We start from the raw sequence: 57,671 nt of genomic DNA, 5'->3' as shown, positions 1-57,671 counted from the left end.
CCAAAAGTAGATATTATCGAGCTTGATAGCAAAACAGGTCAAGGCGTTGATAAATGGATAAACTATTTGCAGTTTAAAAAGGAGTTTAGATAATGTGCCTTTCTATTCCATCAAAAGTCCTTGAGATAGATGAGAATAACGTCGCATTGGTAGAGACTTTGGGCGTAACTAGACGTGTGAGCTTAGATCTCATATCCGATCCTGTTAAAGTAGGCGAATATGTGTTAATTCATGTTGGATATGCAATGGAAAAAATTGATACTAAGTTCGCACTTGAAAGCTTAGAAATTTATAAAAAAATTGCCGACGATATGGCTAGCGGTGAGATAGATGAGGATGAGGGCGATATGGGTTTAAGCGCTATGAGTGAGAAAAGATGACTCTAATTAATGAATTTAGAGATAAAGATCTGATTTTAGCTCTTAGCGAACTTATTAAAAAAGAGAGTATAAAGCCTCTAAATATCATGGAAATTTGCGGAGGACACACTCATAGTATTATGAAATTTGGCCTTACCGGGCTTGTAGGGGAGAAGATAAACTTCATACATGGTCCAGGCTGTCCTGTGTGCATAATGCCTAAGAGCAGGATAGATGAAGCTATTAAGCTCGCTTCTAGAGATGATGTGATACTATGCACACTAGCAGATATGCTTAGGGTTCCTGGCTCAAATACAAGCCTTCAAAAGCTTAGAGCTGAGGGCGCTGATATTAGAGCGCTATATAGCCCGCTTGATTGTATAAAGATAGCTCAGGAAAATTTGAGCAAAAATATTATATTTTTTGCAATCGGTTTTGAGACCACCACTCCAATGACTGCTAGTATAATGCAAAAAACAGTAGAGATGGGCATAAAAAATTTATTTTTTCATATAAATCATGTAACAGTTCCTGCTCCAGTAAGAGCGATAATGGACGATGAGAGCGTAAAGATAGATGCCTTTTTGGGTCCAAGCCACGTAAGCGTGATAACTGGATATGAAATTTATGAAGATATCGCAAAGGACTATAAAAGACCTATAGCCGTAAGCGGATTTGAGCCGCTTGATATTATGGATTCGGTTTTAAATTTAGTTCGTCAGCAAAATGCCGGCACTCATGATGTATATAACGAATACGCAAGAGTTGTGAGTAGAAGCGGAAATTTAAAGGCCAAAGAGCTGATAAATAGATATTTTGAGCCATGTGATTTTAATTGGCGTGGACTTGGGGTTATAAAAGATAGCGGAATGAAAATACGTCAAGAGTTTAGCTATCTTGACGCTAGAATGAAATTTGATTGCGAAGTTAATAGTAAAGCCGAGAGTAAAGCTTGTATATGTGGAGAAATTTTACGAGGACGAGCAAAACCGTATGATTGTAAAATTTTTGGCAAAGCCTGCACTCCAAAAAATCCGATAGGCTCATGCATGGTATCTAGCGAGGGAGCCTGTGCGGCATATTTTAAATACGCAAAGGAATCGATTTGAGTAAAGACAGCAAGATAATGCTCAGTCACGGCGGTGGCGGAGAGGAGATGAATTCTCTTATAAATGATCTGATTTTTAAGATTTTTGATAACGAAATTTTAAGCCAATCAAATGACTCTGCGCTATTAAATTTAAGCGGAAAATTAGCATTTAGCACAGATAGTTTTGTGGTAACTCCAATATTTTTTAATGGCGGAGATATAGGCAAGATAGCAGCTTGCGGTACTATAAACGATCTTGCGATGGTGGGAGCTATAGCCAAATATTTAAGCTGTGCGCTTATCATTGAAGAAGGTTTTGAGATAGATAAGCTTGAACGAGTTCTGACATCTCTTGCTAATATTTGCAAAAGCTGTGGCGTTAAAGTAATTTGTGGTGATACCAAAGTAGTTCCTAAAGGAAAATGCGATGGAATTTTTATAAATACTTCCGGCATTGGAGAGCTTATAGATGAGCCTGTAGGGTTAGATGGATTAAAACATGGAGCCAAAATACTTCTTTCAGGCGACATCGGAAGGCATGGAGCGGTTGTTCTTGCCAATAGGGAGGAATTAAGCCTAGGAGGAGATCTTAAAAGCGATTGCAAGAGCTTAAAAGAGATAGTTAAAGAGCTATTTAATGCTGGTATAAAGCCATTTTCTATGCGAGATGCCACCAGAGGCGGACTAAGTGCGGTTTTAAACGAGTGGGCTAAATTTTCTAAATTTGACATATTGATAAAAGATGAATTTGTAAAAGTTAGCGACGAAGTGGCTGGAGTTTGCGAGCTATTTGGATTTGAACCTTATGAGCTTGCTAATGAGGGTACGTTTGTAATGGCTGTAGATGCTAAAGACGAAGAGAAAGCGCTAGAAGTTTTAAGAAAATTTGATGCAAATGCAAGCTTGATAGGCGAAATTTTAAAAGATCAAAACTCAAGAGTAATACTTCAAAACATATACGGCTCAAAAAGACTACTAGAGGCTCCAAAAGGCGAGCTTTTACCTAGAATTTGCTAGGAAAATGCGATGCACGAATTAAGTATAGTTCAAGATCTAGTAAAACTCTGCGAACAAAATGCAGCAAAACAAAATGCAAAAGAGATTATAAAAATAGAGATAAAAGTAGGGCGTCTAAGCGGAGTTGAACCACACTATTTGCAAAGCGCCTTTGATGTATATAAAAACGAGACCATCTGCTCAAACGCCAAACTTGTAATAAATGTACAAAATATAGTCATAGAGTGCAATCAGTGCGGACTAAATACGCAATTAGGAGAAAATGACTTCACATGCCCAAAATGTGGCAGTCAGGATTTAAGGGTGATAGACGGAGAGGATATGTATCTGATGCGTCTTGAGATGAGATAGGTTTTTAAGGCGAGATGATTGAAAAACACCAAAGATATAAATGTAGAATTTGAAAAATTATTAAAAGATATAGAGATTGAAGAGACTGATGTAGTAGCTAAGCTAAAAAATTTAGTAGATTTTATTAGACCTGGAAATTTAGAAAATATTGATTTAACAGAATCAAAAATAAATGTGCTTATAGAGTTTTTTAATCAAAAAAGCGAAATTTCAAATAAAATTTCTGATGAAGTAAATCTATTTTTCATAAAATTAAAGTTATCAAACAATATCAGTAAATTTGGCATCCTGTCAAAAAACGGCTTTGGATATGAGATAAAAGAGAGGTTTTATAATAAATTTCTTCCAAATCCTCCAAATAAAGGCGAATTAAGATATCTTTTTGCTACTCTTTTTAAAAATAGTGATGATCACAAATGGATTTGCAATATAGATGATGAAAAATGGATAGAGCTATTTTCGTCTATTTTTTCAAATTCAACTCATATACACTCCACCAAGAAACATCTTTTTCATGAGCTATTATACGCTATGGAGATACTATCCATAAGGATAGCTTCTGAAGAATTTGATCATAACTTCATCAGGCTTGATAATACAATATTAAACAGAGACTCCGCATTTATAGCACTTCAAAGAGATGTGGCAAAATTTGTTAGCAAGATGCAAGATGATCATATAGAGATAAGCTCTACAAAGCTTGATTTAAAGCATTTGGAAGTTCTTATAGAGCAGTGTAAAAATCAGATTGATAAATTTAAGAAAAAATCTGTAAATTTAGGAATTTCTATCGCAGTTACATATGAGCTTGAGCGTCTAATTCAGATTATAAAAAGAGTAGAAGATATTTTAGAACTTATTAAAAAATTTGATACAAAAGAGTCTAGTATAGCCTTTATTAAGTTTTTTAAAGAGTCTGCAAAAAGAAACTCCACTAGAAATTCTCTAAGCGAGGTATATAGGCAAAGCAGTCGCATAGTAGCCAAAAGTATTACAAACAATATTAGCGAGCATGGCGAACACTATACGGTTGATAATAAAAAAGAGTATTTTAAAATGTTTTTAAAATCAGCCGGAGCTGGAGTAATAATAGCATTTATGGCTCTACTAAAAATCAATATAGTTCAGTCTGACTTTTCATTTGTAACGCAAACTATCCTAATAGGATTAAATTATGGCCTTGGCTTTGTGATAATTAGCCTGATAGGCTTTACTGTAGCTACCAAGCAGCCTGCGATGACGGCTTCTACATTTGCTAAAGAGGTTGAAAAAGAAGAAGATAATATGGCAAATCAAGATAAGCTTATAGGGCTTATATTTAAGGTTAGCAGATCTCAATTTGCCTCTGTTGTAGGCAATGTAAGTTTGGCTCTACTGACATCGTTTTTGGTTGCACATTTTATTATAAATGGCAGTGGGGCTATTTTAAATCCTAGTGAGGCTTCTTATTATCTAAAAAATTTAGAGCCTTTTGTTCCTCTTTTCTTTGCGGCAATAGCCGGAGTTTGGCTATTTTGTTCAGGGCTAATATCTGGATATTTTGATAATAGAGCAGATTGCCTGGAGCTTAAAGAGAGATTTTATCACCATCCTTGGTTGAAAAAGGTTCTTGGTGATGATAAAAGGCTTAAACTAGCTGAATATATACATGATCATCTCGGAACTGTGGCTGGAAATTTTTTCTTTGGTATTCTTTTGGGAATTACGCCTTTTATAGGCCATATCTTAAATTTGCCTCTAGATATAGCTCACGTAGCTTTTTCTAGTGCAAATTTAGGCTATGCATCAACTCATTTGCAAATATCTTATTATGACTTTTTGTATTACTTAGCTTGTGTGTTTTTAATAGGTTCAATCAATCTTATAGTAAGCTTTGCTTTGGCTCTTAAGGTCTCTTTAATATCAAGAGATACAAGCATAGGAAATCTCTTTTCTTTCTTAAAAAAGCTTGTTAAACAGATGCTAAAGCGTCCTCATGAGCTGATTTTCCCTTTTAAAAATAGATTAGATGAATAACCTATAAAATACCGGTCATCATAGATAGCGCTATAAAAATCAAAAGAATAAATATTATTATCTTGATAAAGTCTATGGTGACCTTTTTAATGAGTTTTGCACCAAAAAACGAACCTATAAATGCAAAAACAGTTGCTATAAGAGCTAAATATAAATTTTCATCTATATTAGAAAAATTTGCACCATATACTATAAGCCTTGAAATATCAACCATAATGGCAATAAATATGCCTGTAGCTACAAATTGTTCCTTTGGCATGTTGCATTTTATTAAAAACATACTTCTAAAAGCACCTTGATGCCCTGATAATCCTCCGAAAAATTCGCTTAGAATTCCTCCCGACGGTAAAAATTTAGGCTCAAATTTAATATTTTTAAACTGAGGCATAATATCTATAAATACAAAAATTAATATCAAAAATCCTATGATAAATTTTATAGTATCAACTTGAAAATTCATATCAAGAATTTTGTAATTAAAAAGAATTTTTGCACTACCTAGAGCGTTTAGCGTTAAAGCTCCAATAAACGAGAATATCATGGCTAAAACCCCAAATCTTAGCAATATATCTTTGTTTATAGAGCGAGCAAACAAAGCTCCTTTGAATATATTATTACTAAAATGCACTATAGCTGTGATCGCAACTGCTATATCAACAGGAAAAAAGATTGCCATAACAGGCATTAGTAGTGTGCCAAGTCCAAAACCTGAAAACAGAGTAAGCAAAGACGCTGTAAATGCGGCTAAGCTAATTATTATAATTTCCACGAAATCCTTATTAATACATAAAATTATATGTAAAATTTTACTCAAATATTAAAAATGGTGCTTCCAGAACGTTTCTTATTATCTTAAGTGGGGACGTTAAGGCATCGGCTAAAACCTGAGTTGAGTATTTAGGCTTATCAAGCGTTCCGCGCACTTTTATTACTGTTGAAAGCTTGCGATCTTTGCCAAGAATTATTTGATTTACTATCGGAATCGAGCCTATTATCGAGCTTGCATCCTTTAAAAGCTTTAGCTCTAGATCCACATCTATCTCTTTGGTTGCTAAATTTATAGTCCCGCGACCTCCTATATCGGCACTTGAGCCCTCTAATTCTATGGCCATAATATTTAGCAAGTCTCCTTTTTTTTCAAATAAAATTTTGCCAAATTTAACAGGAAAGCCTTTTTCGGTAAAGTCTGGAGTCTTAAAAATTATTAGAGATGGAACTGAGTTTAGAAATGTTAGCAATTGGTTGTAAAATGTATAACTCTTTAAATTTGCGCCGTGTAGCCTTATCTCACCCTTTAAATCATCAGTGTTATTTCCGACTATCTTTAACTTAAAAAATCCGCCATCAAAGCCATCCATCCCAAAAAGACTATTTACAAACTCTCCTGTTATGTCGTTTGCAAACATATTAAATTTCTTGTCGCTTTGAACTATGCTTACATTTCCGCTTTTAGGTTTTGCATTAAATTGAGTTTTGTCTTTTACGATACTTCCGCTGTAGCTTAAAAATTTCAACGTACGATTTAAGTCAGCTACAAACAGGTCAGAATTTAAGCCAAAAAACTCTAAATTTTTATTTTTACTTCGGTTATTATCGTTTAAAATTATCCCATTGTCTATAATCAAGTCCATATTTTTTATATGAACTTCGGTTTTTTTATCTTTGATGTTAATATTTAGATTATTGCTGAGGCTATTTGCAGTTATTAAATTCTCGCCTATCTTTATGTCAAAGCCGTCACTATCGTATTTTGAGCCGTCTTTATTTAAAAATGGCATATTGAATTTCGCATTTCTTAGGCTAATTTCAAAATCATCGAAATTTTTTGTTTTTAGTGTGAAGTTTCCACTATTTAATCCAATCTGCTTAATTAAAGGCGAATAATCATAAATTTTTGAAATATCATCTATTCTTATTGTGCTTTCATCTCCGAAACTTAACTGTATTCTTGGATCAAGGATATCAAAAAGCACATCTTTCTTTCTAAAGTCAAGAGAGGCGTTTAGTGGCAAATTTTTTAATTTTACTATCTCCTCGCCATCAAAACTTAAATCAAATTTATTGATAGTGCCGTTAACATCGCCTTTTTCTTTGGTTGCATCTATGGCTACTTTAATATCCCCCTTAAAAAAATCCATTCCGCTATCTTTGGCATCTACGATTATTTTATCATCTCTTATCTCTACTATCGCCTCTTTTACATTAAACATCGCGCCAGCTATATCAATCTTGCTATCTTTTGCTTTAAATTTGCCATTTGGCGTTAATTTAAGCGGATCAAATTTAATATCAATGCTTATTTTTCCTACATTTCTACCGCTTTTTTGTTCTATCGGCACATTTATATCATAAGCTTTTAGTATAGAATTAACCGCTTTATCGTAGATTGAGTTTGTTTGTAAATTTAAAATTAGTCCGGCATTTTTCTCATCAAAAATTTTATAAATTTCTAAATTTGATCCGTTTAGATTCTTTCCATTCCATCTTGGTTTTTTAAGCTTAAAATAAAGCGTCCCGTTTTTTAGCTCTATATCGGCTTCTTCAACAATTGCAGCAGGCAAGCTATCTTCGAATTTGACCTTTAGATTTTTAGAAACTCCTTTGGCACTAAGTTCATTTAAGAAGAAATTTTGATTTTTTAGATCAACTTTTCCGCTTAGATTATGCACAAAATAGTTATCCGCTACAATGTAGCCGTATATCCAATTTTTAACATCTTCGTTTAGATTTAGCTTGACATCAAGCTCGTGCATAAAGCTTTTTAGACTGCTTGCGTTTATGTCGCTTACATCGTAGTTTATAATCTCATTTTCAAGATGAAATTTCATCTTTCCGTCAAGTTCGTGGCTCACGAAAGTGCCGTTAAAATCATATATATTATGTCTTATGTCGGCATTTGATGTTCCGCTTAGATTAATGTCAAAATCCTTAAAGGCAAGATTGTAAACATCTATAAACAGACCGTTTTCTTGGCTTGTAAATGTGGTATCCAAAGTAAGATAAGCGGTGTCGACATGAAAGGCGTTCTCGTAAAAAAGCACAGTTAGCTCATTGTCTTCAAACTCGATCTTTTCTAAAATAATCTCCTTAAATAGTCTATCAACCCATATTATATTGTTCGTAAGACTTAAAAAGTCTTCGTTTGAGCTGTCTTTGTGGCTTGTTTTTGGAATTTTTAATTTTTGAGCCCTTAAAATAAGTTTTTTATCAAGTTTTATATATAATTTCTCTATCTTAAAATCGTTAAAACTTATATTTTCGATGCTGATACCATGCTTTAACGTAACTATAAGGATTGCAAAAAATATGATAAAAAATAGCAGAATATGCCAAATTTTTTTAATTGCCTGTGAGATAATAATCATTTTTTTCCTAAGCTTTTTGGTCTATCTTAGTAGGCCTATAGCTACCGATAGCGTAATTTACCTGCCAAAAGGGGCAGTCGGAGAAATTATAACATATCTAAAACAAAGAAATTCTAACATAATCAACATAGATAAATACATTTTGGCCACACTTGGGCATCCGCAATCTGGCTGGGTGGATATCAAAAAACAGAGCTTAAGCAAATTTGATTTTTTATACGCTCTTACTACAGCCAAGGCTGCAATGAGTGAGATAACCTTAATACCTGGAGAAACCACGGCTATATTTTTACAAGATATGGCTAAAAGCTTAAATTTAAATGAGCAAATTTTAAATGAAATTTATGATAAAGTCGCACCTTTTGGTGATGGATTTTTTATTCCGGAAACTTACAAGATACCGATTGGAATAAGAGAGAAGCAGCTTATATATCATTTAGCAAATTTATCAAAAAAACGTCATCAAGAGCTTTCTATTAAGCTACTTGGAAAATTTGATCAAAAAGAGTGGCAAAAATATCTAATAATAGCATCCATCATACAAAAAGAGGCTGCAGATGAGAGTGAGATGCCAATAGTAAGCTCTGTAATATACAACCGCCTTAAAAAAGGAATAAAGCTACAGATGGATGGAACTTTAAACTACGGACTTTACTCTCACGATACAATTACAGCCAAAAGAATAAGAGAGGATATGAGTAAATTTAATACATATTTACATGACGGACTGCCGCCAAGTCCTATATGTAGCGTATCTTTGGCTGCGATAAAGGCAGCCGTAAATCCGCAAGAAAGCGAGTTTTTATACTTTGTTAGAGATAAAAAAACAATGAAGCATAAATTTAGCAAAACATACCAAGAACACAGCAGAATAATCGATATGCAAAGATAAAAAATCAAAAGAATTTAACCTAAATTTTGATAACATAACACATTTTAATAAAGGGTCTATTATGAGTGATATTATCTGGACAAAAACCGATGAGGCTCCACTTCTTGCAAGCTACTCGCTTTTTCCTATTCTAAAAAGCTTTTTAAACAGAGCAGATATCAGTATAGATGTAGCCGATATCTCGCTTGCGGGTCGTATAATAGCAGCTTTTAGTGATGTTTTAAAAGATGATCAAAAAGAAAAAGATTGGCTGGAAATTTTAGGAAATATGACAGAGGATAAATTTGCCAATATTATAAAACTACCAAATATTTCAGCTTCTATCCCTCAGCTAAACAATGCTATAAACGAACTAAGAGCCAAAGGATATGATCTGCCTTTGTATCCAAATGAGCCAAAAAATGATAACGAGAGAGAAATTTACAAAAGATATCAAAAAGTGCTTGGAAGTGCCGTAAATCCTGTACTTCGTCAAGGAAATTCGGATCGCAGATGCGTAAGTGCAGTAAAAGAGTATGCAAGAAATAATCCTCATAAGATGGGAGAATTCAAATCAGATAGCAAGGCGGAAGTAGCCTATATGAAGAGCGGAGACTTTTATTTTAATGAAATATCTATGACTGCAAAGAGTGATGATACTTTAAGAGTTGAATTTACTAACAAAAATGGTGAAAAAACGATATTAAAAGAGATAAAAGTTTTAAAAGGCGAGGTAATAGACGCTACATTTATGAGCGCAAAGGCTTTAAAGCAGTTTATAAGAGATCAGATAAAGGATACTAAAGCCAAAGATCTGCTATTTTCCGTTCACCTTAAGGCTACTATGATGAAGGTTAGTGATCCTGTGATATTTGGACATTTTGTTAAAGAGTATTTTATAGAGGCATTTGATGAATTTAAGGATGAGTTTAAGAGTGTTGGAATCAATGAAAATAACGGCTTAAAAGATCTTTTTGAGAGAATTTTAAAACTAGATAAAAACACACAAGATAAAATTAGAGCCAAATTTGATGAAATTTATGCCATTCGTCCGGGTTTGGCTATGGTAAATTCTGATGCAGGAATTACAAATTTACATGTCCCAAGTGATGTCATCATAGACGCTTCAATGCCTGTGATGATAAGAAATTCTGGTAAAATGTGGGATAAAAACGGAGCCCTTAAAGAGGCTAAAGCCGTAATCCCTGATAGCACATACGCTAAAATTTATGAGGCCGTGATTGAAGATTTTAAGCAAAATGGCACACTTGACCCAAGCAAAATAGGAAGCGTATCAAACGTAGGTCTTATGGCTAAAAAGGCGGAAGAATACGGAAGTCACGACAAAACTTTTATAATGTCTAATGACGGGATTTTAAGAGTAATTAATTTAAATGATGAGGAAATTTTTAAATTTGAGATTTGTAAAGACGACATTTTTAGAATGACTCAGGCGAAGGATGATGCGATAACCGACTGGGTAAATTTGGGGATAAAACGTGCAAAACTTACTAACACTAAAGCGATATTTTGGCTGGATGAAAATAGGGCGCACGATAAAGAGATTATCAAAAAGGTTAAAGAGATACTCTCAAAAAGCGATTTAAGCGGAGTGGATATAGAAATTTTAAGACCTGAACTAGCTTGCAAAAAATCTCTTGACATCATAAGATCTGGCAAAGATTGCATAAGTGTTACCGGAAATGTGCTAAGAGATTATCTAACCGATCTATTTCCTATACTTGAGCTTGGCACAAGCGCGAAGATGCTATCGGTTGTTCCTCTTTTAAAAGGTGGAGGAGTGTTTGAAACGGGAGCCGGCGGGTCCGCTCCGAAGATAGCCGAGCAGTTTTTTAATGAAAATCATCTTAGGTGGGATAGTTTAGGAGAATTTTTAGCTTTAATTGCGTCTTTAGAGCATTTGGCCAATTTAAAATCAAATCAAAAGGCTAAAATTTTATCATCTACTCTAAATTCCGCGGTTTCAAGATGGCTTAAAGAAAACAGATCTCCGCAAAAAGAGGTAAAAACTCCTGATAATCGCGGCAGCCATTTTTATTTGGCGCTTTACTGGGCCGATGAGTTGGCTATAAACGGCGAAATTTTAGCTGATAAATTTAAGGATGTCGCTAAAGAATTAAAAGATAATGAGAAAAAGATAGTCCAGGAGCTTTTGGAAGTTCAAGGTCAAAAGATGGATATAAAAGGGTATTATAAATTTGATGAAAATTTAGCCTCTAAGGCGATGAGACCGAGTGAGACTTTTAATAAAATCATAAACTAAGGAAGAGATATGAAGATTTCAGTAATTGGAGCGGGTAACGTAGGTGCTAGCGCTGCAAGCGCGATAATGCTAAGAAAGATAGCCGATGAGATAGCTTTGGTCGATATATTTGGTAATGTTGCGCTTGCAAAAGCTATGGATTTGGCTCAAAGCGCTGCTGTTTTTGACATTGATGTTAAAATTTCTGGCGGAGATGATTTTTCACTTATAAAAGATAGCGATATAGTCGTAGTAACTGCAGGAAGCCCTAGAAAAGAGGGGCAAAGCAGAGAAGATTTGCTTCTTAAAAACGCTCAAATAGTAAAGAGTACGGTAGAAAAGATCGCCGAATTTGCACCAAATTGCATAATTATAAACGTAACAAACCCTCTTGATATACTAACATTTGTCACATATAAGGTTAGTGGATTTGATAAAAGTAGAATTTTAGGTATGGCTGGAGAGCTTGATTCAGCAAGGCTAAAATTTGAAATTTCAAAAAGGCTAAATTTACAAAATTCTCAGATAAAAGCTCATGTGATGGGTGCTCATAATGACGATATGCTTGTGCTAAAAGATAATATAAACGTAACTTTAAGCGATGATGAATTTGAAGAGATATCAAATGATACAAAGACTGGTGGAGCTAAATTTGTAAAGCTTCTAGGAACTTCAGCCTATTATGCGCCAGGAGCTGCTGCAGCTAAGATGTGTGAAGCTATAAAAAATGAGAGCGATGAGTGGCTAAGCTGCTGCGTAGTATTGGATGATAGCTTAACTTGTGGTCGCAGAGTAAAGCTTAATAAAAATGGAATTGCGAAGATAAAAGATCCAAGTCAAGAGGAAAAAGAGGCGCTTGTAAAGAGTGAAAACGATATAAGAAAAAATATAAATTTCTTGATAGAAAGTAGTGTATTGAGCTAATTTAATGGATATTCACGAGTATCAAGCAAAAGAGATCTTAAAAGAATTCGGTATCAAAATCTCAAACGGCAAACTTGCATATACGAGTCAAGAAGCTTTGGATGCGGCTAAAAATTTAGGCGGAAATATCTTTGCGATTAAAGCTCAAGTTCATGCCGGAGGAAGAGGTCTTGGCGGAGGCGTAAAGATAGCTAAAAGTCTAAGTGAAGTAGAAAATATCGCAAAGAACATGCTTGGTATGTATCTAATTACACCTCAAACCACAAAAAACGGAAAGCTTGTTCGTAAAATTTATATTGAGCAAGGGCTTAATATAAAAAGGGAATTTTATCTAAGTTTAGCCTTTGATAGAAAGCAAGAAAATATTGCGATTATCGCCTCAAAAGATGGAGGGGTTGGCATAGAGGAGGTTGCTCATAGATCTCCTGAACTAATAAAAAAGATAAATATAGATCCTCAGATCGGACTTTGCAATTTTCACATCTTAAATTTGATCGGATTTTTTAATTTTGACAAAGATTTAAGTAGGAAATTCATTGAAATTTTAAAGAAACTTTATCAAATTTATATACAAAAAGACGCTACCTTAATCGAGATAAATCCTCTTATCTTAAATGATAATGATGAATTTTACGCACTTGATGCAAAGATGAGTTTTGACGACAATGCTTTATTTCGTCATCCTGAAATTTTAGCCCTTAAAGATGAGAGTGAAGAGGAGCCAAGCGAAATCGAAGCCAAGAAAAATCGCTTAAACTATATAAAGCTAAATGGCGATATAGGCTGCATAGTAAATGGTGCAGGGCTTGCTATGGCTACAATGGATGTGATAGAAAACGTCGGCGGAAAGAGTGCAAATTTTTTAGACGTAGGCGGTTCTGCGAGTCCTGAAAGTGTGGCTAAGGCCTTTGAGCTTATACTAAAAGATCCAAACGTAAAAGTGGTTTTTGTAAATATCTTTGGTGGAATCGTTAGATGCGATAGAATTGCAAGCGGAATTTTAGAAGCCGCGAAAAGTATAAATTTAAATACCTCTATAGTCATAAGACTTGATGGGACGAATGCAAAAGAGGCCATGGGCATGCTAAAAGATGCGAATCTTAAAAATTTGCATATAGCTTTCAATCTGCTTGATGGCGCTAAATTGGCTGTAAGCTTAGCGAGAAGTTAGATGAGTATTTTAATAGATAAACAAACAAGAGCCATAGTTCAGGGCTTTACCGGTAAAGAGGGAAGCTTCCATGCTCAAAGCTGTCTAGAATATGGCACCAAAATAGTCGGCGGAGTTACACCGTTTAAGGGCGGAAGCACACATCTTGGACTACCTGTTTTTGATACTGTAGCGGAGGCTGTCGAAAAAACTGGCGCTAATACATCTTTAATATTTGTTCCGAGCGCATTTGCCAAAGACGCTATTATAGAGGCTGCATACAGCGGAATAAAGCTTGCTGTTGTCATTACAGAGCATATAGCCGTGCTTGATATTCTTGCGGCAAAGGCTTATGCTATCAAAAAAGGAATGAAGATTATCGGTCCAAACTGTCCTGGCATCATAAGTTCTGATCTTTGCAAGCTCGGCATTATGCCAAGTTCTGTTTTTAAAAGATCAGATATTAATATTGGCATAATCTCAAAGTCTGGTACTCTTACATACGAAGGCGCAAACGAGATTGTAAGAGCTGGATACGGAATATCTACAGCTATAGGAATAGGTGGAGATGCCGTTATAGGAATGGATTATGAGGAGCTTTTGCCTCTTTTTGAAAAAGACGATGATACTAAAGCTATACTTTTGATAGGAGAGATAGGCGGGGATTTAGAGATAAGAGCCTGTAAGATGATAGAGGAGAAAATTTCAAAGCCTATAGTAGCCTTTATTGCTGGAAATTCAGCCCCGAAAGGGCGCAAGATGGGTCATGCCGGAGCCATTATAAACGGCATAGAAGGAAGTGCTGAATATAAGATGAAAGCGCTTAGTAGAGCCGGGGTTCATGTAGTAGATTCCCCAAGCAAGATAGGTGAAAAATTTAAAGAGGTAATGAAATTTTAGTAGCAATGATTGATAGGAGCTCTCTTAAATAAAACTAAAATAATTTTTATCTATTTTTTACAATCTTAAATTTAAGCAAGATTATATAAAAATGCTGGATTTGGAAATTTGAGTCAAGGAAAATATATGCTAATAAAAGATGATGCCCCAGTATGGGTAGACACTACCCGCTGTAAGGCGTGTGATATATGTGTGAGTTACTGCCCAGCAGGAGTTTTGGGTATGCGTATAGAGCTTGGTGCAGTACTTGGAAAAATGATAGAAGTGGTTCATCCTGAGGCCTGTATAGGATGTAGAGATTGCGAGCTTCACTGTCCTGATTTTGCCATTTATGTAGCAGATAAGGGCTTTAAATTTGCCAAACTTACTGCAGAAAGTAAAGAAAGAGCCGCAGCAGTCAAAGCAAACCATTACGAAAAGCTAGGAGCCTAAAATGAGAGAGGTAATAGCTAGCGGTAATGAGCTTGTTGCGATGGCGGCTGTGGATTGCGGTTGTAATTTTTTTGGTGGATATCCTATAACCCCTTCAAGCGAGATAGCTCACGAATTGAGTGTTCTTTTGCCAAAAAAGGGTGGTAAATTTATACAGATGGAAGATGAGATAGCGGGAATCTCTGTAGCTCTTGGTGCAGCTATGAGTGGAGCTAAGGCAATGACTGCAAGCTCAGGGCCTGGAATTTCATTAAAAAGTGAGCAAATAGGGCTTGGATTTATTGCGGAAATTCCAATTGTGATAGTAAATGTAATGCGCGGAGGCCCGAGCACAGGACTTCCTACAAGAGTGGCGCAAGGAGATCTACTTCAGGCTAAAAACCCAAGTCATGGCGATATCAATAGTATTGTTTTAGCTCCTGCCAGCTTAGAGGAGTGCTATACTGAGACTATTAGAGCCTTTAATTTAGCTCAACGATTTATGAATCCGGTATTTTTACTGCTTGATGAGACTATAGGGCATATGCACGCTAAGGCAATTTTACCTGATATCAGTGATATAAAAGTAGTAAATAGAGAGCAATTTACTGGGGATCCAAAGGATTATAAACCTTATGAAGCTAAAGCTGACAGGCCTGCTGTTCTTAATAAATTTTTTCAAGGCTATAAATATCATATTACTGGACTTCATCATGGAGTTACCGGCTTTCCGACAGAGGATGGAGAGATAGTTTCATATAACATAAATAGGCTTTTTAATAAGATTAACATGCATCTTGAAGAGGTAGAAAACAGCGAGGAATTTGAGCTTGAAGATGCAGAAATTTGTATTATAGCATTTGGAAGCGTTGCCAGGGCGGCGAAAGAGGCGATTTTAAATTTAAGAAAAAATGGAGTTAGGGTAGGAATGTTTAAGCCTATAACTTTATTTCCAACTCCTGAAGCGAAATTAAAAGAGATAGGTAAGAGATTTAAAAAAATACTAATCTGCGAACTAAATTTAGGGCAATATACAGGAGAGATTAAAAAAGCTATGTTAAGAGATGACTTTAAGACTCTGCTTAAGGCAAATGGACGCCCGATAAGCCCTCAAGAGATAGTTCAGAAAATAGAGGAGTTTTAAAATGGCATTTAATTACGACAAATATTTAAGAATAGATAAGATGCCGACTCTTTGGTGCTGGGGATGCGGAGATGGAGTGATACTTAAAGCTGTTATTAGAGCGATAGATAGCCTAGGCTGGGATATGAACGATGTATGCGTAGTGTCTGGTATCGGTTGCTCCGGACGATTTAGCTCTTATGTAAATTGCAATACAGTTCATACAACTCATGGACGCGCCATAGCCTATGCAACTGGTATCAAGCTTGCAAATCCTGATAAAAAAGTTATCGTGATAACAGGTGACGGAGACGGGCTTGCGATAGGTGGAAATCATACTATACATGGATGTAGAAGAAATATCGATATAAATCATATTTTGATAAATAACTTTATTTACGGACTTACAAATTCTCAAACCAGTCCTACTACTCCTCGTGGCATGTGGACTGTAACGGCTCAATACGGAAACATAGATCCGACTTTTGACGCATGTAAGCTAGCTACAGTTGCGGGAGCAACTTTTGTAGCCAGAGGAAGCGTGATAGAGCCTGTCAAGATGGAAAAGATGCTAGTAGAAGGTTTTAGTCATGATGGATACTCTTTCTTTGATATTTTTTCAAATTGCCATATAAATTTAGGTAGAAAAAACAAGATGGCAGAGGCAACCAAGACACTTGAGTGGATAGACAGTATAACTTTGAGCAAGACAAAATTTGATCTGATGAGTGAAGATGAGAGGATCGGCAAATTTCCTCTTGGAGTTTTACACAAAGATAATAGCAAAACCGAATATACAAAGGCTTACGATCAAGTCATAAAAGCAGCCCAAAGTGGTGAGAAAATCGACTTTAAGGATATAAATTGAAAAGAGAGCTTAGATTTGTCGGAGTTGGCGGACAGGGTGTAATTTTAGCCGGAGAAATTTTAGCCGCCGCCAAGATAGAGGATGGAGGATATGGGGTCAAAGCATCTACTTATACTTCACAGGTTAGAGGCGGTCCTACTAAAGTTGATATAGTATTAGACGAAAGCGAGATATTATACCCATATGCAAATGAGGGCGAGATAGAATTTATGCTTGCGACAGCACAAGTGAGCTACAATCTTTTTAAAAGCGGAGTCAAAGAGGGTGGCATAATAGTCATAGAGCCAAATTTGGTAAAAGCTAGCAATGAGGATAGAAAAAAGTGGAAAATTTATGAAATTCCTATCATATCTATAGCTAAAGACGAAGTCGGAAATGTCATCACCCAAAGCGTTGTAGCCTTGGGAGTAGCTGTGGAGATGAGTGGTTGCTTGGATGCCAATTTAGTAAGAGAAGTTATGCTATCAAAGGTGCCAAAGAAAGTCTATGAGGCTAATGCTATGGCTTACGAGCTAGGATTAAAATACGCTAAAGCAGCAAAAGATAGTTAATTGATACAAATTTATAAAGGAAAAATATGAAAATAGGAATTTTTTACGCTACAGGAAAGGGTGATACCGCAAAGGTTTGTGAGTATCTAGCTTCAAAATTGGGTGCTAAAGTAAAGGCTGTTAAGGGAGTAGAGCAATCAAGCGAGTTTGAAGACTTTGATCTTTTGATTTTGGCAAGCTCAAGTTATGGATTTGGTGAGCTTCATGATGATTGGAAGGCAAAATTAGGTCTGTTAAAAGAGGCTAAGTTAAAAGGCAAAAAAGTAGCTATTGTAGGGGTTGGTAACCAAGAGCGCCACGGTGATAACTTCTGCGGTGGCGTAGTTGAGTTTTTGTCTTGCATAAAAGGAGCATTATTGCTTGGTGCTAGCGAAAAAGACGGTTATAAATTTGACTACTCTTCATCGTTTATAAATGATAAATTCATAGGTCTTGCGCTCGATACAAAAGGCGATAAAGAGTATGAAAAACGCATTGATAAATGGGCTAGTGATATAAAAACTAAGATTTAGACTTTATTCTGCTTGGTTTGCTTAATACCAAATCAAGCAGAATTTAATACAAGATAGAACCCAATCTGACCATATTTGAGCCGCATTTTATAGCAAGCTCAAAGTCACTACTCATCCCCATAGAGCAAATTTTAGCTCCATGCGCTTTTAAATTTTCATAAATTTTATGTGTTATCTCAAAGCTTCGCTCAATAGTTTTCATATCATCTACATGCGCTCCTATACTCATAACTCCTATAGGACGTAAAAATTTGCAATTTTCTTTTATGGATAAAAACTCATCTATGGCGCTATCGGCACTAATTCCTGATTTTGTATCTTCATTGGCAGAGTTTATTTGAAGTAAACAATCAAGATTATAATCAAGCCTTTTATCCACTTCAAGCGCGGACTTAAGACTATCGCAACTTTGCCAAAGAGTAGGGCGAAGCGAAATTAACTGATTTATCTTATTGCTTTGAAGTCGGCCTAAGAAGTGCCAATCTATAGGCAAATTTGATAAAATTTCTTTTTTGTTTTTAAGCTCTTGAACTCTATTTTCACCAAAGCTCATCTGTCCTTGATTAAATAGTTCCAAAACTTCTTTTGTAGTTACATTTTTACTGACAGCTATAAGTTTTACTTCCTCGCCGATTCTAGCCTTATTGATGCGTTCTAAAATTTCAGCTAAATTTTTCAATTACCAACTCCGCCAAGTCTTAATATGTCATTAAACGTCGCAACCAGCATAAGCGTAAGAAGTAAGGCCCATCCGCAATATGTTAAACCGACATAGACTTTTTCATTCATCTCTCGTCTGAAAATCAACTCGTATATATTAAAAAGAATATGTCCGCCATCAAGCGCAGGGATAGGAAGTAAATTTAATACTCCTAAATTGACGGATATCAAAGCAGTGATAACAAGAAGTGTTGAAACGCTTATTTGAGCTGCTTTAGAAGTGATATCTGCTATCTGAATTATACCTCCCATATCTTTGATAGGTACCACGCCCTCTATCAGCTTGCCAATACCTACAAATATTAGCTTAGAGGCGTTTATCGTCTCATTAAATGCAAATTTTAAAGAGTTAAGACCTGTATTTTTAAGAGTTATAAACTCACCCAAAGGAGAGATTCCTATAAGAGGTTTTTCTATCTTTTCTCTAAAAAGATTAACGCTTTCACCTATTTTTGGAGTTAAATTTACAGTTTGAATTTTACCGTCTCTCTCTATTTCGATCAAAGTTTTAGTTAATTTGACATTTTTGCTTATATCATCCCATTCACGAATTTCTACTCCGTTTATGTTTAAAATTTTGTCGTTTTTTAGCAGTCCAGCTTTTTGTGCGGCTGAATTTGGCATTACGTTTCCAACTGTAGGAGCCAGCCTATCCACACCAATATATCCAAGCGCAATAAATATTAAAAACGCTAAAGCAAAGTTAAAAAATGGTCCTGCAAAAAGTATAAAAATACGTCCAAGAGGGCTAAGTTTAGTGTAGCTATCATCATCCATATTTTTTAGATTTGGCTTGGTATCCTCTTGTCCTTTTAGGCTCACATACCCACCAAGAGGAATAGCTGAAATAGCATATTCGGTTTGTCCTATTTGTTTTGAGTATAGACTATCTCCAAAGCCTACGCTAAATTTTAAAACTCCTACATTTAAAATTCTAGCTGCCATAAAGTGACCAAGCTCGTGAAAAAAAACCAAAAAAGATATAGCAAAAACTGTTATAAAAAAATACCATGAATAAGCGTAAACGCCCAAAATAAGCAATAAAACCACAAAAATTATACTTTTCAATATTTACCTTTTTTATAAAAAACTGATTAAATTTAGCATTTTATTCTAAATTTTACGCTTAGGGTTAGGATTAATCTATTTTATCACTCAGCAAAACTGCTATAAATTTAGTATTTGGGTTAGCGTCAAGTGCTATTTTAAGGCTCATTGTAAGAGGAACAGCTAAAAACATTCCGCCAATTCCAAATAAAAATCCCCAGAAAAGCAGACTCATTAGTACAGCCAAAGTACTTATACCAAGCTCTTTGCCTAAAAATCTTGGCTCTATAAAATTTCCTATGGCAATATTTATCACAAGATACAAAGTTACAGTCCAAATGGCCGAGCTAATATCACTCATTAAAAGTGCGACCAAAATAGCAGGAATTGCGGCTATAACCGAGCCTATAGTAGGGATGAAATTTAAGACAAATGCTACTATTCCCCAAAGTGGTGCATAAGGCACGCCGATGATCTGAAGTCCGACAAAGATCAAGATGCCAGTCGCTAAAGATGTCAGTGACTTAATCTCTAGATATCTTTTTAAATTGGATATAAAAGTATCTACTATCTGATTTGCTTGTGGATTTTTACTGGCAAAATACTCAATTTTTTGATGAAAGACGTTAGTTTCAAAAAGCATAAATGTAACAAGTAAAAATATAAAAAAGCTCTTTGATACAAGCTCAGTACTCTCTTTTAACAAAGTACCAAAGGCTGCAAAAATTTTATTAGGGTCAAATTCGCTCGGCACTACTATATCTTGTGTGTTTATAATATCGTATCTTTCGATAATCTGAATGGTCTGATCACTAAAAATTTTAAATTTTTCCTGAAGCTCCGGAAGATAGCCAAGAAGTCCATTTATAGTGGTTATAACTGTGTTTGCAATAAATCCAAGTGTAACAAATACAACTCCAACAACAACCATAAAGGCTAATATTCTAGGAAATTTAAGCTTTTGAAGGTAGTTTATCGCAGGAGACATTACTATGGCTATAAAAACAGCTATAAGAAACGGAAAAACAACCATGCTTGCAGCCTTTAAACCAGCAGCCACGACAACAAAGCTCGCTAGATACACTATCACTAGGTTGCTTCTCAAACAAATATCCTTATATTTTAACTTATCTAGCATATCTTACGTATGCAAATATATATTCAAATCCAGAATACAATGTTAATGCTACGGCAAGCCACAATAGCGCATCGGCAAACGGCCACTGCATTATCAAAAATCCAATGGCTATCATTTGAAATACTGTTTTTACCTTACCTGCCATAGAGGCGGCTAAATTTAATCCTTCTGAAGCTATAACTACTCTAAAGCCGGTTATAAAAAATTCTCTAATAAGTATTAGATATATAGCCCAAGGATTAGCTCTATCCATCATCATAAGTCCTAAAAATGCCGCTAAAGTAAGCATTTTGTCAGCCAAAGGATCAATTATCGCACCAAGTTTTGTTTTTTGATCCCATTTTCTTGCGATATAGCCGTCAAAAAAATCAGTAACACTGGCTATAACAAATATTAGTCCCGCAAAATAGTTTATCCAGCTTATATGCACGCTTTCAAAATGAGTATTTGCGTTTACTAATATGTAAAACATAGCAGGAGCTAGTAAAATACGACAAAATGCCAACAAATTAGGTAAATTTAAACTCATTTGAATGTAGTTCCACCATCTATTATAAATGTATGTCCTGTTATCCAGCTAGCCTTGCTCGAGCAAAGAAATAAGCATGCTCCTGCAAGATCGGTTGGCTGTCCCATACGATTTAACGGGCTAAGTTTAGCCGTCATGTCGCGCACCTCTTCGTAGTTAGTAAATGCTCTTAAAGCGTCAGTTTCGATAGGTCCGCCGCTTACTATGTTTACTCTAATGTTTTTTTCTCCAAGCTCGGTTGCAGCGTATCTTGCCATCGCTTCAACAGCAGCTTTTGACGCTCCGTGCCCAGCATAATTTTCGATATAGACTAAATTTCCTGTTGAGCTAAGAGAGATTATGCTTCCACCACCTGTCTTTTCCATCCTTTTAGCAGCCTCTTGCGCGCCAACTACAAATGCATTTACAGTTGCTGTAAAAATATTATTTATACCTCTTGGACGAAGTTTCATAAATTTCGTATATCCGCCGGCAACTGCACGTCCTGAAATTATCGCATTCGAGATAAAAAAATCAACTCGGTCAAAGTCTTTATCAATCTCTAAAAACAGATCCTTATATGTCTCAGGCTCAAGTATATTTAGCGCGTAAGCTCTTGCTTTTATGCCGAAATTTTCCTCAAGCTCTTTAGCTTGTGTGTTTGCAAGCTCTTCATTTGAGTTATAAGTAAAAGCGATATTTGCTCCAACCTCTGCAAACTGCTCAACTATAGCTCTTCCAATACCTCTTGTGCCGCCACTTATTACTAAAGTTTTGCCTCTAAATTCATTTTGTAAATCCATTAAAATCCTTTTATCTCATACTGTTTCATAGTTTCTTCTATCTTTTTAAAATTCTCTTTGCTAGGTTCGCAAAGTGGCAATCTGTATTCAAGGCTTGGAAGTAGCCCGGCAATATACATTGCTGCCTTTATAGGTATAGGATTGCTTTCACAAAATAGCATTTTATTGATATTGTAAAGCTTATCATTGATGGCTTTTGCCTTGATATACTCCTCATCAAGCGCTAAGTGAGTAAGCTCTGAAATTTTATCAGGTAGCAGATTTGAGGTTACTGATATCACACCTTTTCCGCCATTTGAAAGAATAGGGTAGTTTATCGCATCTTCCCCACTTATTACAACTAAATTTGGCTCATGTGCAAGCAAGTCTACGCATCTATCTATACTTCCGCTTGCCTCTTTTACGCCAAATATATTTTCGCAGTCATTAAAAAGCCTAAAAATCGTGCAAGGCAGGATATCTACTCCAACGCGACCTGGAACATTATATAAAAGTACCGGTATATCAACACTTGAAGCTATTGTTTTATAGTGTTGATAAAGCCCTTCTTGAGTAGGTTTATTGTAATATGGAGCAACGGAAAGGATGCCGTCCGCTCCGTGATTTTGAGCGAATTGTGCAAGTCCAACAGCTTCGTGAGTCGCATTACTACCGGCTCCTGCCAATACTTTTACATTTGTATTTTTGCATGTTTTTACGGCTATTTCTATACAAATTCTATGCTCATCATGGGTTAGAGTAGCGCTCTCTCCGGTAGTTCCTACAGGCACTACAGCATCTATTCCGTTTTTAATTTGTCTTATAATGAGTTTTTCGTAGCTTTCTTCGTCTAATTTACCATTTTTAAAAGGTGTTATAAGAGCGGTCATTGCACCTTTTAGAATTTTTTTCATTTTCTATCCTTTCTTAAAATAACCGTAGTAGAGGTTTTGTCTGTAAAGTATTTTTTAGAAATATCATTAATATCTTTACCTTTTAAATTTTCTATCTTTTCTTGAAGCTCAAATAGTGGAGTTATGTCTCCTTTGGCAAGAAAATCACCATATAAATTCGCAACTCTTGAAGCACTGCTAAAAGAGTGTATAAAGTCTGATTTTATACTATTTTTTATCTTTGTTAGTTCGTCTTGATCTATATTATCTTTTTTGATATTTTCTAAAATTTCATATATCTCTTTTTCTACTGTTTCGACCTTTATTTCAGGATTACAAACCGCTATTATGATAAATAAACCCTCATCGATATTATCCATATTGTAAGCGTAAATTTGATTTACCAAGCACTTTTCATCAACTAAAATTCTATGCATCGCAGAGCTTTTACCACTGCTTAAATACTCACTTATAGCGTTTAGAGCTACTTGGTCTTCATGATTAAACGCTGGAATTTTAAATGCGATCGCGAGCATTTCTACTTCGCTATCTTTATAAATTTCAACTCTCTTTGCTCCTTTTTGAGCAGGTTCTACGCAGTGAATATTTGGAATTTCTTTTGAATTTTTAATACTTTCAAAATGTTTTTTACCAAGCTCAAATGCCGATTTTTTATCTATATCTCCACTGATCAATAAAATTGCATTTTTAGGTTGATAGAAGGTAGAGTGAAATTCTTTTATATCATCAATCGTCCAGTTTTTTATATCTTCTATAAAACCTATCGGCGTCCAATGGTACGGATGATAGGTAAAGGCTGTATTAAAGAGAGTGAAGTACAAAAAACCTATAGGGTTATTATCTGTACGCCAAAGTCTCTCTTCTAAAACAACATTTCGCTCAGGCTGAAATTCACTGTCTTTTAGGCTTAAATTTGCCATTATATCAGCATATAACTCTAGTGATTTGTCTAAATTCTTCTTTGAACATTTAACGAAATAGTGAGTATAATCAAACCCTGTGCTTGCATTATTTATACCACCAAATCCTTTGACTATCTTATCAAATTCACCGGCTTTTAAATTTTTAGTAGATTTGAAATTTAAGTGTTCTAGCATATGAGCTATACCGCTCTTGCCCATTACTTCATTTCTTGATCCTACTTTATAAAAGAGATCAACGCTGATTACATATGAGCCTTTATTAACCGGAATATGATAAATTTCAAACCCGTTTTTAAGTTTTGTTTTTGAATATTTTAAAAGCATATTTTTCCTTATTTTCCGACATCCATTCCCACAGCTTCGCTAATATTTGCAAATCCATCTCGCTCAAGCAGTTCTAATAACTCCAAATTAATATATCTGCAAACAGCGGGACCTCTAAATATAAAAGCTGTATAAATTTGAACTAAATTTGCACCCATTCTAATACGTCTATAAGCCTCTTCTCCGCTATCTATGCCGCCACTTGCGATTAATACGGTTTTGCCAAATAGTTCATCCGCTACAGCCTTAAATAGTCTGCGCGATTTTTCAGCAATCACTTTACCGCTTAGTCCGCCAAAATTTTGTAAATTCGGTGATTTGCTAAGACTATAATCAATACTTGTATTATTTACAATAACTCCGCTTGCACCACTTTCGACCGCAGTTTTACAAATTTCAACAGCTTTTTCGTCATCCATATCTGGTGCAATCTTAAAAATAATAGGTTTTTTGGTTATTGAAGTAAGTCTATCAAAGAGCTCTTTGACAAAGCTAGCATCTTGTAAGTTGCGTAAATTTGGAGTATTCGGGGAAGAGATATTTACAACAAAAGCATCGCAAATATCGCTAAATTCTTTAGTCAAATTTTCGTAATCTTCAAGTGCGTTTTCATTTGGAGTTACCTTATTTTTACCGATATTTGCAAAAAGAGGTATAACAAAAGGGTATAAATTTTGAACTCTTTTTGCTATTTTTTTTGCCCCTTCGTTATTAAAACCCATTGCATTTTGAATACTCTCTTCTTCTACAAGCCTAAAAAGACGAGGCTTTTCGTTACCGCTTTGTGGTTTTGGTGTTACAGTTCCAAACTCTATATGACCAAATCCAAGTGCCGTTAAAGGTTTTAGCATAGTAGCGTTTTTATCAAATCCTCCGGCAATTCCGATAGGATTATTAAAAACCAAATTCAATAAATTTTGCTGAAGTCTAGCATCGTTTATGACACATTTATTGGCAACAAAACTCATTGAACCCGGAAATATCTTATCTGCATAGACCATAGCACACTCTGCTATCGTGTGTGCGGTTTCAGGTTGAAATTTAAAAAAAATAGTTTTTAAATCGTTATAATTCAAGATCTTTCCTTTAAATTTTCACTGATTTTATCAAATCAGAGCTTAAATTAGAGATTTTATAGTTTTAACTTTGTCCTATTTTAGGCAAGGAGCCTTTTAGCTTTTGATAAATTTCACAGCTTTTACTAAGCTCTTCATCACTACCAAATCCTACTACGGCACCGCCACTTATAACAGCTATTTTATCGGCATTTTGAACCGTGCTTAGACGGTGGGCTATGACGATAATTATCTTCTCGTGTTGTAAATTTGATATCGCTTTTGTGATCTCTTTTTCGCTTTCATTGTCAAGAGCTGATGTAGCCTCGTCAAATATCAAAATTTGAGGATCTTTATATAAGGCTCTTGCGATAGCTATCCTTTGGCGCTGACCTCCGGAAAGATTGGTTCCAAACTCATTTAAAATCGTATTAATCCCATCCTCAAGCGTACAAACAAATTCGTAAGCATTAGCCATTTTTAAAGCTTTTATCGCAGCATCTTCATCAAACTCTCTTCCGTAGGCTACGTTATTTGCAATAGTATCATTAAATATATATACGCGCTGAGTAACAAGGCCGATATTATCCCTTAAAGACCTTATATCAAATTCCTTTATATCGGTTTCATTTATTAAAATTTCTCCGCTGTTTGTATCATAAAACCTCATCAGCAAATTTACGATTGAACTTTTGCCTCCTCCGCTTGAGCCTACAAGTGCTATCATCTGAGATTTTAAAGCGGTCAAATTTATGCCTTTTAAGATCTCTTTATCTCCGTAATTTAATCTCGCATCTTGAAATTTAACCGACTCTATAACTAAAGGAATCTCTTTGTCTCCACTTTTTACAGATGGAATTTTGTCGAGCAACTCAAATGTCCTCTCTGCCGCAGCTACAGCATCTTGAATATGATTATAAAGTCTTGAAATTCTCTTAATTGGTGTGTATAGCATAAAAAGTGCAGTCAAAAATGAAAAGAAGCTTCCCATGGTAATTTGTCCGTCAATCACTTCCTTGCCGCCTATTATCACAACCGCAGCAACTCCTATGCTACCGATAATTTCCATTATCGGACTTACGGATTCATCTATCTTGACGCTTTTTAAATTTAGTCTAAAAAATTTATTGTTTTCGTCTATAAATCTACCATGTTCATATTTTTGGGCATTATTTGCCTTAATTATCTCAATATTTGTAAAAATTTCACTAAGCCTAGAGCTAATATCAGAAGTCTTCTCTTGCGCCGCTTTTGATAATTTTTTCATTTTTTTTGCAAGTAAAGAGAGCGGATATATCGCTACAGGAATCACTATAAGAGCAAAAAAAGCAAGCTGAGCGCTTTGATATATGACAACGCATAACAGCCCCACTATAGTAATACTCTCTCTTATCATCTCAGGAATCATTGAGGAAACTATGCTTCTTATGCGCTCTATGTCATTGATATTTCGGCTTATAAGCTCTCCGGTACGAAATTCGTTAAAAAATTTCATATCTAAATTTAACAAATTTCCAAGTAGCTTCTCTCTAAATCTACGCACTACGTCTTGTCCTATAAAAGCCGTAAAGTAAGCTTGCAGAAAAGTTCCAAGACCCTTTAAAAAGTATATCACAACTATAGCGTATGGCAATAGATATAATAACTCTTTATTTTTGTCTATAAAAATTTTATTTAATACCGGCTCTATAACCCAGGCTGATGCCGCAGTGCCTCCACTGGCTAAAAGCATACCGGTTATGGCTAAGGCAAATTGCGGGATATAGTCCTTAAAGTATAGTGTAAATCGTCTAAACACGTCCTTTAAACTCATAGATTTCATATCTTTTCCCACATAGTGCCGTTTGGAGTATCCATAATAGCTATTTGCATCAAAGCAAGTTTCTCTCTAATCTCATCGGCTTTAGCGTAATTTTTTAGCTTTTTGGCTTCATTTCGCTCTTCTATTAAGCTTTTTATTTTTGTTTTTTCCTCATCGCTTACACCAAACTGAAAATACTCATATACATCGATTTGTAAAATTCCAAGAACTCTGGCTATTAGCTCTAAATTGGCTAAAATTTCACCTTTTTGAGATTTATCCTTTGGATTTTGATCTAAATTTTCGTTTGCTGTTTTTACAAATTCATCTATTGTGGCAAGTGCTTTGGAGGTATTTAAATCATCTCTCATAGCATTTAGAAACTCTTCTTTAAACTCTTTGTTTTCTTTTCCTAAATTTGAGTCTATAACCCGTTTTTTGAGCCTATAAATCTTATCAAGCCTCTTTTTACTAGCCGATAAATCATCATCAGAATAGTTAAAATGAGCCCTATAATGAGAGCTAAGCAGATAAAATCTCAAAACCTCGCCAAGATTTTGCTTTAAAGCATCTTTGACAAAGAAGCTATTTCCAAGGCTTTTACTCATCTTTTCATCGTTTACTTTAATGAATCCGTTATGCATCCAGTATTTTGCTAGGGTTTTTCGCTCACTGCATCTACATTGAGCAGCCTCGTTTTCATGATGCGGGAATAGTAGATCTATACCTCCTGCGTGTATATCTATCTCATAATCTTGTCCGCTTGAGAGGTATTTTTTTATCATCGCCACACACTCGGTATGCCAGCCCGGACGGCCTCTACCAAATGGACTTTCGTACCATTTTTCATCAAATTTCCATAGTACAAAATCCTCTTCATTTCTCTTGTCTATATTTGACTCAACTCTGGCGATATTTTGATCGCTTTTAGCTTTTCCACTTAGGCTTAGATACTCGTTATCTTGCGCAGTGTCAAAGTAAATTCCATCTCCTTCTATCTCGTAGGCTACATTTTTATTTTTTAGATTTAAAATATATTCTATTATGGCATCAAGACACTCGGTAGCCTTTGGCTCTATATCGGCCTCAAGCACGTTTAAAGCTCGCATATCATCTTTATAGCTTTTAATATATCTATTCGTGATAGACTCTAAACCCTCACCGGTTTCATCCATCTTTTTTAAAATTTTATCATCAATGTCAGTAAAGTTTTTTACAAATTTAACGTCAAATTTAAGCTCTATTAGTATTCTTCTAAGCAGATCAAAGCTAATAGCGCTTTTAGCGTGCCCAAGATGCGAATCATCATATACTGTTGGTCCGCACACGTAAATTCTAACTTTGCCAGATTCAATAGGCTCAAAATTTAGCTTTTGTTTTTTTACACTATCAAAAATTTGCATCTATAAATTTCCTTAAAAATATTAAAATGATCATTTCTATGACCAAAATAATAGCCATAATTCCTAATCTTTTAAAGCTGATTATAGCCAAAAATCTTTTAGTCCCAAAGGCTCGTATGGTTAGTATAAGCAGTATAAAACCTCCCATTGAGCTAGCCAATGCTAATCCGAAAGCTCCATAATATTTCATTAAAATAACTGCCAATATTAAGTTTATCACCAAAGTTATTACCGCTATTTTAGAAGTGGTTTTTTGCTGCATTTTTGCATGAAGCCATTTTGAAAAAATTTTAGCCAAGCCAAACGGCACAAGTCCTATCATATAAGCCTTTAGTACGAGAGCTGTATTGGTCGTATCTTGCGCATTGAACTGACCTCTTTCAAAGAGTAGTTTTATGATAGGATCTGCTAATACAAAGCCTCCTATTGCCGCACCAAAAAGCAGGAAAAATAAAGTCTCAAACCCTTTATTCATAAATTTTAGAGCCTCTTTTTCGTTGCCGGCTTTTAAATTTCTTGCTATTTTCGGGAAAAGCGCAGTAGAAAGAGCTATAGCAAAGACCGCAAGTGGAAGCTGAAAGATGCGATTAGCGTAAAATAGGTAGCTAATGCTTCCAGATACTAAAAAGCTAGCAAGCCAAGTATCCATAAAAGAGCTTATTTGCATTGCGGATGAACCAAATAAACCATGATAAAAATTAGCAAAAAAGCCCTTTGTATCAGCTCTTTTTCCTTTGATAAATTTAATTATTCCTCCAAAAAATATCTTTGACATAGAAGTAAGATAAAGCGCTATTAAATGAGATATTACTTGTAAAATTCCTCCCGCAACCACTCCAAAGCTTAGATAATAAGCGACAACTTTAGGCTCTTTACTTTGAGCTAAAACAAGCGCAAATATCATAGCTATATTTAAAAGTGCGGTTGAAAATGCAGTTGTGATAAAGTGTTGTCTATACTGAAGCAAGGTGGCAATAAACGTAACTACGTAAATTAGTCCAAGATAGTAAAAATTTATCTTAATCAAAGGAACAGCTTGAGAGATTTGGCTCTCGTTTAAGCCCGTTGCGATAATTTTTGTAAATTGAGGAGCAAATAGATTGACCAATAATGTCAAAATCATTACAAAAAATAAAAATTTTAAAAAAATTTCAGCAGAAAATACGCTTTTGTTTTTAGAGTGAGTGAAATTTGGTAATAATGCATCTCCAAATGCTCCTTCTGCAAAAATTCTGCGAAATAGATTTGGAATTTTAAAGGCTATAAAAAATATATCACTATAAATTCCTGCACCAAGAGTAGAAGCTGTCATCACGTCTCTAAAAAATCCTAAGATACGAGACACCATAATGCCGGCACTATTTGAAAAAAAGCCTTTTATAAACATAAATTTCCATTTTGATATTATTGCTGAAATAATATTTAAATTTAGATTTAAAAAACGTAAAATCAAGCCCTATAAACTAGTTTTAATAAAATTTTAGAGAAAATATAAAAATTTAAAAATAATAAATTTGAAAGAATGCTAGGTGGAAAATAGTCAAAAAGAGCCAATTTACCTTGATCCTATTGGAATGGATACTATAAATCCTTATGGTGAAATTCCTATTTTAGCTAGAAATTTTAATGTCGATATGAAATTTATTGATTTTAAAATTTTATCAATTGTTACAGAATACAAATTAATAGGAGATAGTGAAAGTAAGATATTAGAAAAAACTGAACTTGACATATTTGACAACGATACATTCTATGTAAATCAAGTTGAAAACATAAAGCAAAGTTATAAAGTAGAATTTTTTGACACAAGAAGAAAAAAACAACATCTACTGCCGGATATTTCTATAAGTGCCAATAAAAATCTTACCAAAATAGTAGCTACGGTTTTTAAAAGTAGTGACGTAGTTTATTTTAAAGAGTTTGAAAATAAAGTAACTGAATTTATCTATAAAAAATTAATTAAAGTTGGAATTTTAGTAGGAATTAGAAATAAAGCTATGAAAAACGAGCTAAGTAAAATTTCATCTTTTTTAAGAATAAAAGAGATAATAGATAAAGATTATACTTTTGTTGTAACATCTGGAGTAAATAAAAAAGACTCTAACGATGATTCTATTGTATATCACTACAAAAACAAGATTAATAATATAGATAATAGCGGCAGAATAAACTATGCTAATCGTGGATATCTACTTGGAGTCGCAAAAGATGAATTAATAATAGAGTATCAAAAGCCTGTTATGGGCGAGCCTGGACGCGATGTCAGGGGTATCGTTATACCAGTGGTTGAACCAAGAACAACAATTACAAAAATGATAGAGCATACTGACGAGATAGAAGAGAGGGTTGATGATTCTGGAATAAAATATTATGCCAAAAAAGCAGGATATGTTTACGATCAAAAAAATATATTTGACATCAAAGAAGAGCTTGATGTAAATGAAATCTCTTTTAGAGCAACAGGCTCCATAGATGCTGGACTTGATAATAACGTGGTATTAAATGTAAAAGAAAAAGATATCACAAAAGATGCCATAGGTGATGGCATGAATGTTGAAGCCAACGAGATAAACATAGAAGGAAACGTAGCTCAAAATGCTGTAATAAAAGCAAATAAAGTAAAAATCGGAGGACAAACTCACGCAAAAGCGCATATAGAGGCCAAAGAAGCCAAAATAGCTGTTCATATCGGTAGTTTTGATGGAGATCATGTTGAGATAGATCGCCTTGAAAATGGAAAGGTTAAGGCAAAAACAGCAGTCATAAAGTCTGTGCTTGGCGGTGAAATAATAGCTGAAAAATTAGAGATAGGAGTGTTGGCTTCAAATTCAAACATAATCATAGCTGATACTCTTGAAATAAGGCAACTTAAGGGCGTAAATAATAAAATTCTAGTAGATTTTAGCATGGTAAAAAATACAGGCGAAACTATAAATAAAAATTTAGAAAAGATAAAAGAGATTAGAGAACAGATAGTAAAAATGCCCAAGCAGCTTGAAGCCAAAAAGTGTATTATAGAAGAAAATAGGGGTCCTATTAATATCATAAAAGAGAAAATGGAGGAATTTAGAGCTTCTAAAAATTCTCCACCTGTAACTTTTATAAAAAAACTCAGAGAGTATCAACAACTAGTTCATGAATACAATAATCTTTTAAGTGAATTTGAAGAGAAAAAATCCAAAATCACAGATCTTAAAGATGAAATTCAAGCTATTCAGGATGGGATTTTTAATTCAAAGGTTATAAACTACAGTAACTGGCGTGAATTTAATGAGATAAAATTTAAATTAGTAGATCCTCCAAGAGAGATATCTTATGTAACTAGAGAAAATGAAGTAGCACGAGTTTTAACAATTAAAAAAATAGAAAATGAAGATGGAGAGATTGATTACTTAATCAGGAAAAATAATAATATAAGAAAGGCCTAAAAATTGTTTTTTGGTCTTAAATTTAAAAGTGATTTTTACGATTGTTTAATTAAAGACAATGGATCTCTTGAGATAAATTTAAAAAACTCTTGGGATTTTAAATTAAAAAAAAGTATTTTAAACCAAATTTCAGCTATTCTTTTATCCAAAAAATTTCAAATAATAAAATTAAATTTTGCAGAAGTTACCGAGTTTGACTATGCTATAGCCTTATTTTTAAGTTCAATTATTCGCAAATCGGATAAAAAATTTGAGCTTATAAATTTACATAATAACCATGAGAAAATTTTTGCTTCAATTAAAAAAGAGCTATCAGCGGCTATAAAAAAAGATACTATTGCTCCGGCAAAAAAAAATATTAATATAAAAAATACAAAAAATTTTCTTTATAAAATAGGCGAAAAAATAGGCGAATTTTACTTTGGAGTAATTTTATTTTTTACTTTTTTAGGTGAGTTTTTAGTTAAATTTCTAAAAACTATCTTTATGCCAAAGACTATTAGAATCAAAGAAATTTTAGCTCATTTTGAAAATGCCGCTATCAAGTCGGCATTTATTGTTTGTCTTGCTTCGTTTTTAGTAGGTGTAGTTTTGGCTTATCAAGGTGCAAACTTATTAGAACGATTTGGTGCAAGCATAATAATAGTTGAGATGATGGGTATGCTAACTCTTAGAGAGATAGCGCCTTTGATTGCTGCCATAGTTATCGCCGGACGCTTAGCCTCAAGCTATACTGCGCAAATTGGGGTGATGAAGATAACAGAAGAGATAGACGCTATGAAAACTATGGGGTTTGATCCTTTTAAATTTTTAGTCTTGCCAAGGGTTATTGCTCTAATTTTTGCTATGCCTATAATTGTATTTTTAGCTGATTTGATAGGACTTTTTGGCGAGATGGTGGTATGTCAGACATATCTTGATATTAGTTTTGGAGATTATTTAGCGAGGTTTAAGCAAGAAGTAGAGATAAGACACTTTTACGTAGGTGTTTTTAAAGCTCCATTTTTTGGTATGGTTATAGCATTTATAGGGTGCTGGCGCGGATTTGCAGTTAGTGGAAATACCCAAAGCGTAGGCAAGTACACAACCGTAAGCGTAGTAAATGCAATATTTGGAGTAATAATGGTAGATGCGCTATTTTCTATCATATTTACTCAGCTTGAGGTCTAATATGATAATAAAAGCCACAGACATAACCACCAAATTTAATGATCGAATTATACACGACAAGGTTAGCTTTCATGTAAAAGATGGTGAAATTTACGGACTTCTTGGCGGTAGCGGTAGCGGTAAATCAACACTTATGAAAACAATGATATACTTAAAAGAGCCAAGCGAAGGCAGAATAGAGATGCTTGGAGAAGATCTATGGTCTATAGGCGAGGCAAAAAGACAAGAGATAAGGCAAAAGTGCGGAGTAATGTTTCAGTTTGGAGCACTTTATACATCTATGAATGTGCTTGAAAATATATATATCTTGCTAAAAGAATATAGCAATATTAGTGAAACAGTCATGAAAGAGATAGCTATGTTTTGGTTGCTTAAAGTAGGATTAAAACCCAATACGGCTCTACTTTATCCAAGTGAACTAAGCGGTGGTATGAAAAAACGTGTGGCTATGGCAAGAGCCCTTGTATTAAGTCCTAAAATTCTATTTTTAGATGAGCCAAATAGCGGGCTCGATCCGATGAGTGCAAGAGCTTTTGATGAGCTGGTTTTAGAGCTTAGAGATACTCTTGAACTAACAGTTGTGATGGTAACGCATGATATAGACAGTATCCAAAGCATATTAGATAGATTTTTAATACTTGAAAATAAAAAGATAGCCTTTGAGGGAAATTTAAACGAGCTTAAAAGCTTTGAAAACAATCCTCTTGAGGATCTCTTTAAGGCAAGGAAAATTTAGATGGAAAGCAAGATAAATTATACTCTTATAGGGCTGTTTTTTGTGATAGTTGTATCCATTGCTGGTGGCTTTATATGGTGGATGATAAGTTATGGCAATAACAAGAATGAATACAGAGCATATTACATACTTACGAACGATCTTCCAAGTGGAATCAAAAAAGATTCTACAGTCAAATTTATAGGAGTTGATGCTGGAATAGTCAAAGATATTAGATTTGCAAACCCAAAAGATGCACAAATAGAGATTGAATTATGGGTTGACAAAGGGCTTCCTGTAAAAAAAGATAGCACTGTAGTGGCAGAGATTCAAGGAATAACAGGCATAAGTTATCTAAATATACAAAGAGGATCGCAAAATAGTCCTATATTTAGTGATAGCGAAAAGCCTTACATTACTCTTGAAGAAAGTTTTTTTCAAAAAATAGGCGGAAAGGCTAGTAACTTAACAGAAAATATTGATAGAACGCTTGCAAATATAAATAAAGTTTTAAATGAAGAGAATACTAAAAAAATATCTTCTATTTTAAAATCCATTGATGAGCTTGCGGCTAATTTAAATAATATTAGTGCAAATACCGATATAAATGGTTCTTTGGCAAATCTAAACAATACTCTTTTAGAATTTCAAATCTTAGCCAAAAACGGCTCTAAGACACTTGAAAATATCAACTCATTTTCTAATAATTTTTCTAATCTGGCAATCAAACTAGAAAATTTACAAAGAATTATGGAAGAAAAGATAAAAAGCGGAGAGTATGATATAAAAGACATCTTAAGCTCATTTTCACAAGAGGCTATAACTACATTTTTAGAATTCCAAAAGACCCTGAAAGAATTTAGGCAAACTCTTTTTAGGCTAGAGGATAGGCCTTATGAATTTTTCTTTAAAGACCCTCAAAACAAGGATAAAAAATGAGAAATTTGGCTATTTTTGTTTTTTCTATATTTATAGCAGGTTGCTCAATAATAGCAAAACCGGCGCCATCCATTGAATATTTGATGCTTGGCAACAATAGCTTTAGTAAATGTGAAGGTAAAAATAAAATTTTAGTTTTTGTAGAGCAAACTAAAGCTATTAATATGTTTGATTCAAGAAGTATAATTAAAATTAACGACAAAGGACAGGTAGATACAATCAAAGGAGTCAAATGGATAACGACACCAAGCGATATGATATATAAAAATTTTCTTGCCGCAATAAATAGTAGTTGTGAGCTTGACGCTAACTTTGATAGAAGAAATTTAGTTCTAAAAACAAATCTAATTACGCTTCAAACGGATGAAAAAGAGGCCACTATTGGCCTAGGATTTACTATTTTAAAAGATGAAAAAATTTTAAAAAGCTCTATTATGACATCAAAAAAAGCTATTGCAGAAAATACTCCACAAAATGCACTAATAGCGTTAAATTTAGCTATGAATGATATAGTAACTAAAATTTTAGATGAGATCAAAGGAAGTATATGATAAAAGCAATCGAAGGCGTAATAACCAAAAAAGAGCCTGCATACCTGCTGCTTAAAACCGCAAGCGGCGTAACATACGGCATATCCATATCGCTTTTTTGCTCGGCAAAGCTTGAAAAAGGCGAAAAAGTAGAACTTAACATCACTCAAATTATCAGAGAAGATGCAAATTTGCTCTACGGCTTTTTGGACGAAAGCGAGCAAAGAATGTTTGAGATGCTTATCAAACTAAACGGCATAGGCGCAAGCACAGCTATGGCGGTATGCTCCAGCCTAAATCCAAACGCCTTTACAAACGCGATCATAAATGGCGATGCGGACGCTCTTAAATCAGTTCCCGGCATCGGTGTAAAAACCGCAAGGCGTATCATAGCCGAGTTAAGCGACGCTAAGCTCGTAACTGACGATGCGATGCCAAGCCACCAGCACGAAGCGGTTTTGGCGCTTGAGAGCCTTGGATTTAAGCGAGATAAGATATCTAAGGTGCTTTCAACCTGCACGGCAACTAACGTAAGCGAGCTTATCAAAGAAGCTCTTAAAAAACTCGGATAAAGGATGGATATGAAATTTGGAATTTTATTTGGCGCTAGAAGCTACGAGCATGAGATCAGCATCGTAAGCGCAATAGCCTTAAAAAACGTGCTTAAAAGCGAGCCGGTGTTTGTATTTTGCGATAAATTTAGGGAGTTTTATCTAATCGAAGCTAAAGACATGAAGGCAAATTTCTTTAGCTCGGGCAACTACAAAAAGAGTAAAAAGCTACTACTTAAAAACGGCGGATTTTTTGCGGGCGGAATGTTTGGCGAGAAAAAGACAGAAGTTGATGTATTTATAAATTTGATACATGGCATGGACGGCGAAGACGGCAAAATGGCTGCCTTGCTTGACTTTTACGAGATAAGATATATAGGCCCTAGACTTGAAGCAAGCGCGATGAGCTACAACAAAGAGATAACCAAGCTTTTAGCCGTAAAAGCAGGCGTTAAGACGCTAAAATACGAAGTCTTGCGCAGAGGTGATATCTTAAATTTAGCGCTTCCCATCATACTAAAGCCTGTTCGTCTAGGCAGCTCTATCGGAGTAAGCGTGGTAAAGGATGATGGCGAGCTTGAGTATGCACAGGACGTGGCGTTTGAGTTTGACACCGAAGTTTTGGTTGAGCCGTTTATAGAGGGCGTGAAGGAATATAACCTAGCAGGCTGCAAGGTAGATGGCAAGATAAAATTTTCGATCATAGAAGAGCCAAAAAAGAAAGAATTCCTTGATTACGAGCAAAAATATATGAGCTTTTCAAGCGAGAGCAGGGCAAAGGAAGCTGATATAAGCGAGACTATCAAGGCAAAATTAAAAGAGAGTTTTGAGAGAATTTATAACTGCGGATTTGACGGAGCGCTTATCAGGTGTGATTTTTTCGTGATAGATGATGAAGTCTATCTAAACGAGATAAATCCAAATCCGGGAAGCCTTGCAAACTATCTATTTAACGACTTTGAAGAGACTATAAATTTGCTCGCTAAAAACTTGCCAAGAGAGCGCGATATAAAGATAGATTATCAATTTATAAACTCGATCACATCGGCTAAAGGAAAGGTATAAAATACTAATAGCAGTAATTGAGCTGTTAAATTCTCAAATTTAGCGGCTTAATTTAGCCGAATTTAAAGGCTTATTTGTTATATTTTATGTAAAATTTTACATAAAGAGTAAAAAATGACTACATTTAGCAAAGATGAAATCTACACCGCCACCGAAGTTGTTAGAAATTTTAGCACCGTTCTTACTAAAGTAGGCTCGGCACAGACCAAGCGAGCCGTCATTGTAAAAAACAACAAATTTGAAGCGGTTTTACTAAATATGGCTGAATACGAGCGCCTATGCGAGGCGGTGGAAGTTCTACAAACTATATATTCGTCAAGAAAAAAGGGTGAAAATGGCGAGTAAGGAGATAATTTACAAAGGCAAAAGTTACCAAATAAGCTACGAGATGCTAAATTTATCAAACGAACATGCGATAGTATTTTTGCACGGCTGGGGGGCAAATAAAGAGATAATGAAAAAGGCCTTTGGCAAATTTCTAACTGGTTTTAAGCATATCTACATCGATATGCCAGGTTTTGGCGCTTCAAATATGCAAGAGCCGCTTTATACGAAAGATTACGCCGAGATTATGAAGCTGTTTTTAGAGGAGATAAATATCATTCCAACTCTTATCGTCGGACACTCATTTGGCGGCAAGGTTGCAACTTTGTTAAAGCCTGCAAATTTAGCTCTTTTAAGCAGTGCCGGCATAGTTACCAAAAAGCCCTTTTTTGTGAGATTTAAGATCTCTATTTTTAAAATTTTAAAAGCACTTGGATTTGGCTTTTTGTATAAATTTTTTGCTACAAAAGATGTAAAAGGCATGAGCAAGCAGATGTATGAAACGCTTAAAAACGTCGTAAATGAGGACTTTACAAGCAAATTTAAAGATTACAAGGGCAGGGCGTTTATATTTTGGGGTGAAGAAGATAGCGCAACTCCGCTAAAAAGTGGCGAGCAGATACATAGGCTCATAGCAAATAGCGACTTTCATCCGCTTAAAGGCGACCACTTCTTTTTCTTGCTACGTGCAAGCTATATTAGCGGAGTTATCGACTCTGAACTAAATTTAAAGCCAAATAAGGAGCTAAGATGAGTGAAAATTTAACTCAAATTTTAATCCAAAGCGGACTTGTCGCCTCGCATATTTTATTTACTCTTGCGCTCGGATTTTATCTCATCACATGCCTGCAATGGTTTTCGTACAAATTTGAGCGAGTGTTTTTTCACTTCACAAAGCCTGTGTGGCACGTGTTTTTTGCGATCATTCCTATCGTGCTTTACTATACGACTAGTAAGTTTTTTTGGATATATTTTTACTTTGCGATGGTGCCAAGCCTTTATCTCTGGCATAAAAAGCTTGATAAAAAGCTGGTTTTTACACCTAGAGTCAAGCGATTTTTCAGCATACTTGCGCTTGCCTTAGTGCTTGAAAATGTATTTTGCTTTATCTCTGCCAAGTGCCAAAATTTAGGTATCATATTGCCGCTTGTACTTTCGTTTATCCTTAGCTTTATACTTGAAAAAATGAATTTTAAAACTTACGAAAAGGCTGCGATTAAAAATCTTAAAGAAATAAAAGAGCTTAAGATCATCCTTATAACGGCAAGTTTTGGCAAAACAAGCATCAAAAATTTCTTATTCGAAATACTAAAAGATGATTTTAGATGCCACAAAACTCCTCGCAGTGTAAATACCCTAGCTGGGCTCATCCAAGATGTAAACAACAATCTTGCTGCCGATACGCAAATTTATATAGCCGAAGCAGGGGCTAGATTAAAGGGCGATATCGCTGAGATAACCGCATTTTTACAGCCTCAGATCGTAATCGTAGGCGAAATAGGGGCTCAGCACATCGAATACTTTAAAACTCTTGATAATATCCGCTCAACCAAGCTTGAAGCGCTTGGCTCTAAACGACTTGAAAAAGCTTTCGTGCATAGCTCAACACTAGCAAAAGAGAGCGAAAAAGTGGAAATTTTTGATAAAAATTTAAAAGATATAAAGGCAAATTTAGAAGGCATAAATTTCAGCCTTGATGAAGTTAAATTTAGCTCTCCTTTGCTTGGCAAATTTAACTGCACAAATTTAGCCGTTTGTGTAAAAACCGCTCTTTATCTAGGGCTCGAGCCGTCAAAAGTGCAAAATTTGATATCTAAACTTAAAAATGTCGAGCATAGGCTTCAAAGAATTGATGCGGGCGGTAAAATCATAATAGACGATAGTTTCAATGGCAACTTTAACGGCATGAGTGTGTCTTACGAGCTTGTTTCGGGCTATGAAGGTCGCAAAGTATTGATAACTCCAGGGATCGTGGAAAGCACTGCCGAGGAAAACAAAAAACTAAGCAAGATCATAAATGAAACTTTTGATGTAGTGATGATATCAAGCTCGCTAAACGCAGTTTCACTGCTTAAATATCTCACAAAGCCAAAGATAATCATCATAAAAGATAAATCAAAAATGCAAGAGATACTAGCTCAAAACACCAAAGCAGGGGATCTAATACTATTTTCAAACGATGCGCCTAGCTTTATGTAATAAATTTGGGCTTTTTATAAAGCTCAAAAAATCAATATAAAACACACTAAAAACTACTTAAAAAGCCAATAATTTCTAAAATTTTTATGCATATATAGTGTTATATTGTTTCATTTAAAAATAGCTTTTGTTTTCAAATGAAAGAAATTATTATATCTAACCACAGTATATCCAATAAAAAGTTGTATTTGTTCACTGCGCTTTAATGTACTTTTTTGAATTATAACTATACATAAACTATATAAATTAAAAATATCAAAATTAATCATCATTGACTTCAAACACTAGAATGAAGGTTAAATACAAACTATTTTCATTATTTTGTATTGAAAACTATAATTTTCAAATTATTTTATATAATTAAAATAGTATCTTACCAGAATATTAAATAATCCCCATTTTAGGCATTTGAATTTGTTTTACTTTTTGAATTATTTTAATTTATCCATTAAATTTAATGCAATATTTTTAGCTATATTCTAATTATTTTTATATGTATGGATTTTTAATATTTTTTATTTATTTTTTGGAAATATTAGTAAGTTAATAAAATCAAATCAGTCTTTTTTATGCTTTTTGGGATAATCAAAAAACAAAGCGCGGTTTTCATGCTCTTTGATATTTTTAAAAGGGGATTCAAATTCTATGCAAAATATCCCACAAGTAGGGATGTTGCCTATTGCAGCATCGCTTAGAAGTTCGCAAATTTCAGTTATAGTGTCGTTGTGCGATACGATAAATACGCTATTTAGCTTATCATCAAGTTCTCTTATAAACTCAAGCATATCACTCACGCTAGCCTCGTAAAACATATCTACAAATTCTATCTTGCCTTTAAATTTAACCGCATCAGCCATTTTATTAGCGGTTTTTGCACAGCGTTTTGCAGGGCTTGAAAAGATCGTATCTACCCTCACTTTATGCTTTTTAAGTCTATCGCACATCAAAGCCAGATCTTTCTTGCCTCGTTCGTTTAGATCGCGCTCAAAGTCGTTTTCATAGTCTTTTTGAGCTGCTTTAGCATGCCTTATAAAGTAAATTTTTTTCATATTCACTCCTATTTATACGCCCTATTTTTGGCTATTTGCTTGATGCACTCTATCTCTAAAGCACTAAATCCGGACTTTAATCTAGCCTCTTCGTTTAGCTCTCTGGTTTGTAAAAATGAATTTGGATAAATTCTCTGAACGATAGCGATATATTCGCTTGGATCGATGTTTCTTCGCTCACACTCAAATTTAAACCACCTATCGCCTTTGCTTACGTGTGAAATTTCTTCGTCTAAAATCACTTGCAAAATTTCTTTTAAATCGGCTTTCGTATGGTCATTTTCAAGTTTTTTAAGCATAAAAGCGTTTGCGTCAAGTCCGTTTGCCTCCATATATCTTGGAAGCACAGCCATACGCTCAAGAAGAGAATTTTCAGTCATCTTAAGCGCTACAAAAAGTCCGTTATGCACCTGCATATCGCCGTATTTCACTCCAAAATTTTGCATATATTTTTCTATCATCTTAAAGTGTCTTATCTCGTCTTCAGCCACTTCAAGCCAGTCGTCATAATACTGCTTAGGAAGCCCTCGGAAGCGATAAGCCGCATCAAGCGCTATATCTATGGCGCTATATTCGATATGAGCGATAGAGTGAAGGAAGGCTGCGTCTTTGTTTTGTTTGCTTGATTTTTTATCCAGATTTTCATCTCCACTAAGTCACAAAATTTAGCATAACTTGGCTCTTTAAGCTCTAAAATTTCGCCGTCATCGATTATCTCGTAATGCCCTACTTTGTAGCCATTATAAAATCTCTTAAATTTGGCAAATTTTTTGTCCTTGTTACCACAAAGTAAAATTTCACCAAGCTCTTTAAAAAATCTCATAAAATTCTCGCTTTCATTACAAAGTATCCTACCGCAAAGCCTATTATATGTGCATACCAAGCGACATTTACACCCATCATCAAAGGCACAAAACTCATAAGCAAAACAGCTATCAAAATACCTTTTGTATTATTTTTATCTAAAAATGCCAAGTTACCCAAAAGCACGCTTATAGCGCCACTAGCACCGACTAAATTTATAATATTATTTCCAAAAACAAATGAGTAGTATATATAGATAAAACTTAGAATTGAGGTTAAAATTCCGCCCAATATATATAAAACAGTCAATTTAAAACTGCCAAAATATCGCTCCAAAAGACCGCCAAACTGATAAAGCACAGCCATATTCATAAGAAGATGAGTTAAACTACCATGCATAAACATAGAGCTTAAAGGCTGCCATAAGAAATTTTGATCCAAAAGCAGTAAATTCAACCCAAAAACCAAATTTAAGTCACTATCTTGAATAGCGAAATTTATAAGAAAATACACTAGACAGTTAAAGGCTATCAAAAAAGAAGTTACATACAATCCAAATCCTTTTAAAAGCCTTTAAATTTTAACTCTGCCAAAGCCTGCAAATTTATTTGAGCTAAGATACGAAGAGTTGCATTTTTTACAATCTACTATATAGGAATTTATCTTTTTTCCAGCTACTTTATGTCTATTTTTTTGAGAGAAATTTATGACTCCTTTTTTGCTTTTCTTCCCGGTGTGATGTATAAATTCTATTGTTCCATCGCTATATATATCGCTTACTATGCCTATATGCGTAATTATTTTTGTCTTTTTGTAATTTTTTGTTTTGCTTGTAGTGTTGTTAAAAAATATCAAATCTCCTACTTTTGGGTTTTCATTAAAAATTAAACCTTGATCTTTATATAGATTAAAAATAGCTTCTGATTTAAGTCCGTATTTAGTATAAAACTTTTCTAGATTAACCTCTTTAAAATATATATTGTTATTTTTTTTATTTATTAAAGATACAAACCCAGAGCAGTCTTTGCCACTTTTCTTTCCAATATATTCATTTATCATTTTTGAAATATACGATGCCTTGGCTGCATAATACACTCCGGTATGATCAAATTCTGCAAATTTAATATGGCTTTGCTCATCTTTTATTTCTTCTATTGTATCTGGTGTTCGTTTTTGATCTAAATTTGGAGTTAAATAAGAGCAACCTGATAGAAAAAAGCAGCTTAACATTGTGATTAAAATAGACTTTTTAAATTTCAATTTATATCCTAAGTTTTTATTAAGCGATTAAAATTATATAGATAATTGGGTAAAAAAGGCTTTAAATGACTTAAATTTTCTTTTTATAAGTTAAATTGCGTTATAATCGCTATCTTATAAGGATTTAATTATGTTTTATTTGGAAATAGAAGGAAATAGTAAATTAAGCGGAGAGGTCGCTATAAGCGGTGCTAAAAACGCGGCATTACCGCTTATAGCATCAACGTTGATAATGAAAGATGATGTAGTACTAGAAAATATCCCAAATGTTGCAGATATAAAGACTCTTGCGACTTTACTTGTAAATTTAGGTGCGAGGTGCGATTTTTTAGACTCTCATATACTAAAAATCAATACAAACAATATAAACTCTACTAAGGCAAACTACGATATAGTCCGTAAAATGCGCGCTTCCATCTTGGTTCTTGGACCCTTACTAGCCAGATTTGGACATTGCGAAGTAAGCTTGCCCGGAGGTTGCGCCATAGGTCAGCGTCCGATAGATCTGCACTTAAGCGCACTTGAAAAGATGGGTGCAAATATCGAAATAAAACAGGGCTATGTAGTAGCTACCGCGCCAAATGGCTTGCACGGAGCCGATATTGTATTTGATAAGATTACGGTCACAGGAAGCGAAAATATCATAATGGCGGCCGCCTTAGCGCACGGCACCACACGTCTTACAAACGTAGCAAAAGAGCCTGAAGTAGTGCAACTATGCGAGGTTTTAGCAGATGCCGGAGTATATATAGAAGGGATCGGGACTAATGAACTTACTATTAAAGGTACAGGACAAAACCTTATAACCTCTAAAAATATAAGAGTAATTCCAGACAGAATAGAGGCTGGCACCTACCTTTGCGCAGGCGCTATTACAAATTCTAAAATCACAATAACAAATGCCAATGCAAATCACCTAAAGGCTATATTAACCAAATTTAATGAGATGGGCTTTGGCATAGAAATTAATGACGACAAAATAACCATACTGCCTGCGGATAAAATAAAACCGGTGGAGATAGTAACAACTGAATATCCTGGATTTCCAACCGACATGCAAGCCCAGTTTATGGCTCTTGCACTAATTGCAGACGGAGTTAGCGTCATAGATGAAAGATTGTTTGAGAACCGCTTCATGCACGTTAGCGAGCTAACCAGAATGGGTGCTGATATCAGGCTAAACGGACATATCGCAAGCGTTTACGGCGGAGTTAAGCTAAACGCGGCAGATGTTATGGCTACTGATCTTAGAGCCTCTTCAGCCCTAGTATTAGCAGCTCTTGCAAGCGATGGAACAAGCAAGGTGCATAGAATTTACCATCTTGATAGAGGTTATGAAAATTTAGAAGTAAAGCTCGCAAAACTAGGAGCTAAAATAAAAAGATTGGAAGAATAAGATGATAGTAGATGAAGCTTTAAAAACTATATTTGATAGTGTAAAATCAAGTAACAATAGCGAATTTGTAAGCATATCTATGGCGGTAGGAGAAATTTTAGCCGAGAACATAATCGCCGTAAAGGATTTGCCAGCATTTGATAACTCGGCATTAGATGGCTATGCTATGAAATTTGCAGATAAAAACAAACCTCTAAAAGTTGTAGACGCTGTTTTTGCTGGAGATAGCAAAGATACATCGATAAAAGATGGCGAGTGTATAAAGATAATGACTGGTGCAAAAATGCCAAAAGGTGCAGACACTGTGGCTAGACTTGAGGATGTCGTTATAGAAGATGAAAAAGTCATAGTAACCGATAAAACAAGAGCTTATGATGCATTTAGGCATAGAGGAGAAGAGGTAAAAGCAGGAGATGAGCTGATTAGCGCAGGCACCAGACTTGCTCCGGCTCATATAATGATGCTTGCAGCTCAAGGCATCTCTCGTGTAAAAGTATTGATAAAGCCAAAAATAGGCATTTTCTCAAGCGGAGATGAGATAATAGAACCTTGGCAAACAGCCGATGAGAATCAAATTTATAACGCAAACGCCGAAGCAATAGCCGCCATACTGTCAAATTTCGGTTTCAAAAGTAGTTATTTGGGGATAATAAAAGATGATTTAAACGAGACTATAAATTCGTTTCAAAATGCAAATTTTGATGTGATTATTTGTTCTGGTGGGGCTAGTAAAGGCGAAGCTGACTATATGAAAACTGCCCTACTTTCGCTTGGTTTCAAAGAACTTTTTGAACATATAAATGTTAGACCTGGTCGCCCATGCAAGGCATACTCTAAAGATTCAAAATTAGTTTTTATACTTCCTGGAAATCCTATGGCAGCCTTTTTACTCGCATTTTTGCTTGTAGTGCCATTTTTAAACGGCAAAAATTTGATGCAAGTTGAAGCGGAAGCCTATCAGGATCTAAAGATAAAGTCCGGACGTCAGAATATAGTATTAGGAACACTAAAAGATGGTAAATTTCATATAACAGATAACAATAAATTTGGTTCAGGTATGATATTGCCTCTAGTAAAAAGTAACGCCATCTACCTTTCTGACTTCGATCAAAACGAGATAAAAAAAGGTGATAAGATTTTTATTTATAAAATTTCTTGACAAACGGTGATGATTTTGATAAAATTGCGACTTCTTATCTGCGGGAATAGCTCAGGGGTAGAGCACAACCTTGCCAAGGTTGGGGTCGCGAGTTCGAATCTCGTTTCCCGCTCCATTTTTTTCACTCTATTTTTTCCGATTTTTTTATTTGCAAATTCCATCATACTAAATCCGATGTATTGCATCGATAATGACGCTATCACACTTAAAACACTAGGCTTTAACAGCAAAGACGCAGAAATTTTAAATTTAAACCAGCAAAAAGCAGCCAAAATAAACTCAAGCAAAATGGCTGAAATTTTAAAATTTCATCTCATAAATTTTACCGATAGAAGCGGTGGAGAGATGATCTTCGTGAAAGATTGCGATGAAATTTTAAAGCTTCAAAAAGATTTTTTAAGCGCGGTAGTAAGCGAATATCCGCAGATAAAATTTAACCAAATTCCGATTATAACCCCGCAAAACGAGCTTCCAAAAGATTTTTCAACATATAAATTCGAAAAACTTTTCATAAACTCTCTCAACAGCCAAAAAGGAAGCTTTAGAGCTACTTTTTTCCTGCCAAATGATAGCATTAAGAGCCTGTTTTTCAGATACGAATTTAAGGCTAAAATGCCTATTTTAAGAGCAGGTAAGCAAATTTCCATTAGACACATCTTAAGTGTGCTTGATTACCGTTTGGATGAGATTGATTTTAGCGAGTTTTCAAAAGATTATTTTACCGATATTCCAGTTTCAAAGATGATCTCAAAACAAAACATAAAAGCAGGCGAAATTCTTGCAAAAAGGCAGTTTCAAATGCTTTCGATGATAAAAAAAGGAGATAACATCCAAGCCGTTTTTAACGACGGATCACTAAATGTAAGTATAGAAGTAAGAGCCTTGGAAGACGGAAATTTAGGCGATGTGATAAAAGTTAGGGGCAGAGATAAAAAGGTATTTTATGCTACAATAATTTCAAAAAAACAGGTGCTAATCAGATGAGAAAAATTCTAGTAGGTATTAGCGGGGCAAGTGGCGTAAATTTGGGCGTTAAGCTTGCTAACAAGATAGCTAAAACAAGCGAGTGCCACGTCGTCGTAAGTAAGAACGCTAAACTTGTGCTTGAAAAAGAGCAAAAGCTAAATTTATCTATCAAAAACGCTAAAATTTACGATGAAAGCGATATCTCAGCAGCCGTAGCTTCAGGATCATTTGGCATAGAAGCTAGCATCATAGCGCCCTGCTCTATAAACACATTAGCAAAAATTCATGCAGGATTTAGCGACACTTTGCTAACTCGCGCGGCCGCAGTTGCGCTTAAAGAGCGAAGGAGGCTAATCCTTGGTATTCGCGAGATGCCATTTTCTACGATCGCACTTGAACATATGGCAAAGCTTTCAAATATGGGCGTTATCATTGCGCCGCCTATTTTAGGATATTACGCCGATATAAAAAGTGTAGAAGATATGGAAAATTTCATCATCGGCAAGTGGCTTGACGGGCTTGGCATAGAAAATCAAATTTATAAAAGATGGGGCGAAGAGTGAAAAAATCTTGCATATATCCGGGAACCTTTGATCCGATCACAAACGGACACATCGACGTTATCAAGCGTGCAACAAGGATTTTTGACAAGGTTATCGTAGGGGTTGCAAAAAGTGAGAGCAAGCAGCCGTATTTCGATATCCAAAAGCGTGTTGAGATGGCTAAGATCGCAACTGCGAATTTAAAAAATGTAAGCGTTATCAGCTTTGATAATCTGCTTGTGGATTTTGCCAAGAGTCACGATATAAACATCGTTATACGTGGGCTTCGCGCAGTTAGTGACTTTGAGTACGAGCTTCAGATAGGCTACGCAAACGCCACTCTTTGGGATGAGTTTGAGACGGTTTATCTTATGCCAAGTCTTAAAAACGCCTTTATATCAAGCTCTATCGTGCGCTCGGTTTTAAGGCATAATGGCGATGTGAGCAAGCTTGTACCAAATGAAATTTTAGAAATTTTAAAGGAAAAAAATTAGATGTATGTGCTGTTTGAAGGGGTTGATGGAGTCGGCAAAAGCACTCAGATAAGAAGAGTTGCGAAATTTTACAAAAACTCCGTTATCACTCACGAGCCCGGTGGAACGAAGCTTGGCGAGAAGCTAAGAGAAATTTTGCTTGGCAAAAACTCGCTTAGCAAAGAGGCTGAAATTTTGCTATTTTTAGCCGATCGTGCCGAGCATTTTGATAAAATTATAAGCAAAAACGAAGATAAGATAGTTTTAAGCGATAGAGGATTTGTATCGGGCATGGCTTATGCCATGGCAAATGAAAGCCGTGCGGGCAAAGCCTGCGATGAAGCGTATGTACAAAAACTGTTTAAGTTTAATAAATTTGCCCTGAGGGGCAATCTGCCTGATAAGATAGTGTTTTTTGAGGCAAATTTAGAGCTTTTAAACTCTCGCGTTTTTTCTCGCAAGCTTGATCATATAGAAAGTCGCGGGGCGGATTATCTGCTAAACGTACAAGAGTGCATGAAGCGCGTTTTAGGCTTGCTTGATATAGAAATTTTAACTATAAACGCAAGCGATGAGATGGATAAAATAACAAATTTGATAAAGGAATTTATAGATGATTAGCGCATTAAGAGGGATGAAAGATCACCTGCCTCCAAGCGGGCAAACCTACGAATATATCATTAAAATTTGCGAAGAGGTGGCGAAAAACTACGGATATAGCTTTATCATGACGCCTCACCTTGAGCAAACCGCGCTCTTTAGGAGGAGTGTGGGCGAAAGTAGCGATATCGTAGGAAAAGAGATGTATCAGTTTATCGATAAAGGCGAAAATGACGTCTGTTTGCGACCCGAAGGAACTGCTGGAGTCGTGAGGGCTTTTATCGAAGCGAAATTCGATAAGGCGGGAGGTGTGAGAAGATACTTTTATCATGGCTCAATGTTTCGTTACGAGCGCCCGCAAAAGGGACGCTTAAGAGAGTTTCATCAGTTTGGCTGTGAGTGCTTTAACGAGCCAAGCGTCTATGAGGATGCGAGCATTATTTTGATGATAGATGAAATTTTTGCCAGACTAAACATAAAAACCACTCTTAAGATAAATTCGCTAGGAGATAGCGAGTGTATGCCGGCTTACCGCCAAAAGCTGGTTAAATTTTTAGATGAGCATGAAGCTGAAATTTGCGAGGATTGTAAAAGACGCAAACTTACAAATCCTATCCGAGTGCTTGACTGCAAAGAGCAAAAATGCCAAGAAATTTACAAAGATGCTCCTTTAATAATCGATAATTTAAGCGCAGAGTGTAAGGCTGATTTTGATAAATTGCAAGAAATTTTAACGGCAAATGGCATAAAATTTGAGATAGATTCAAGGCTTGTGCGCGGGATTGACTACTACTGCAAAACAGCTTTTGAGTTCATAAGCGACGAAATAGGAAGCCAAAGTGCGGTCGCAGGCGGCGGAAGATATGATAAACTGGTCGAGTATCTAGGCGGCAAAGCAAGCTATGGGGTCGGCTTTGCTATGGGTATCGAGCGGATAATGGAAATTTTAAGCACGAGAGAGGCTAGCGCCAAACGCGAAGGAGTTTATATCTGCGCACTTGATGAAGTGGGACTTGAACACATTTACAACTTCGGCATAAATTTAAGAAAAAAATATAAAACTGAGATAAGCTACGAAGCTAGAAATTTGCAAAAACATCTTAAAAACGCAGACAATAAAAACTGCGAAATTTTCCTCTGTATGGGCGAAAATGAGCTAAAAGAAGGTAAAATTTGGTACAAAAATTTAAGCACAAAAGATGAACGCGTGCTAAATTTAGACGAACTTCAAGGAGTGCTAGGTGAATAACTACGGTTTAAATTTATGGGGCGATTCAAATTTCGTCATTGAAAACGGCAAGGTCTGCATAAATCACGGCTCAAAGCATGCGATCATCGACATCGTAAAAGGCATCAGAGACGAAGGCTACAGAGGCCCTATGCTTCTGCGCTTTCCACACCTTATACAAAAGCAAATCGAGCAAATTTACTCAAATTTCAAATCAGCCATCAAAGAATTTAGCTACAAAGGCACTTTTAACGCCGTCTATCCGCTTAAGGTAAATCAATACCCTGGCTTTGTAAAAAACCTAGTTAAACACGGCAAAAAATACGGCTATGGACTTGAAGCGGGCTCAAAAGCGGAGCTTTTACTCGTGATGGCTTACAACAACGAAGGCGCGCCGATAACGGTAAATGGCTTTAAAGACAAAGAGATGATAAACATAGGCTTTATCGCAGCTGAGATGGGGCATAACATCACACTTACCATCGAGGGTCTTAACGAGCTTGAAGCGATAATCGCGATCGCAAAAGAGCGCTTTAAACCAAAACCAAACATCGGACTTCGCATCAGACTTCACAGTTCAGGCTCTGGAATTTGGGCTAAGAGTGGCGGTATAAATTCAAAATTTGGGCTTACATCAACCGAGCTTATTGAGGCAGTAAATTTGCTAAAAGAAGCGAATTTGCTGGATTGTTTTAATATGATCCACTTTCATATCGGCTCTCAGATAACCGAAATCCATCCACTTAAAAAAGCTCTCATAGAAGCTGGCAACATATACGCAGAACTACGAAAAATGGGGGCAAAAAATCTAAAAGCCATAAATTTAGGTGGCGGTCTAGCTATCGAGTACTCGCAGTTTAAAGAAAACTCAAGCCGTAACTACACCCTAAGCGAATACGCAAACGACGTGGTTTACCTGCTTAAAACCATCGCAAACCAAAAAAACGAGCTTGAGCCAGATATATTTATAGAAAGCGGTCGCTTCGTAGCCGCCTCTCACGCTGTGCTCGTTGCGCCCGTGCTTGAGCTATTTTCTCAGGACTACACAGAAGAAAAGCTTGCTCTTAAAAAGAAAAATCCTCAGCTCATAACCGAACTGGTCGATCTTCTAAACACGATAAAAGCGTCAAATGCGATGGAGTATCTGCACGATAGCATGGATCACATGGAGAGCATTCTTACGCTCTTTGACTTGGGATATGTTGATCTGGTTGACCGCTCAAATGCTGAAATTTTAACTCACCTTATCATCAAAAAAGCAGTAAAAATGCTTGGAACTAAGCAAAATAACCCAGAGCTTTTAAAACTACAAGAAGAGGTGCAAGAAAGATACCTGATAAATTTCTCGCTCTTTCAGTCGCTGCCTGATTTTTGGGGTTTAAAACAAAATTTCCCTGTCATGCCGCTTCACAGACTTGATGTGCGCCCTACCCGCTCGGCATCGCTTTGGGATATCACCTGCGATAGCGACGGGGAGATTGGATTTGACGATGAGTTTAACCCTCTGTTTTTACACGATATAGATGTAGAAAAAGAGGAGTATTTTTTAGGATTTTTCATGGTTGGAGCTTATCAGGAAGTGCTTGGAATGAGGCATAATCTCTTTACGCACCCAACCGAAGCTACGATAGAGATAGATGAGAGCGGATACAAGGTTGTTCACCTGCTTGAGAGCCAATCAATCCTTGATATCATGGAGGATCTTGACTATGACATCTATGAAATTCAAGACACGCTAAGCGAGCGAATCGAGAAGTCAAAACTGGTAAACGACACACAAAAGAAGCAAATTTTAGGTGAGATGTATCTCTTTTTAAACGACAATGGTTATCTAAAAACAATATCTTAAGCAAAAAGGAAAGACAATGTTATCAAATAGAGTTCAAGTATTAAGCGAGTCACTTACTATTGCTATTAGCTCGCTTGCTAAAGAGATGAAAGCAAAGGGAGAGGATGTGGTGAGCTTTTCAGCGGGAGAGCCTGACTTTGACACACCAAAAGCTATCAAAGATGCCGTCATAGATGCGCTAAATAAAGGATGTGGCAAATACACACCTATCCCAGGCACTCCAGAGGTACTAAAGGCGATCGCCACAAAGCTTGAGCGAGATAACGGCTTAAAATACGAGCCAAGTCAAATTATTACAAATGTCGGCGCAAAACACTCGCTTTTTAATATCTTTCAAGCTTTAATTGATGTAGGAGATGAAGTTATAATTCCAAGCCCTTACTGGGTAAGCTATCCAGAGATGGTCAAATTTAGTGGCGGAACCCCAGTATTTATAGAGACATGTGAAAAAACAAAATTTAAGATAACACCTGATCAACTAAAAGCAGCTATAACTCCAAAAACTAAAATTTTAGTTTTAAGCAGTCCAAATAATCCAACAGGCGCAATATATAGCCGCGAAGAGTTATTGGCTCTTGGGGAAATTTTAAAAGGAACCAAAATAATAGTAGCAAGCGATGAAATTTACGAAAAGCTTAGCTACGATGCGCCATTTACTGCTGCAGCAAGCGTGAGTGATGATATGTTTAAGCGAACTATCACGATCAATGGACTTAGTAAGTGCGGAGCTATGCCAGGCTGGCGCTTTGGCTATATGGCCAGCGTTATACCTGAGCTAAACAGTGCCGTAAAAAAACTACAAAGCCAAAGCACAAGCAATATAAGCTCAATAGTGCAAGCAGGTGCCATAGCAGGGCTTTTAGGCAAGGCTGATGATGACGTAGAGATGATGAAAAATGAATTTATAAAAAGAAGAGATGTCGCATGCGATATGATAAATGCGATAGATGGGCTAAGTGTTGTTAAGCCTGAAGGGGCGTTTTATCTATTTATAAACTGCTCAAAGATTGAGCCTGACTCTATGAAATTTTGTCGCCGCTTACTTGAAGAGGCGAAAGTAGCTTGCGTTCCCGGAGTCGGATTTGGTATGGACGGATACTTTAGACTAAGCTTTGCTACAAGTATGGAAAATATCATAAAAGGCATAAGTAAAATTGGGGAATTTGTCAAAAATTACTAATATTTAAAGATGCAAAATGACCAATGTAACTATAAATGGCGCAAATTTTAAAATTCAATCCAAAACTATGGATGAGCTTAAGAGTGAAATTTTTAGCAATAAAGAGCTATATCAATTTTTAAAGAAATTTAGTGCTGAAAATCCGGATATCTTTATAATCAATGGCTTTGCAACCAGTGAAAATTTAGATATAAAAGATGGTGCAAATATTGTGCTCATAAAACGCGGAGTTATGCCTGAATCTGGAATTTTACGTTCTATGATAGAGGCTAGAAACACGCCTGAACTAAATGACGCGCTCAAACATAGTTGCATTGGAGTAGCCGGACTTGGTGGACTTGGATCCAACATAGCTATTAGTCTGGCACGCGTAGGGGTTGCTAAGCTTGTACTCGTTGATTTTGACGTGGTTGAACCTAGCAACCTAAACCGCCAACATTACTTTATAAAACATATCGGAATAAAAAAAGCTGAAGCTTTAAAAAGTATGATTAGCGAAATTAATCCGTTTGTAAATGTAATTACTCATGATATTTTTTTAGATAGCTCAAATGTCGCGGAAATTTTTGCACCATGTCCCATAATTTGCGAAGCCTTCGATAATGTGGCAAGTAAAACTATGATAGTAAACGAAGCCGGAGCGAGTTTAAAGGATAAGCAAATTATCGCAGCATCTGGAATGGCGGGATATCATAGTTCAAATTTAATAAAAACAATAAAATTTGCTAAAAATGTTCATATATGTGGTGATCTAAACAACGCCGCAAAAGTAGGACAAGGACTAATGGCACCGCGCGTAGCGATTTGCGCTAACCACCAAGCAAACCTTGCAATCCGCCTTATGATGAATTTAGAGGCATAATCAATTAAGTCTTTTACACAATGTAAAAGGCTTAATTTTTCTACTTTTTAAAAAACCTTAATATCTTAGCTTGTATTTTGAAAAACTCGCCAAGCTCCATTATAGGATAAGCTCCTGCGTATTTCTTGCCGCCTTCGATATCCTTGCTTACTCCGCCTCTTGCTGCGATCCGAGCGAAGTCGCCGACTTTAATATGTCCTACTGTGCCGCTTTGTCCACCCATTACGACGTTTCTACCTAGCTTACTTGAGCCTGCAAGACCGGTTTGCGCTACTATTAAGCAGCCCTGCCCTAGCTCGCAGTTATGGCCTATCTGCACAAGGTTATCTATCTTTGTGTGGCGCTTGATGATGGTTGACTCAAACACTCCACGATCTATCGTCGTGCACGCGCCTATCTCTACAAAATCCTCTAAAATCACGTTTCCGTTATGATAAATTTTTATATGCTCGCCCGTTTTTGTGTGCGCATAGCCATATCCATCCGAACCTATAACCGCATTTGCGTTTATGTGGCACTTATCGCCGATCACGCAGTCGTTATACACAACTACATTTGGATGCAAGATGCAGTTTTTGCCAACCTTTACGTTATCACCTAAAAACACTCCAGGCATTAGCACACTACCCTCGCCTACTACTACGCCAGAGCCTATATATACGTTTTGCATTACTTTGGCACTCGGTGAAATTTGAGCCTCTTTTGGCGAGCTTGCAAAAAGCTCTTTTGCAAAAAATTTGCTTAAAATCGCAAAAGCCAAATGCGCGTTTTCCACGACTATCGCGTGCATATTTGCAGGCACAAACTCCTTTAAATTTTCACCTACTAGTATCACTCCGGCCTTAGAATTTGCGATAAATTTGGCATTTTTTTCGCCGTCACAATAGCTTAGCTCGCTACTTTTTGCATTAGCTAGCGAATTTAGCGCCGTTATCTCACGCTCGTCACCTTCAAATTTCAGCTCTAAAATCTCATAAATTTCACTTAATTTCATCACATATCCATAAGCACCGATCCACCGCAAACGATGTCGATCGGATTGTATTTTTTGATGGCTTTTAAGAAATTTTTCACTCTAATCGTATCGTCAGCCACCATAACAACGATAAAATTTTCATTTGTGTTCGCAACTATGCCGTTATAAGCCTTAAGTATCGCGTCAAGTCCGCCGAAATTTTCACTCAGCGGAATTTTTACAAGCGCCATCTCTTTTTCGACAAATTCGCCCGTTTCTATAACCTTATAAGTAGGTATGAGCTTGTGAAGCTGCTTTACGATCTGCTCTAACACCTTCTCATCGCCCACCGTTACGATACTAAGGCGAGATAAATTTGTCTCAGGTATCGGCGCAACGGTAAGAGTGTCGATATTATACCCACGCCCTGCAAAAAGCCCGGAAATGCGCGAAAGCACGCCGTGTTCGTTAAGAACGATGACTGAAATTACTCTTCTTATACTCATCTTCATTCCTTGCTTTTTAATATCATATTATATATAGCAGCCCCCGCAGGCACCATAGGAAGCACATCTTCAAAGCGATCGACTCTAACATCAAGCATAGCTATCTTGCGAAGCCTTATCGCCTCTTTTAGCGCCTTTCTAAACTCATCTTTCGTGTGACAGACAAACCCTACTCCGCCAAAGCCCTCTACGATCTTTACGAAGTCAGGTTGCACGCTAAGATCGGTTGAGGAGTAGCGTTTCTCGTAAAAAAACGTCTGCCACTGGCGCACCATGCCCAAAAAGTTGTTGTTTAGGATGATGTTGATAACCGCGATGCCATTTTCTACGGCAGTCATTAGCTCTTGGATATTCATTAGGATTGATCCGTCACCTGTAAAATTTATGACCGTTTTTTTAGGATCTGCACACTTTGAGCCAATCGCCGCAGGCAGACCGTATCCCATCGTGCCAAGCCCGCCGCTAGTTATGAGCTGTCTTGGTCGCGAAAACGGATAAAACTGCGCCGCCCACATCTGGTGCTGACCTACGTCGGTTGATATTATCGTATCATCGCCCGCTATCTTGGCAGTCTCTTCTATAACCCACTGCGGCTTTAAAATTTCATCGCTATCGCTGTATGCAAGCGGATTTAGCTTGTCGTAGCGAGAGAGGATATCTTTCCAGTCTTTGATATTTTCAGGGTTTACTTCGACCTTTTCTATGAGCTCTTCAAGGACGAAATTTAGATCACCAACTATCGGAAAATGCGCGTTTACTATCTTTGAGATCGAGCTTGGATCGATATCCACGTGAATTATCTTTGCGTATCTTGCAAATTCGCTTAACTTGCCCGTTATCCTATCATCAAACCTCGCTCCAAGCGCGATAAGTAGGTCAGTCTCACTTAGCGCCATATTTGCAGCATAGCTTCCGTGCATACCTGCCATCGCAAGTAAATTTTCATCATCATGAGCCAAAACTCCAAGCCCCATGAGAGTCTCTATCGCAGGAATTCCAGTCTTCTTAGCAAATTTTCTCACAAGCTCACTGGCATTTGACGCTATCACTCCACCACCTAGATAAAGTAGCGGTCTTTTTGCCGCTGATATCGCTTCGGCAGCCTTTTTGATCTGCTTTGCGTTGCCTTTGTATGTAGGCTTATAGGTTAGCATTTTTATCTCTTGTGGATAATCAAAATCGCCAATTGCAGCCGTTATATCCTTTGGTATATCCACATGCACGGGACCCGGGCGACCCGAGCGAGCGATGTAAAAAGCCTCTTTTAGAATTCTTGGAAGCTCTTCGATGCTATTTACTAAGTAGTTGTGTTTCACACAGGGGCGAGAAATTCCCACCGCGTCGATCTCCTGAAAGGCATCAGTGCCTATGAGCGAGCTTGCGACCTGACCGCTTATAAGCACGATAGGAATGCTATCAGAATACGCCGTAGCAAGCCCTGTAACGGCATTTGTAAATCCGGGACCACTCGTTACAAAAGCCACTCCGACCTTGCCGCTTGCTCTTGCGTAGCCGTCAGCTGCGTGAACGGCAGCTTGCTCGTGGCGCACTAAAATATGCTTAAAATACCTTTGCTTGTAAGTTTCATCATAGATGTTAAGCGCCGCACCGCCAGGATAGCCAAAAACTATCTCAACACCCTCTTTATGTAATGCTTCGCTAATCATCTGCGAACCTGAAATCCCTTTTATCATAAGAGTCCCCTGTGAGAATTTAAACTATATTATAAGGTTATTCGCTTTAAAAAGGCGTAAAGAACGAAATATTAATTTAATTTAAAATATCAATTTGTTACTTTTCCGATAATACTAAGCAAAAAATAGCCTACTCTTTCACATCAGAGAAGGTTAAAAAGGCCAGATAGCCTCCATAAGCTTTGATCCCCATGGCTTTCTAGTAGCCTTATCAACGTCTCCTTCGGTTTTATACAAAATTTTTGCATCAGCGATATATTTTGAGTCTATTTCATTTGAATTTGATATATCATAAGGGCGTATGACGCCGCTTAGCTGCACGATCTGCTTTTCTCCGTTTATAAGAAGCTCTCTTGAACCCTCGATAAAGTAGTTTCCGTTTTCAAGAACCTTGATAATACGTGCAGAGATCGTAGTTTTAAAACTTTCGGTTCTGCTATTTGATGCGGCACCACTAAATTCATTACCTCCGCCTGCACTAAAACCTATATCGCCAAGTTTGTTTAGCTGATTTGCTACTGTAGATAGTGGGGCTGAGCCGGCGCTAAATACACCTCCTGAGAGCTTTATCGTGCTATCTTTATTGGTATTTCTTTTACCGCTCGAGCTTTGATTTGCGCTTTCACTTATTATTACGGTTACTATATCATTGACATTCATGGCCTTTCTATCTGAAAAAAGCGGATTATCTCCCCTTCCAAATAGACTTCCCGTATTTGGCTGATTATTTATCTGCTTTGCCGGCAACTGCTCTACATATACCGGAGGCTTCATATCTATCTTAGGATCTGCACTTGGTACGCAACCGCTAAAAATAAGTGATACACAAACAAAGGAGAGATAAAATTTAGCATTCATAAAATTTACCTTAATCTGAATATTTATGATAAAATTAAGCAATTAAAGTTCCACTAATATTTAAGGAGAGTAGATGAAATCTAAAGGAATTTATCTAATAACTGCCAATTTTTCAAAAATTTATGAAATTATATCAGCAAAATTTAAAAATGTAACCGTATTTGAGCCGATAGGAGGTTTTGTATGCACCAAAGAGGCTGCGGTAGCATTTGAAAATGGTCATGAAAAAGAGCTTATAAAAAGCATTATAAAAGAATTTAACAGGCTGCAAAAAAAATATGATTTAGTAGTCGTTAGAGCCTTTGAAGCATTCTCAAATTTGGGGAAATTTGAGTTAAATTTACTTCTTGCCAGGCATCTTAACACTCCTGTTTTTAGTGAAAAAAATCTAAAAGCCCTAAATATCAACTCAAATTTAGTTATAAGTTCAAATTTGGACGAGGTTTTGGAAGCGCAACAGAGCATAATCACTCCTTTTAGATTTGAAAATTTACTAATAGAGACAGCAAGCAAAGACAAAAAAACCGTAGTCTTGCCAGAGAGTAACGACGAGAGAATTTTAAGAGCTAGCGAGGTTTTGATGCAAACTGGTGCTGTAAATTTAACCCTGCTTGGAGATGAGGCTATGATAAAAATTAGAGCCGAAGAGCTGGGATTGAATTTAAATGGAGTTAAATTTATAAATTTAGAAAAAAACGTATTTCAAGAGAGCTTTGCAAAGGAGCTTTACGAGCTTAGAAAGCATAAAGGAATGAGTCTGGAAAAAGCAAAAGAGCTTATCTTGGATAAGACTTACTTTGGTACTATGATGGTGCAAACCGGGCTTGCCGATGCCATGGTAAGCGGAGCTAGCACAAACACCGCAGATACCGTTAGACCGGCATTTCAAATCATAAAAACAACTCCTGATAGCCCATTGGTATCAAGCTCATTTGTAATGTGTATGGGCGAGGAAATTTTAATATATGCAGATTGTGCCGTAA

Annotated in this window: 59 protein-coding genes and 1 tRNA gene (2 of these 60 running past the window's edge); 38 read left to right on the top strand and 22 right to left on the bottom strand. The window is 36.0% G+C overall.

The features are described 5' to 3' along the window. The 6 genes in view from hypB to CDOMC_RS05010 are tightly spaced (at most 18 nt apart) and all read left to right on the top strand, a layout consistent with a single transcriptional unit that may run on beyond the window. A protein-coding gene (hypB, locus tag CDOMC_RS05035; protein WP_172128460.1) for a hydrogenase nickel incorporation protein HypB crosses the window boundary here: on the top strand, positions 1-93 show its final stretch. Its footprint begins 717 nt before the window's first position; the window shows 93 of its 810 coding nt (coding positions 718-810); its start codon lies off the left edge, out of view; the stop codon is at positions 91-93. After that, positions 93-380: a HypC/HybG/HupF family hydrogenase formation chaperone gene (locus tag CDOMC_RS05030; RefSeq protein WP_172128458.1), complete on the top strand. Its 288-nt coding sequence runs from the start codon at positions 93-95 to the stop codon at positions 378-380. The genes hypB and CDOMC_RS05030 overlap by 1 nt, the downstream gene beginning before the upstream one ends. After that, on the top strand, positions 377-1,468 hold the full coding sequence (gene hypD, locus CDOMC_RS05025; RefSeq protein ID WP_172128456.1) for a hydrogenase formation protein HypD: 1,092 nt from the start codon (positions 377-379) through the stop codon (positions 1,466-1,468). The genes CDOMC_RS05030 and hypD overlap by 4 nt, the downstream gene beginning before the upstream one ends. Before the next feature lie 17 nt (positions 1,469-1,485). After that, positions 1,486-2,466 carry a hydrogenase expression/formation protein HypE gene (gene hypE, locus CDOMC_RS05020; protein WP_172129653.1) on the top strand — a complete coding sequence of 327 codons (981 nt, stop codon included), beginning with the start codon at positions 1,486-1,488 and terminating at the stop codon, positions 2,464-2,466. Positions 2,467-2,475: 9 nt separating this feature from the next. Further along, positions 2,476-2,817 carry a hydrogenase maturation nickel metallochaperone HypA gene (gene hypA / locus CDOMC_RS05015; protein ID WP_172128454.1) on the top strand — a complete coding sequence of 114 codons (342 nt, stop codon included), beginning with the start codon at positions 2,476-2,478 and terminating at the stop codon, positions 2,815-2,817. Positions 2,818-2,835: 18 nt separating this feature from the next. Beyond that, a complete protein-coding gene (locus CDOMC_RS05010) occupies positions 2,836-4,833 on the top strand; it encodes a recombinase (protein WP_172128452.1) in 1,998 nt (665 codons plus the stop codon). A gap of 1 nt (position 4,834) precedes the next feature. Here CDOMC_RS05010 and CDOMC_RS05005 read toward each other — a convergent pair whose 3' ends face one another. Together CDOMC_RS05005 and CDOMC_RS05000 are read right to left on the bottom strand one after the other, a co-directional pair. Further along, on the bottom strand, positions 4,835-5,602 hold the full coding sequence (locus CDOMC_RS05005) for a sulfite exporter TauE/SafE family protein (protein ID WP_172128450.1): 768 nt from the start codon (positions 5,600-5,602) through the stop codon (positions 4,835-4,837). Positions 5,603-5,639: 37 nt separating this feature from the next. Next, entirely contained in the window at positions 5,640-8,198 is a 2,559-nt protein-coding gene (locus CDOMC_RS05000) for a YhdP family protein (RefSeq protein WP_172128448.1), read from the bottom strand. On the opposite strand from CDOMC_RS05000, the gene mltG reads away from it, so the two are divergent. From mltG to CDOMC_RS04950, 10 genes are all read left to right on the top strand, one after another. After that, positions 8,095-9,090 carry an endolytic transglycosylase MltG gene (gene mltG, locus CDOMC_RS04995; protein WP_172128446.1) on the top strand — a complete coding sequence of 332 codons (996 nt, stop codon included), beginning with the start codon at positions 8,095-8,097 and terminating at the stop codon, positions 9,088-9,090. The two genes, CDOMC_RS05000 and mltG, sit on opposite strands and share 104 nt — an antisense overlap. A gap of 61 nt (positions 9,091-9,151) precedes the next feature. Continuing rightward, entirely contained in the window at positions 9,152-11,353 is a 2,202-nt protein-coding gene (locus CDOMC_RS04990; RefSeq protein WP_172128444.1) for an NADP-dependent isocitrate dehydrogenase, read from the top strand. Positions 11,354-11,362: 9 nt separating this feature from the next. Beyond that, positions 11,363-12,256 carry a lactate/malate family dehydrogenase gene (locus CDOMC_RS04985; protein WP_172128442.1) on the top strand — a complete coding sequence of 298 codons (894 nt, stop codon included), beginning with the start codon at positions 11,363-11,365 and terminating at the stop codon, positions 12,254-12,256. Positions 12,257-12,260: 4 nt separating this feature from the next. After that, positions 12,261-13,427 carry an ADP-forming succinate--CoA ligase subunit beta gene (gene sucC / locus CDOMC_RS04980; RefSeq protein WP_172128440.1) on the top strand — a complete coding sequence of 389 codons (1,167 nt, stop codon included), beginning with the start codon at positions 12,261-12,263 and terminating at the stop codon, positions 13,425-13,427. Beyond that, entirely contained in the window at positions 13,428-14,306 is an 879-nt protein-coding gene (sucD, locus tag CDOMC_RS04975; protein ID WP_172128438.1) for a succinate--CoA ligase subunit alpha, read from the top strand. Positions 14,307-14,432: 126 nt separating this feature from the next. Then, positions 14,433-14,738, top strand: coding sequence for a 4Fe-4S binding protein (locus CDOMC_RS04970; protein ID WP_172128436.1), 306 nt, complete (start codon positions 14,433-14,435; stop codon positions 14,736-14,738). A 1-nt stretch (position 14,739) separates the two neighbouring features. Then, a complete protein-coding gene (locus tag CDOMC_RS04965; RefSeq protein WP_172128434.1) occupies positions 14,740-15,861 on the top strand; it encodes a 2-oxoglutarate synthase subunit alpha in 1,122 nt (373 codons plus the stop codon). Position 15,862: 1 nt separating this feature from the next. Further along, positions 15,863-16,708, top strand: a complete 846-nt coding sequence (locus tag CDOMC_RS04960) for a 2-oxoglutarate ferredoxin oxidoreductase subunit beta (protein ID WP_172128433.1) — start codon at positions 15,863-15,865, stop codon at positions 16,706-16,708. Next, entirely contained in the window at positions 16,705-17,259 is a 555-nt protein-coding gene (locus CDOMC_RS04955; RefSeq protein ID WP_172128432.1) for a 2-oxoacid:acceptor oxidoreductase family protein, read from the top strand. Before CDOMC_RS04960 ends, CDOMC_RS04955 begins: the two co-directional genes overlap by 4 nt. A 26-nt stretch (positions 17,260-17,285) precedes the next feature. Next, on the top strand, positions 17,286-17,771 hold the full coding sequence (locus CDOMC_RS04950; RefSeq protein ID WP_172128431.1) for a flavodoxin domain-containing protein: 486 nt from the start codon (positions 17,286-17,288) through the stop codon (positions 17,769-17,771). 43 nt (positions 17,772-17,814) lie between these two features. Here CDOMC_RS04950 and CDOMC_RS04945 read toward each other — a convergent pair whose 3' ends face one another. The 11 genes from CDOMC_RS04945 to murJ all read right to left on the bottom strand — a co-directional run bounded on the left by CDOMC_RS04945 (position 17,815) and on the right by murJ (position 29,773). Next, a complete protein-coding gene (locus CDOMC_RS04945; RefSeq protein ID WP_172128430.1) occupies positions 17,815-18,450 on the bottom strand; it encodes a YggS family pyridoxal phosphate-dependent enzyme in 636 nt (211 codons plus the stop codon). Continuing rightward, entirely contained in the window at positions 18,447-19,559 is a 1,113-nt protein-coding gene (gene rseP / locus CDOMC_RS04940; protein ID WP_172128429.1) for an RIP metalloprotease RseP, read from the bottom strand. The genes CDOMC_RS04945 and rseP overlap by 4 nt, the downstream gene beginning before the upstream one ends. A gap of 70 nt (positions 19,560-19,629) precedes the next feature. Next, on the bottom strand, positions 19,630-20,643 hold the full coding sequence (locus tag CDOMC_RS04935) for an AI-2E family transporter (RefSeq protein ID WP_172128428.1): 1,014 nt from the start codon (positions 20,641-20,643) through the stop codon (positions 19,630-19,632). Between the two features lie 22 nt (positions 20,644-20,665). Next, the gene (gene pgsA / locus CDOMC_RS04930) at positions 20,666-21,205 is read right to left on the bottom strand and encodes a CDP-diacylglycerol--glycerol-3-phosphate 3-phosphatidyltransferase (protein ID WP_172128427.1); all 540 of its coding nucleotides are present in this window, start codon (positions 21,203-21,205) and stop codon (positions 20,666-20,668) included. Beyond that, positions 21,202-21,987, bottom strand: a complete 786-nt coding sequence (locus CDOMC_RS04925) for an enoyl-ACP reductase (protein WP_172128426.1) — start codon at positions 21,985-21,987, stop codon at positions 21,202-21,204. The genes pgsA and CDOMC_RS04925 overlap by 4 nt, the downstream gene beginning before the upstream one ends. Next, positions 21,987-22,880: a 4-hydroxy-tetrahydrodipicolinate synthase gene (gene dapA / locus CDOMC_RS04920; RefSeq protein ID WP_172128424.1), complete on the bottom strand. Its 894-nt coding sequence runs from the start codon at positions 22,878-22,880 to the stop codon at positions 21,987-21,989. Before dapA ends, CDOMC_RS04925 begins: the two co-directional genes overlap by 1 nt. Continuing rightward, positions 22,877-24,127: a M16 family metallopeptidase gene (locus CDOMC_RS04915; protein WP_172128422.1), complete on the bottom strand. Its 1,251-nt coding sequence runs from the start codon at positions 24,125-24,127 to the stop codon at positions 22,877-22,879. Before CDOMC_RS04915 ends, dapA begins: the two co-directional genes overlap by 4 nt. 8 nt (positions 24,128-24,135) lie before the next feature. Then, complete coding sequence (locus tag CDOMC_RS04910; protein WP_172128420.1) at positions 24,136-25,203, bottom strand: quinone-dependent dihydroorotate dehydrogenase; 1,068 nt, start codon at positions 25,201-25,203, stop codon at positions 24,136-24,138. A gap of 64 nt (positions 25,204-25,267) precedes the next feature. Then, positions 25,268-27,004 carry an ABC transporter ATP-binding protein gene (locus tag CDOMC_RS04905; RefSeq protein ID WP_172129652.1) on the bottom strand — a complete coding sequence of 579 codons (1,737 nt, stop codon included), beginning with the start codon at positions 27,002-27,004 and terminating at the stop codon, positions 25,268-25,270. Then, positions 27,001-28,386, bottom strand: coding sequence for a cysteine--tRNA ligase (gene cysS / locus CDOMC_RS04900; RefSeq protein WP_172128418.1), 1,386 nt, complete (start codon positions 28,384-28,386; stop codon positions 27,001-27,003). The genes CDOMC_RS04905 and cysS overlap by 4 nt, the downstream gene beginning before the upstream one ends. Further along, positions 28,373-29,773, bottom strand: a complete 1,401-nt coding sequence (gene murJ, locus CDOMC_RS04895) for a murein biosynthesis integral membrane protein MurJ (RefSeq protein ID WP_172128416.1) — start codon at positions 29,771-29,773, stop codon at positions 28,373-28,375. The genes cysS and murJ overlap by 14 nt, the downstream gene beginning before the upstream one ends. 142 nt (positions 29,774-29,915) lie before the next feature. Here murJ and CDOMC_RS04890 point away from each other — a divergent pair, with 142 nt between their 5' ends. The 10 genes from CDOMC_RS04890 (at position 29,916) to CDOMC_RS04845 (ending at position 39,307) form a co-directional block, all read left to right on the top strand. Beyond that, on the top strand, positions 29,916-31,814 hold the full coding sequence (locus CDOMC_RS04890; RefSeq protein ID WP_236861275.1) for a flagellar assembly protein A: 1,899 nt from the start codon (positions 29,916-29,918) through the stop codon (positions 31,812-31,814). A 3-nt stretch (positions 31,815-31,817) separates the two neighbouring features. Then, entirely contained in the window at positions 31,818-32,984 is a 1,167-nt protein-coding gene (locus CDOMC_RS04885; protein WP_172128414.1) for an MlaE family ABC transporter permease, read from the top strand. A 1-nt stretch (position 32,985) separates the two neighbouring features. Continuing rightward, entirely contained in the window at positions 32,986-33,720 is a 735-nt protein-coding gene (locus CDOMC_RS04880; protein ID WP_172128412.1) for an ABC transporter ATP-binding protein, read from the top strand. Continuing rightward, a complete protein-coding gene (locus CDOMC_RS04875; protein WP_172128410.1) occupies positions 33,721-34,638 on the top strand; it encodes an MlaD family protein in 918 nt (305 codons plus the stop codon). After that, positions 34,635-35,189, top strand: a complete 555-nt coding sequence (locus tag CDOMC_RS04870; protein ID WP_172128408.1) for a hypothetical protein — start codon at positions 34,635-34,637, stop codon at positions 35,187-35,189. Before CDOMC_RS04875 ends, CDOMC_RS04870 begins: the two co-directional genes overlap by 4 nt. After that, positions 35,186-35,740, top strand: a complete 555-nt coding sequence (gene ruvA, locus CDOMC_RS04865; protein WP_172128406.1) for a Holliday junction branch migration protein RuvA — start codon at positions 35,186-35,188, stop codon at positions 35,738-35,740. The genes CDOMC_RS04870 and ruvA overlap by 4 nt, the downstream gene beginning before the upstream one ends. A 9-nt stretch (positions 35,741-35,749) precedes the next feature. After that, entirely contained in the window at positions 35,750-36,784 is a 1,035-nt protein-coding gene (locus CDOMC_RS04860; RefSeq protein WP_172128404.1) for a D-alanine--D-alanine ligase, read from the top strand. Positions 36,785-36,898: 114 nt separating this feature from the next. Then, positions 36,899-37,129 carry a type II toxin-antitoxin system Phd/YefM family antitoxin gene (locus CDOMC_RS04855; protein ID WP_172128402.1) on the top strand — a complete coding sequence of 77 codons (231 nt, stop codon included), beginning with the start codon at positions 36,899-36,901 and terminating at the stop codon, positions 37,127-37,129. Continuing rightward, positions 37,119-37,862: an alpha/beta fold hydrolase gene (locus CDOMC_RS04850; protein ID WP_172128400.1), complete on the top strand. Its 744-nt coding sequence runs from the start codon at positions 37,119-37,121 to the stop codon at positions 37,860-37,862. The genes CDOMC_RS04855 and CDOMC_RS04850 overlap by 11 nt, the downstream gene beginning before the upstream one ends. Beyond that, on the top strand, positions 37,859-39,307 hold the full coding sequence (locus tag CDOMC_RS04845) for a Mur ligase family protein (protein ID WP_172128398.1): 1,449 nt from the start codon (positions 37,859-37,861) through the stop codon (positions 39,305-39,307). The genes CDOMC_RS04850 and CDOMC_RS04845 overlap by 4 nt, the downstream gene beginning before the upstream one ends. Before the next feature lie 557 nt (positions 39,308-39,864). On the opposite strand, the gene CDOMC_RS04840 is transcribed toward CDOMC_RS04845, so the two are convergent. Genes CDOMC_RS04840 through CDOMC_RS04825 form a run of 5 tightly spaced genes read right to left on the bottom strand, consistent with a single transcriptional unit; the run spans position 39,865 to position 42,420 of the window. Further along, entirely contained in the window at positions 39,865-40,356 is a 492-nt protein-coding gene (locus CDOMC_RS04840; protein ID WP_172128397.1) for a SixA phosphatase family protein, read from the bottom strand. Between the two features lie 8 nt (positions 40,357-40,364). Further along, the gene (locus CDOMC_RS04835; protein ID WP_236861370.1) at positions 40,365-40,934 is read right to left on the bottom strand and encodes a ferritin-like domain-containing protein; all 570 of its coding nucleotides are present in this window, start codon (positions 40,932-40,934) and stop codon (positions 40,365-40,367) included. After that, the gene (locus tag CDOMC_RS10160; protein ID WP_236861274.1) at positions 40,916-41,179 is read right to left on the bottom strand and encodes a hypothetical protein; all 264 of its coding nucleotides are present in this window, start codon (positions 41,177-41,179) and stop codon (positions 40,916-40,918) included. Before CDOMC_RS10160 ends, CDOMC_RS04835 begins: the two co-directional genes overlap by 19 nt. After that, positions 41,176-41,712, bottom strand: a complete 537-nt coding sequence (locus CDOMC_RS04830) for a rhomboid family intramembrane serine protease (protein ID WP_172128396.1) — start codon at positions 41,710-41,712, stop codon at positions 41,176-41,178. The genes CDOMC_RS10160 and CDOMC_RS04830 overlap by 4 nt, the downstream gene beginning before the upstream one ends. A 21-nt stretch (positions 41,713-41,733) precedes the next feature. Beyond that, complete coding sequence (locus CDOMC_RS04825) at positions 41,734-42,420, bottom strand: NlpC/P60 family protein (protein WP_172128395.1); 687 nt, start codon at positions 42,418-42,420, stop codon at positions 41,734-41,736. A 130-nt stretch (positions 42,421-42,550) separates the two neighbouring features. Here CDOMC_RS04825 and murA point away from each other — a divergent pair, with 130 nt between their 5' ends. The 11 genes from murA (at position 42,551) to thiF (ending at position 52,675) form a co-directional block, all read left to right on the top strand. Further along, positions 42,551-43,816 carry a UDP-N-acetylglucosamine 1-carboxyvinyltransferase gene (murA, locus tag CDOMC_RS04820; protein ID WP_172128394.1) on the top strand — a complete coding sequence of 422 codons (1,266 nt, stop codon included), beginning with the start codon at positions 42,551-42,553 and terminating at the stop codon, positions 43,814-43,816. A gap of 1 nt (position 43,817) precedes the next feature. Then, on the top strand, positions 43,818-44,975 hold the full coding sequence (locus tag CDOMC_RS04815) for a molybdopterin molybdotransferase MoeA (protein WP_172128393.1): 1,158 nt from the start codon (positions 43,818-43,820) through the stop codon (positions 44,973-44,975). Between the two features lie 40 nt (positions 44,976-45,015). Beyond that, positions 45,016-45,090: transfer RNA gene (locus CDOMC_RS04810), tRNA-Gly, on the top strand. A gap of 59 nt (positions 45,091-45,149) precedes the next feature. Beyond that, complete coding sequence (gene flgA / locus CDOMC_RS04805) at positions 45,150-45,959, top strand: flagellar basal body P-ring formation chaperone FlgA (protein ID WP_172128392.1); 810 nt, start codon at positions 45,150-45,152, stop codon at positions 45,957-45,959. Next, on the top strand, positions 45,956-46,504 hold the full coding sequence (locus CDOMC_RS04800; protein ID WP_172128391.1) for a UbiX family flavin prenyltransferase: 549 nt from the start codon (positions 45,956-45,958) through the stop codon (positions 46,502-46,504). The genes flgA and CDOMC_RS04800 overlap by 4 nt, the downstream gene beginning before the upstream one ends. Then, positions 46,501-46,977 carry a pantetheine-phosphate adenylyltransferase gene (coaD, locus tag CDOMC_RS04795; RefSeq protein WP_172128390.1) on the top strand — a complete coding sequence of 159 codons (477 nt, stop codon included), beginning with the start codon at positions 46,501-46,503 and terminating at the stop codon, positions 46,975-46,977. Before CDOMC_RS04800 ends, coaD begins: the two co-directional genes overlap by 4 nt. Continuing rightward, positions 46,978-47,577 (top strand): dTMP kinase, encoded by a 600-nt coding sequence (gene tmk / locus CDOMC_RS04790; RefSeq protein WP_172128389.1) that lies wholly within the window; start codon positions 46,978-46,980, stop codon positions 47,575-47,577. Further along, positions 47,570-48,805: a histidine--tRNA ligase gene (hisS, locus tag CDOMC_RS04785; RefSeq protein WP_172128388.1), complete on the top strand. Its 1,236-nt coding sequence runs from the start codon at positions 47,570-47,572 to the stop codon at positions 48,803-48,805. The genes tmk and hisS overlap by 8 nt, the downstream gene beginning before the upstream one ends. Beyond that, a complete protein-coding gene (gene speA / locus CDOMC_RS04780; RefSeq protein ID WP_172128387.1) occupies positions 48,798-50,633 on the top strand; it encodes a biosynthetic arginine decarboxylase in 1,836 nt (611 codons plus the stop codon). The genes hisS and speA overlap by 8 nt, the downstream gene beginning before the upstream one ends. A gap of 16 nt (positions 50,634-50,649) precedes the next feature. Beyond that, positions 50,650-51,813, top strand: coding sequence for a pyridoxal phosphate-dependent aminotransferase (locus CDOMC_RS04775; protein WP_172128386.1), 1,164 nt, complete (start codon positions 50,650-50,652; stop codon positions 51,811-51,813). 67 nt (positions 51,814-51,880) lie between these two features. Next, positions 51,881-52,675 (top strand): sulfur carrier protein ThiS adenylyltransferase ThiF, encoded by a 795-nt coding sequence (gene thiF, locus CDOMC_RS04770; RefSeq protein ID WP_442861619.1) that lies wholly within the window; start codon positions 51,881-51,883, stop codon positions 52,673-52,675. 40 nt (positions 52,676-52,715) lie between these two features. Here the strand turns inward: thiF and lpxD are convergent, their stop codons facing one another. From lpxD to flgH, 4 genes are all read right to left on the bottom strand, one after another. Beyond that, positions 52,716-53,669: a UDP-3-O-(3-hydroxymyristoyl)glucosamine N-acyltransferase gene (gene lpxD, locus CDOMC_RS04765; RefSeq protein ID WP_172128384.1), complete on the bottom strand. Its 954-nt coding sequence runs from the start codon at positions 53,667-53,669 to the stop codon at positions 52,716-52,718. Continuing rightward, positions 53,669-54,130, bottom strand: a complete 462-nt coding sequence (ilvN, locus tag CDOMC_RS04760; protein WP_170020193.1) for an acetolactate synthase small subunit — start codon at positions 54,128-54,130, stop codon at positions 53,669-53,671. The genes lpxD and ilvN overlap by 1 nt, the downstream gene beginning before the upstream one ends. A gap of 8 nt (positions 54,131-54,138) precedes the next feature. Then, positions 54,139-55,827 carry an acetolactate synthase large subunit gene (locus CDOMC_RS04755; protein ID WP_172129650.1) on the bottom strand — a complete coding sequence of 563 codons (1,689 nt, stop codon included), beginning with the start codon at positions 55,825-55,827 and terminating at the stop codon, positions 54,139-54,141. A 156-nt stretch (positions 55,828-55,983) separates the two neighbouring features. After that, entirely contained in the window at positions 55,984-56,688 is a 705-nt protein-coding gene (gene flgH, locus CDOMC_RS04750) for a flagellar basal body L-ring protein FlgH (RefSeq protein WP_172128383.1), read from the bottom strand. A gap of 73 nt (positions 56,689-56,761) precedes the next feature. On the opposite strand from flgH, the gene pta reads away from it, so the two are divergent. Beyond that, a protein-coding gene (pta, locus tag CDOMC_RS04745) for a phosphate acetyltransferase (protein WP_172128382.1) crosses the window boundary here: on the top strand, positions 56,762-57,671 show its 5' portion. 473 nt of this gene lie beyond the right edge of the window; only the first 910 of its 1,383 coding nucleotides appear in the window; its start codon is at positions 56,762-56,764; the stop codon falls past the right edge of the window.

This window comes from Campylobacter sp. RM16192 (genome assembly GCF_004803855.2).
GTDB lineage: Bacteria > Campylobacterota > Campylobacteria > Campylobacterales > Campylobacteraceae > Campylobacter_A.
The sequence above is the reverse complement of the archived record's forward strand: the minus strand, read 5'-3'. Positions and strand labels throughout refer to the sequence as shown.

Coding starts and splice junctions, on each gene's coding strand:
- flgH (WP_172128383.1), bottom strand. CDS start 56,688: ATGAATGCTAAATTTTATCTCTCCTTTGTTTGTGTATCACTTATTTTT.
- CDOMC_RS04925 (WP_172128426.1), bottom strand. CDS start 21,987: ATGGATTTACAAAATGAATTTAGAGGCAAAACTTTAGTAATAAGTGGC.
- CDOMC_RS04990 (WP_172128444.1), top strand. CDS start 9,152: ATGAGTGATATTATCTGGACAAAAACCGATGAGGCTCCACTTCTTGCA.
- hypE (WP_172129653.1), top strand. CDS start 1,486: ATGCTCAGTCACGGCGGTGGCGGAGAGGAGATGAATTCTCTTATAAAT.
- CDOMC_RS04815 (WP_172128393.1), top strand. CDS start 43,818: ATGATAGTAGATGAAGCTTTAAAAACTATATTTGATAGTGTAAAATCA.
- CDOMC_RS04870 (WP_172128408.1), top strand. CDS start 34,635: ATGAGAAATTTGGCTATTTTTGTTTTTTCTATATTTATAGCAGGTTGC.
- CDOMC_RS04840 (WP_172128397.1), bottom strand. CDS start 40,356: ATGAAAAAAATTTACTTTATAAGGCATGCTAAAGCAGCTCAAAAAGAC.
- CDOMC_RS04905 (WP_172129652.1), bottom strand. CDS start 27,004: ATGAAATCTATGAGTTTAAAGGACGTGTTTAGACGATTTACACTATAC.
- mltG (WP_172128446.1), top strand. CDS start 8,095: ATGCTGATACCATGCTTTAACGTAACTATAAGGATTGCAAAAAATATG.
- cysS (WP_172128418.1), bottom strand. CDS start 28,386: ATGCAAATTTTTGATAGTGTAAAAAAACAAAAGCTAAATTTTGAGCCT.
- CDOMC_RS04970 (WP_172128436.1), top strand. CDS start 14,433: ATGCTAATAAAAGATGATGCCCCAGTATGGGTAGACACTACCCGCTGT.
- hypA (WP_172128454.1), top strand. CDS start 2,476: ATGCACGAATTAAGTATAGTTCAAGATCTAGTAAAACTCTGCGAACAA.
- CDOMC_RS04855 (WP_172128402.1), top strand. CDS start 36,899: ATGACTACATTTAGCAAAGATGAAATCTACACCGCCACCGAAGTTGTT.
- murA (WP_172128394.1), top strand. CDS start 42,551: ATGTTTTATTTGGAAATAGAAGGAAATAGTAAATTAAGCGGAGAGGTC.
- CDOMC_RS04915 (WP_172128422.1), bottom strand. CDS start 24,127: ATGCTTTTAAAATATTCAAAAACAAAACTTAAAAACGGGTTTGAAATT.
- CDOMC_RS04850 (WP_172128400.1), top strand. CDS start 37,119: ATGGCGAGTAAGGAGATAATTTACAAAGGCAAAAGTTACCAAATAAGC.
- lpxD (WP_172128384.1), bottom strand. CDS start 53,669: ATGAAATTAAGTGAAATTTATGAGATTTTAGAGCTGAAATTTGAAGGT.
- CDOMC_RS04775 (WP_172128386.1), top strand. CDS start 50,650: ATGTTATCAAATAGAGTTCAAGTATTAAGCGAGTCACTTACTATTGCT.
- pgsA (WP_172128427.1), bottom strand. CDS start 21,205: ATGAGTTTAAATTTACCTAATTTGTTGGCATTTTGTCGTATTTTACTA.
- CDOMC_RS04880 (WP_172128412.1), top strand. CDS start 32,986: ATGATAATAAAAGCCACAGACATAACCACCAAATTTAATGATCGAATT.
- hypD (WP_172128456.1), top strand. CDS start 377: ATGACTCTAATTAATGAATTTAGAGATAAAGATCTGATTTTAGCTCTT.
- CDOMC_RS05030 (WP_172128458.1), top strand. CDS start 93: ATGTGCCTTTCTATTCCATCAAAAGTCCTTGAGATAGATGAGAATAAC.
- flgA (WP_172128392.1), top strand. CDS start 45,150: ATGTATTGCATCGATAATGACGCTATCACACTTAAAACACTAGGCTTT.
- CDOMC_RS04950 (WP_172128431.1), top strand. CDS start 17,286: ATGAAAATAGGAATTTTTTACGCTACAGGAAAGGGTGATACCGCAAAG.
- CDOMC_RS04985 (WP_172128442.1), top strand. CDS start 11,363: ATGAAGATTTCAGTAATTGGAGCGGGTAACGTAGGTGCTAGCGCTGCA.
- murJ (WP_172128416.1), bottom strand. CDS start 29,773: ATGTTTATAAAAGGCTTTTTTTCAAATAGTGCCGGCATTATGGTGTCT.
- dapA (WP_172128424.1), bottom strand. CDS start 22,880: ATGAAAAAAATTCTAAAAGGTGCAATGACCGCTCTTATAACACCTTTT.
- sucC (WP_172128440.1), top strand. CDS start 12,261: ATGGATATTCACGAGTATCAAGCAAAAGAGATCTTAAAAGAATTCGGT.
- CDOMC_RS04960 (WP_172128433.1), top strand. CDS start 15,863: ATGGCATTTAATTACGACAAATATTTAAGAATAGATAAGATGCCGACT.
- CDOMC_RS04965 (WP_172128434.1), top strand. CDS start 14,740: ATGAGAGAGGTAATAGCTAGCGGTAATGAGCTTGTTGCGATGGCGGCT.
- CDOMC_RS04845 (WP_172128398.1), top strand. CDS start 37,859: ATGAGTGAAAATTTAACTCAAATTTTAATCCAAAGCGGACTTGTCGCC.
- CDOMC_RS04800 (WP_172128391.1), top strand. CDS start 45,956: ATGAGAAAAATTCTAGTAGGTATTAGCGGGGCAAGTGGCGTAAATTTG.
- CDOMC_RS05000 (WP_172128448.1), bottom strand. CDS start 8,198: ATGATTATTATCTCACAGGCAATTAAAAAAATTTGGCATATTCTGCTA.
- CDOMC_RS04860 (WP_172128404.1), top strand. CDS start 35,750: ATGAAATTTGGAATTTTATTTGGCGCTAGAAGCTACGAGCATGAGATC.
- thiF (WP_442861619.1), top strand. CDS start 51,881: ATGGATGAGCTTAAGAGTGAAATTTTTAGCAATAAAGAGCTATATCAA.
- tmk (WP_172128389.1), top strand. CDS start 46,978: ATGTATGTGCTGTTTGAAGGGGTTGATGGAGTCGGCAAAAGCACTCAG.
- hisS (WP_172128388.1), top strand. CDS start 47,570: ATGATTAGCGCATTAAGAGGGATGAAAGATCACCTGCCTCCAAGCGGG.
- ruvA (WP_172128406.1), top strand. CDS start 35,186: ATGATAAAAGCAATCGAAGGCGTAATAACCAAAAAAGAGCCTGCATAC.
- sucD (WP_172128438.1), top strand. CDS start 13,428: ATGAGTATTTTAATAGATAAACAAACAAGAGCCATAGTTCAGGGCTTT.
- CDOMC_RS10160 (WP_236861274.1), bottom strand. CDS start 41,179: ATGAGATTTTTTAAAGAGCTTGGTGAAATTTTACTTTGTGGTAACAAG.
- CDOMC_RS04875 (WP_172128410.1), top strand. CDS start 33,721: ATGGAAAGCAAGATAAATTATACTCTTATAGGGCTGTTTTTTGTGATA.